General features: G+C 70.8%; 48 protein-coding genes, 2 tRNA genes and 1 riboswitch. Of the genes, 19 read left to right on the top strand and 31 right to left on the bottom strand.

Translation table 11 applies throughout. The annotated features are described in order from the left end of the window. Positions 1–80: 80 nt before the first annotated feature. The 3 genes from E1182_RS05965 to E1182_RS05955 all read right to left on the bottom strand — a co-directional run bounded on the left by E1182_RS05965 (position 81) and on the right by E1182_RS05955 (position 3,947). Positions 81–1,937, bottom strand: coding sequence for an acyl-CoA dehydrogenase (locus E1182_RS05965; protein ID WP_132261719.1), 1,857 nt, complete (start codon positions 1,935–1,937; stop codon positions 81–83). 155 nt (positions 1,938–2,092) lie between these two features. After that, on the bottom strand, positions 2,093–3,220 hold the full coding sequence (locus E1182_RS05960) for a PP2C family protein-serine/threonine phosphatase (RefSeq protein ID WP_132261717.1): 1,128 nt from the start codon (positions 3,218–3,220) through the stop codon (positions 2,093–2,095). 88 nt (positions 3,221–3,308) lie between these two features. Then, positions 3,309–3,947: a septal ring lytic transglycosylase RlpA family protein gene (locus tag E1182_RS05955; RefSeq protein WP_132261714.1), complete on the bottom strand. Its 639-nt coding sequence runs from the start codon at positions 3,945–3,947 to the stop codon at positions 3,309–3,311. A gap of 156 nt (positions 3,948–4,103) precedes the next feature. Here E1182_RS05955 and E1182_RS05950 point away from each other — a divergent pair, with 156 nt between their 5' ends. Further along, complete coding sequence (locus tag E1182_RS05950) at positions 4,104–4,679, top strand: phosphoribosyltransferase (RefSeq protein ID WP_132261712.1); 576 nt, start codon at positions 4,104–4,106, stop codon at positions 4,677–4,679. A 67-nt stretch (positions 4,680–4,746) separates the two neighbouring features. On the opposite strand, the gene E1182_RS05945 is transcribed toward E1182_RS05950, so the two are convergent. The 4 genes from E1182_RS05945 to E1182_RS05935 all read right to left on the bottom strand — a co-directional run bounded on the left by E1182_RS05945 (position 4,747) and on the right by E1182_RS05935 (position 7,030). After that, positions 4,747–5,628, bottom strand: coding sequence for an LLM class flavin-dependent oxidoreductase (locus E1182_RS05945; RefSeq protein WP_132261710.1), 882 nt, complete (start codon positions 5,626–5,628; stop codon positions 4,747–4,749). An 88-nt stretch (positions 5,629–5,716) separates the two neighbouring features. Beyond that, the gene (locus tag E1182_RS32685; protein WP_256370814.1) at positions 5,717–5,851 is read right to left on the bottom strand and encodes a hypothetical protein; all 135 of its coding nucleotides are present in this window, start codon (positions 5,849–5,851) and stop codon (positions 5,717–5,719) included. Between the two features lie 123 nt (positions 5,852–5,974). Then, positions 5,975–6,403, bottom strand: coding sequence for a GNAT family N-acetyltransferase (locus tag E1182_RS05940; RefSeq protein WP_132261708.1), 429 nt, complete (start codon positions 6,401–6,403; stop codon positions 5,975–5,977). A 168-nt stretch (positions 6,404–6,571) separates the two neighbouring features. Next, entirely contained in the window at positions 6,572–7,030 is a 459-nt protein-coding gene (locus tag E1182_RS05935) for an ArsI/CadI family heavy metal resistance metalloenzyme (RefSeq protein WP_132261706.1), read from the bottom strand. Between the two features lie 154 nt (positions 7,031–7,184). Here E1182_RS05935 and E1182_RS05930 point away from each other — a divergent pair, with 154 nt between their 5' ends. Next, positions 7,185–7,547: a helix-turn-helix transcriptional regulator gene (locus E1182_RS05930; protein ID WP_132261704.1), complete on the top strand. Its 363-nt coding sequence runs from the start codon at positions 7,185–7,187 to the stop codon at positions 7,545–7,547. A gap of 121 nt (positions 7,548–7,668) precedes the next feature. Here E1182_RS05930 and E1182_RS05925 read toward each other — a convergent pair whose 3' ends face one another. Together E1182_RS05925 and E1182_RS05920 are read right to left on the bottom strand one after the other, a co-directional pair. After that, on the bottom strand, positions 7,669–8,337 hold the full coding sequence (locus E1182_RS05925) for a response regulator transcription factor (RefSeq protein WP_132261702.1): 669 nt from the start codon (positions 8,335–8,337) through the stop codon (positions 7,669–7,671). Continuing rightward, complete coding sequence (locus E1182_RS05920; RefSeq protein ID WP_132261700.1) at positions 8,334–9,569, bottom strand: sensor histidine kinase; 1,236 nt, start codon at positions 9,567–9,569, stop codon at positions 8,334–8,336. The genes E1182_RS05925 and E1182_RS05920 overlap by 4 nt, the downstream gene beginning before the upstream one ends. Positions 9,570–9,755: 186 nt before the next feature. Between E1182_RS05920 and E1182_RS05915 the strand changes: the two genes are divergently transcribed. The 3 genes from E1182_RS05915 to E1182_RS05905 are packed head-to-tail and all read left to right on the top strand — an operon-like array spanning position 9,756 to position 12,423. Next, entirely contained in the window at positions 9,756–10,523 is a 768-nt protein-coding gene (locus E1182_RS05915) for an ABC transporter ATP-binding protein (protein WP_132261698.1), read from the top strand. Continuing rightward, complete coding sequence (locus E1182_RS05910; RefSeq protein WP_132261696.1) at positions 10,520–11,857, top strand: hypothetical protein; 1,338 nt, start codon at positions 10,520–10,522, stop codon at positions 11,855–11,857. Before E1182_RS05915 ends, E1182_RS05910 begins: the two co-directional genes overlap by 4 nt. Next, a complete protein-coding gene (locus E1182_RS05905) occupies positions 11,854–12,423 on the top strand; it encodes a hypothetical protein (protein ID WP_132261694.1) in 570 nt (189 codons plus the stop codon). The genes E1182_RS05910 and E1182_RS05905 overlap by 4 nt, the downstream gene beginning before the upstream one ends. Positions 12,424–12,507: 84 nt before the next feature. Here E1182_RS05905 and E1182_RS05900 read toward each other — a convergent pair whose 3' ends face one another. Continuing rightward, the gene (locus E1182_RS05900; protein ID WP_132261692.1) at positions 12,508–15,225 is read right to left on the bottom strand and encodes an RICIN domain-containing protein; all 2,718 of its coding nucleotides are present in this window, start codon (positions 15,223–15,225) and stop codon (positions 12,508–12,510) included. Between the two features lie 1,887 nt (positions 15,226–17,112). Here E1182_RS05900 and E1182_RS05895 point away from each other — a divergent pair. After that, positions 17,113–17,679 carry an HD domain-containing protein gene (locus E1182_RS05895; protein ID WP_132261690.1) on the top strand — a complete coding sequence of 189 codons (567 nt, stop codon included), beginning with the start codon at positions 17,113–17,115 and terminating at the stop codon, positions 17,677–17,679. On the opposite strand, the gene E1182_RS05890 is transcribed toward E1182_RS05895, so the two are convergent. Beyond that, positions 17,667–18,137, bottom strand: coding sequence for an NUDIX domain-containing protein (locus E1182_RS05890; protein WP_132261688.1), 471 nt, complete (start codon positions 18,135–18,137; stop codon positions 17,667–17,669). The two genes, E1182_RS05895 and E1182_RS05890, sit on opposite strands and share 13 nt — an antisense overlap. A gap of 4 nt (positions 18,138–18,141) precedes the next feature. Beyond that, entirely contained in the window at positions 18,142–18,708 is a 567-nt protein-coding gene (locus E1182_RS05885; protein WP_243706054.1) for a hypothetical protein, read from the bottom strand. Here E1182_RS05885 and E1182_RS05880 point away from each other — a divergent pair. Further along, positions 18,683–19,204, top strand: coding sequence for a tyrosine-type recombinase/integrase (locus tag E1182_RS05880; protein WP_132261724.1), 522 nt, complete (start codon positions 18,683–18,685; stop codon positions 19,202–19,204). The two genes, E1182_RS05885 and E1182_RS05880, sit on opposite strands and share 26 nt — an antisense overlap. Before the next feature lie 125 nt (positions 19,205–19,329). Here E1182_RS05880 and E1182_RS05870 read toward each other — a convergent pair. Beyond that, positions 19,330–19,403, bottom strand: a tRNA-Gly gene (locus E1182_RS05870). 235 nt (positions 19,404–19,638) lie between these two features. On the opposite strand from E1182_RS05870, the gene E1182_RS05865 reads away from it, so the two are divergent. Continuing rightward, complete coding sequence (locus E1182_RS05865) at positions 19,639–20,640, top strand: zinc metalloprotease (RefSeq protein WP_132261685.1); 1,002 nt, start codon at positions 19,639–19,641, stop codon at positions 20,638–20,640. 61 nt (positions 20,641–20,701) lie between these two features. Here E1182_RS05865 and E1182_RS05860 read toward each other — a convergent pair whose 3' ends face one another. Then, entirely contained in the window at positions 20,702–21,268 is a 567-nt protein-coding gene (locus E1182_RS05860) for a pyridoxamine 5'-phosphate oxidase family protein (RefSeq protein WP_132261683.1), read from the bottom strand. 78 nt (positions 21,269–21,346) lie between these two features. On the opposite strand from E1182_RS05860, the gene dcd reads away from it, so the two are divergent. Beyond that, complete coding sequence (dcd, locus tag E1182_RS05855) at positions 21,347–21,925, top strand: dCTP deaminase (RefSeq protein WP_132261681.1); 579 nt, start codon at positions 21,347–21,349, stop codon at positions 21,923–21,925. Between the two features lie 69 nt (positions 21,926–21,994). Here dcd and E1182_RS05850 read toward each other — a convergent pair whose 3' ends face one another. The 4 genes from E1182_RS05850 to E1182_RS05835 form a co-directional block, all read right to left on the bottom strand. Beyond that, complete coding sequence (locus tag E1182_RS05850) at positions 21,995–23,035, bottom strand: NlpC/P60 family protein (protein WP_132261679.1); 1,041 nt, start codon at positions 23,033–23,035, stop codon at positions 21,995–21,997. A gap of 12 nt (positions 23,036–23,047) precedes the next feature. Beyond that, positions 23,048–23,182, bottom strand: a riboswitch (cyclic di-AMP (ydaO/yuaA leader). A gap of 159 nt (positions 23,183–23,341) precedes the next feature. Further along, on the bottom strand, positions 23,342–24,358 hold the full coding sequence (locus tag E1182_RS05845; RefSeq protein WP_371687518.1) for an NlpC/P60 family protein: 1,017 nt from the start codon (positions 24,356–24,358) through the stop codon (positions 23,342–23,344). Positions 24,359–24,711: 353 nt separating this feature from the next. After that, on the bottom strand, positions 24,712–26,964 hold the full coding sequence (locus E1182_RS05840; protein WP_132261676.1) for a (Fe-S)-binding protein: 2,253 nt from the start codon (positions 26,962–26,964) through the stop codon (positions 24,712–24,714). Positions 26,965–27,191: 227 nt separating this feature from the next. Beyond that, on the bottom strand, positions 27,192–27,455 hold the full coding sequence (locus E1182_RS05835; RefSeq protein WP_132261674.1) for a cell division protein CrgA: 264 nt from the start codon (positions 27,453–27,455) through the stop codon (positions 27,192–27,194). A 225-nt stretch (positions 27,456–27,680) separates the two neighbouring features. Here E1182_RS05835 and E1182_RS05830 point away from each other — a divergent pair, with 225 nt between their 5' ends. The 4 genes from E1182_RS05830 to E1182_RS05815 are packed head-to-tail and all read left to right on the top strand — an operon-like array spanning position 27,681 to position 30,752. Beyond that, positions 27,681–28,487 carry a DUF881 domain-containing protein gene (locus E1182_RS05830; RefSeq protein WP_132261672.1) on the top strand — a complete coding sequence of 269 codons (807 nt, stop codon included), beginning with the start codon at positions 27,681–27,683 and terminating at the stop codon, positions 28,485–28,487. Further along, on the top strand, positions 28,484–29,800 hold the full coding sequence (locus tag E1182_RS05825) for a class E sortase (protein WP_132261670.1): 1,317 nt from the start codon (positions 28,484–28,486) through the stop codon (positions 29,798–29,800). Before E1182_RS05830 ends, E1182_RS05825 begins: the two co-directional genes overlap by 4 nt. Before the next feature lie 5 nt (positions 29,801–29,805). Further along, entirely contained in the window at positions 29,806–30,096 is a 291-nt protein-coding gene (locus E1182_RS05820; RefSeq protein ID WP_132261667.1) for a hypothetical protein, read from the top strand. A gap of 5 nt (positions 30,097–30,101) precedes the next feature. Next, positions 30,102–30,752 carry an aminodeoxychorismate/anthranilate synthase component II gene (locus tag E1182_RS05815; RefSeq protein ID WP_132261665.1) on the top strand — a complete coding sequence of 217 codons (651 nt, stop codon included), beginning with the start codon at positions 30,102–30,104 and terminating at the stop codon, positions 30,750–30,752. Between the two features lie 192 nt (positions 30,753–30,944). On the opposite strand, the gene pknB is transcribed toward E1182_RS05815, so the two are convergent. The 7 genes from pknB to E1182_RS05780 are packed head-to-tail and all read right to left on the bottom strand — an operon-like array spanning position 30,945 to position 39,917. Then, on the bottom strand, positions 30,945–32,753 hold the full coding sequence (gene pknB, locus E1182_RS05810) for a Stk1 family PASTA domain-containing Ser/Thr kinase (protein ID WP_132261663.1): 1,809 nt from the start codon (positions 32,751–32,753) through the stop codon (positions 30,945–30,947). Continuing rightward, the gene (locus tag E1182_RS05805) at positions 32,750–34,177 is read right to left on the bottom strand and encodes a serine/threonine-protein kinase (RefSeq protein ID WP_132261661.1); all 1,428 of its coding nucleotides are present in this window, start codon (positions 34,175–34,177) and stop codon (positions 32,750–32,752) included. Before E1182_RS05805 ends, pknB begins: the two co-directional genes overlap by 4 nt. Before the next feature lies 1 nt (position 34,178). Next, positions 34,179–35,684: a penicillin-binding protein 2 gene (locus E1182_RS05800; RefSeq protein ID WP_132261659.1), complete on the bottom strand. Its 1,506-nt coding sequence runs from the start codon at positions 35,682–35,684 to the stop codon at positions 34,179–34,181. Continuing rightward, positions 35,681–37,174 (bottom strand): FtsW/RodA/SpoVE family cell cycle protein, encoded by a 1,494-nt coding sequence (locus tag E1182_RS05795; RefSeq protein WP_132261657.1) that lies wholly within the window; start codon positions 37,172–37,174, stop codon positions 35,681–35,683. The genes E1182_RS05800 and E1182_RS05795 overlap by 4 nt, the downstream gene beginning before the upstream one ends. Before the next feature lie 29 nt (positions 37,175–37,203). Then, positions 37,204–38,637 carry a PP2C family serine/threonine-protein phosphatase gene (locus E1182_RS05790; protein WP_132261654.1) on the bottom strand — a complete coding sequence of 478 codons (1,434 nt, stop codon included), beginning with the start codon at positions 38,635–38,637 and terminating at the stop codon, positions 37,204–37,206. After that, positions 38,634–39,119, bottom strand: coding sequence for an FHA domain-containing protein (locus E1182_RS05785; RefSeq protein ID WP_132261651.1), 486 nt, complete (start codon positions 39,117–39,119; stop codon positions 38,634–38,636). Before E1182_RS05785 ends, E1182_RS05790 begins: the two co-directional genes overlap by 4 nt. A 6-nt stretch (positions 39,120–39,125) precedes the next feature. Continuing rightward, complete coding sequence (locus E1182_RS05780; RefSeq protein WP_132261649.1) at positions 39,126–39,917, bottom strand: DUF3662 and FHA domain-containing protein; 792 nt, start codon at positions 39,915–39,917, stop codon at positions 39,126–39,128. Positions 39,918–40,140: 223 nt separating this feature from the next. Here E1182_RS05780 and E1182_RS05775 point away from each other — a divergent pair. From E1182_RS05775 to E1182_RS05765, 3 genes are all read left to right on the top strand, one after another. After that, positions 40,141–40,226 (top strand) — tRNA-Leu (locus E1182_RS05775). Between the two features lie 126 nt (positions 40,227–40,352). Beyond that, on the top strand, positions 40,353–41,426 hold the full coding sequence (locus E1182_RS05770) for an NAD-dependent epimerase/dehydratase family protein (protein WP_132261647.1): 1,074 nt from the start codon (positions 40,353–40,355) through the stop codon (positions 41,424–41,426). Beyond that, positions 41,423–42,229, top strand: coding sequence for a WecB/TagA/CpsF family glycosyltransferase (locus tag E1182_RS05765; RefSeq protein ID WP_132261644.1), 807 nt, complete (start codon positions 41,423–41,425; stop codon positions 42,227–42,229). The genes E1182_RS05770 and E1182_RS05765 overlap by 4 nt, the downstream gene beginning before the upstream one ends. A gap of 63 nt (positions 42,230–42,292) precedes the next feature. Here E1182_RS05765 and E1182_RS05760 read toward each other — a convergent pair whose 3' ends face one another. Next, positions 42,293–44,164 carry a S8 family serine peptidase gene (locus tag E1182_RS05760; RefSeq protein WP_132261642.1) on the bottom strand — a complete coding sequence of 624 codons (1,872 nt, stop codon included), beginning with the start codon at positions 44,162–44,164 and terminating at the stop codon, positions 42,293–42,295. A gap of 217 nt (positions 44,165–44,381) precedes the next feature. Between E1182_RS05760 and E1182_RS05755 the strand changes: the two genes are divergently transcribed. After that, positions 44,382–44,999, top strand: a complete 618-nt coding sequence (locus E1182_RS05755; protein ID WP_132261639.1) for a hypothetical protein — start codon at positions 44,382–44,384, stop codon at positions 44,997–44,999. Here the strand turns inward: E1182_RS05755 and E1182_RS05750 are convergent. The 3 genes from E1182_RS05750 to E1182_RS05740 all read right to left on the bottom strand — a co-directional run bounded on the left by E1182_RS05750 (position 44,967) and on the right by E1182_RS05740 (position 46,586). Further along, the gene (locus E1182_RS05750; RefSeq protein ID WP_132261637.1) at positions 44,967–45,371 is read right to left on the bottom strand and encodes a hypothetical protein; all 405 of its coding nucleotides are present in this window, start codon (positions 45,369–45,371) and stop codon (positions 44,967–44,969) included. The two genes, E1182_RS05755 and E1182_RS05750, sit on opposite strands and share 33 nt — an antisense overlap. 142 nt (positions 45,372–45,513) lie before the next feature. Further along, positions 45,514–45,735 carry a DUF397 domain-containing protein gene (locus E1182_RS05745; RefSeq protein ID WP_132261635.1) on the bottom strand — a complete coding sequence of 74 codons (222 nt, stop codon included), beginning with the start codon at positions 45,733–45,735 and terminating at the stop codon, positions 45,514–45,516. Next, positions 45,705–46,586 carry a helix-turn-helix transcriptional regulator gene (locus tag E1182_RS05740; protein ID WP_132261632.1) on the bottom strand — a complete coding sequence of 294 codons (882 nt, stop codon included), beginning with the start codon at positions 46,584–46,586 and terminating at the stop codon, positions 45,705–45,707. The genes E1182_RS05745 and E1182_RS05740 overlap by 31 nt, the downstream gene beginning before the upstream one ends. 625 nt (positions 46,587–47,211) lie before the next feature. On the opposite strand from E1182_RS05740, the gene E1182_RS05735 reads away from it, so the two are divergent. Together E1182_RS05735 and E1182_RS05730 are read left to right on the top strand one after the other, a co-directional pair. Beyond that, positions 47,212–47,499, top strand: coding sequence for a hypothetical protein (locus tag E1182_RS05735; protein WP_132261630.1), 288 nt, complete (start codon positions 47,212–47,214; stop codon positions 47,497–47,499). Between the two features lie 102 nt (positions 47,500–47,601). Then, positions 47,602–48,123, top strand: a complete 522-nt coding sequence (locus tag E1182_RS05730; RefSeq protein WP_132261627.1) for a hypothetical protein — start codon at positions 47,602–47,604, stop codon at positions 48,121–48,123. 7 nt (positions 48,124–48,130) lie between these two features. Here the strand turns inward: E1182_RS05730 and E1182_RS05725 are convergent, their stop codons facing one another. Both E1182_RS05725 and E1182_RS05720 read right to left on the bottom strand, forming a co-directional pair. Then, positions 48,131–48,853 carry a PASTA domain-containing protein gene (locus E1182_RS05725; protein ID WP_132261624.1) on the bottom strand — a complete coding sequence of 241 codons (723 nt, stop codon included), beginning with the start codon at positions 48,851–48,853 and terminating at the stop codon, positions 48,131–48,133. Positions 48,854–48,992: 139 nt separating this feature from the next. Further along, the coding region (locus tag E1182_RS05720; protein WP_132261621.1) for a PASTA domain-containing protein at positions 48,993–49,398 on the bottom strand (406 nt) is incomplete at its 5' end.

Here is a 49,398-nt window from a genome sequence, read left to right as displayed (position 1 = left end):
GGGAACAACGGCGACCGGCGGGCAGTACGCTCGCCGGCCGCCGCTGTCAGGGTCGAACCAGACCGATCACCCGGAAGGGATCAGAACGCCTCCTCCGGGAGGTCCATGATGTCCAGGTCGGTGCCCTCGATGATCCGCCGGTCGGCGCCGATACGGGGCAGCACCTCCCGGGCGAAGAACCGGGCGGCGGCCACCTTGCCGGTGTAGAACGCCTTGTCGGCCGCGGAGACGTCGCCGGCCAGCGCCTTGAGTGCCACGTCGGCCTGCTTCTGCAGCAGCCAGCCGACGATCAGGTCGCCGACGGCGAGCAGGAAGCGACGGCTGCTCAGGCCCACCTTGTAGAGACTGCGGGCCTCGCCACCCTGGACCTCGCCCAGCCAGCCGGTCAGCACACCGAGGATGTTCTGGACTTCGGCGAGCGCCTTGCCCAGCGCCTGCCGCTCCTCCTTGAGCTGGCCGTTGCCGCCCTCGGTGGTGATGAACTCCTGGATCTCCCCGGCGACCGCCACCAGGGCCTTGCCGTTGTCCCGCACGATCTTGCGGAAGATCAGGTCGAGGCTCTGGATCGCCGTGGTGCCCTCGTACAAGGTGTCGATCTTGGCGTCCCGGACGTACTGCTCCAGCGGGTAGTCCTGCAGGAAGCCGGAACCGCCGAAGGTCTGCAGCGACTCATGACCCAGCAGCTCGTAGGCACGCTCCGAGCCGACGCCCTTGACCAGCGGCAGCAGGAAGTCGTTGACCCGCTTGGCCAGCTTGAGGGCCTTCTCGTCGCGGGCCGCCTCGGCGATGGCGACCTTGTCCTGCCAGGTGGCGGTGTAGCAGACCAACGCTCGCAGGCCCTCGGCGTACGACTTCTGCAGCATCAGCGACCGGCGTACGTCCGGGTGGTGGGTGATGGTGACCCGGGGGGCGGTCTTGTCGGCCTGCTGGATCAGGTCGGCGCCCTGCACCCGGTTCTTGGCGTACTCCAGGGCGTTCAGGTAGCCGGTGGAGAGGGTGGCGATCGCCTTGGTGCCGACCATCATCCGGGCGTACTCGATGATCATGAACATCTGCCGGATGCCGTCGTGCTTCTCACCCAGCAGCCAACCCTTGGCCGGCACGCCGTGCTCGCCGAAGGTCACCTCGCAGGTGTTGGAGACCTTCAGGCCCATCTTGTGCTCGACGTTGGTGGCGTAGACGCCGTTGCGCTCGCCCAACTCGCCGGTGTTCTCGTCGAAGTGGTACTTCGGCACCACGAAGAGCGACAGGCCCTTGGTGCCCGGGCCGCCGACGCCCTCGACACCGACCGGACGGGCCAGCACGTAGTGCACGATGTTCTCGCTCAGGTCGTGCTCACCGGAGGTGATGAAGCGCTTCACGCCCTCGATGTGCCAGGAGCCGTCCGGCTGCGGGACCGCGCGGGTACGACCGGCGCCCACGTCCGAGCCGGCGTCCGGCTCGGTGAGCACCATGGTGGAGCCCCACTGCTGGTCGATGAAGAGCCGGGCCCACTTCTTCTGCTGCTCGGTGCCCTCGACGTGCAGCACGTGCGCGAAGGACGGGCCGGAGGCGTACATCCAGATCGGGGCGTTGGCGCCGAGCACCATCTCGGCGAGAGACCACCACAGGGCGCGCGGCGCGTTGGTGCCGCCGAGGGCGTCGGGCAGGTCGAGCCGCCAGAACTCGGAGTCCATGAACGCCTGGTACGACTTCTTGAACGACTCGGGCAGCGGCGCGGTGTGCGTCGCGGGGTCGAACACCGGCGGGTTCCGGTCGCTGTCCGTGTAGCTGGCCGCGAGGTCCTCGCGGGCCAGGCGGTCGACCTCGGAGAGGAAGCTGCGGGCGGTGTCGACGTCCAGGTCCGTGTACGGCTCCTGACCGAACGTCCGGTCCGCCCCGAAGACCTCGAACAGGTTGAACTCGAGGTCCCGAAGGTTGCTCTTGTAGTGGGTCATGCTCGCTGGCCCCGCTTCCGGACAGGTAAGGTGTTACCGATCAGTAACCCCGACTGTATTACCAGCCGGTAGGCAACGACAAGCCCGCCCCCGGAAGTGACAGCTATCACACACGGCGTACGTCTGCCCCTGCCACGCGTCCCCCGACCATCGGGTCAGGCTTCGGTGGCACCCACTTCCCAACTCGGAACGGGGACGCTCGCGCCACTGCGCGGGCCGGTGTACTCCATCAGGACCAGGGCGATGTCGTCATCGAGCCGGTCCTGCACCCACTCCACCAGGGCGGTTTCCAACGAGGCCAACCCATCGCCGACCGTGCCGTGCCCGAGCAACCGCCAGGCCCGGTCCGCGGTCGGGAAGAACTCGCCGTCCCGGCGGGCCTCACCGAGCCCATCGGTGAACAGCAGCAGGCGGTCACCGGGTTCCAGTCGTTCCACCCGTGGCCGCACCATGGGCATGAAGCCGAGCGGCGGGGCGGGCGCGGGCGGCTCCAGCGGGATCACCGCACCACGACGCAGCAGCAGCGGCGCCGGGTGACCGCAGTTGACGATGGTCAACGTCCCACCGCGCTCCTCGACCAGCGCCGCGGTGACGAAGTCCTCGTCGCCGACGCTGCGGGCCACCGCCCGGTCCAGGTCGGACACCACCGCGCGAAGATCCGCCCGCTCGTACGCGACGTGCCGGTAGGAACCGAGCACGATGCTGGCCAACCGGACCGCGTCCAGCCCTTTGCCCCGGACGTCCCCGATGATCATCCGGACCCCGTACGGGGTGTCGATCGCCTCGTACAGGTCGCCGCCGATCTCCGCGGTGGCGGTCGAGGAGATGTAGCGCGCGGCCACCGCCAGGGTGCCCACCTGCGGGCCGAGGGGACGCAGTACGGCCTGCTGGGCCACCGCCGCGAGCCGGGACAGTTCGGCGATCTGCTCGGCCTGACGTTGGCGTACCGCCGCCACGCCGGCCGCGACCGCCCCGGACAACGCGATCCCACCGAGGCCGGCCCCGGTCACCATCGAGGCGCCCGGCTCCACCAGCGCGAAGCCCCCACCGAGCAGCAGCGCTACCAGCACCACCCCGAGCACCGCCCGCCAGGACGCGAACGCGGCGGCCAGCACGGGCGCGGCCACCATCAGCGGGAGACAGCGCACCTGCCGGCCGTCGGCGATCTCCATCGCGGCGACGATCGCGAGCAGGCCGAGGGCCGCGCCGACACCGGCGCGGGCCCCGGGACTCAGCGGGCCACGGCCCGACTGGAGAAGATGCGTGCGTACGACTGACAGCATGCCTGACAGACGGTGCCCGGTGAATGAACCTGGCCCCTTGTCCGATGGTTTTCCGCCTGTCCGGACGGCCATGGCGAGCCGACCGCCGTCAGCCGAGCACCTCGTACCGCACGGTCAGCGCGCCGACGTCGACCGAGGCGATCGCGGCGAACGCCGCCCGGGACAGGTCGAGGCAGCGGCCCTCGACGAACGGGCCACGGTCGTTGATCCGTACGGTCACCGATTTGCCGTTGGCGGGGTTGGTGACCCGGACCCTGGTGTCGAACGGCAGGGTCTTGTGCGCGGCGGTCATCGCGCTCGGGTCGAAGCTTTCGCCGTTGGCCGTCATCTGTCCCTCGTCGTAGAAGGACGCGCCGCAGGTGCCGGTGGAGACGACGGTGCTCGTCGGAGCCGCCTTCCTCGTCGTCGCGCTCGGCTTGGGCGCGGCGGTGCGGACCCTGCTCCGGGAGGCCGCCTGTGTCCGGGACGCCTCCGGACTGGCGGTCACCGTCGGCGAGGAGCTGGCGCTCGGGGTGACGCTCGGGCTCGGGCTCGGTGCGGTGGCGGTCGGGCTGGTCTGGACGACGCTCGGCGCCGGTTCGGCGACGGCGGGAGCCGGGGCCTCGGCGGAGGTCAGCTGGACGGCACCGACGGTGCCGCCGACGGCGAGCACGACGCCGACGGCCGCGGTGGCCGCGATGCCGGCCGGCGAGGAGAACGTTCGGGTACGGGAGTGCCTACCAGCCACCGGCCCGGTCCTTTCCTGAGCTAACAAACCGGTCGGACCGTAACGAGAGAAGCACTTCCGAAGTCAACGTGATCATGGTGGTATAAGGCGAATTACAATGATACGTGTAGCCGATCATCCGAGACACGCCCCGCCGGACGGGCCATAATGCCACCGATGGCATTTCCCGCCCCGGATGGGCCGCCCGCCCCTGACCTGCTCGGACGCCTCACCGACCAGTTCCGCTGGGTGGATCCGGGCCCCGGCAGCAGTCACCTGGTCAGTGACATCTCCCGTTGGTGGCGTGATCCGCAGGTGCTGGCGGCGCTCGGGCCGGCCCTGGTCGCACCGTTCCGGGACGCCCGGCCGACGGTCGTCGTCGCGCCGGCGGTCACCGGGCTGATGCTCGGCCCGCTCGCCGCCACCGCGCTCGGCGTCGGCTTCGTCCCGGTGCACAAGCCGGGTGACGGCCGGCTGCCGAGCGGGCCGCTGGTCTGGGCACAGAGCCCGCCGGACTTCCGGGGCCGCCGGGTCGACCTGGCGGTCCGGGAGCACCTGATCGGCCCGGACGACCGGGTGCTCATGGTGGACGACTGGGTCGCCACCGGCGCGCAGGCCTCCGCCGTACGGGAGATCTGCGCGACCCGGGGTGCCCACTGGCTCGGAGTCGCCGCGATCGTCGTGGACTGCCCGCCCGAGGTGGCCCACGAGCTGGGCGTGCGCGGGCTGCTCGACTCCGGCCGGCTGACCTGAGCGACGCCCGGCCGGCGGAACAGCCGGTGGGTGATCTCGCCAGGACGTGACGGCTGCTCCACCCCGCTCAGGCCGCCCGCAGCTGCGGCAGCAGCCGGGTCGCGACGTCGACCAGCACCGCCTCGTCGCCGGCGTACCAGCTACTGCCCCGGGGCCAGTGGGTGATCACGTCGGTGAAACCGAGGGCCGCCGCCCGGGCGACCTGATCGGCGAACAGGTCGGCACTGCTCAGCGAGAAGACCGGGGCCGAGTCCAGGGAGAGGTACCGGTCGAGGGTGGCCGGATCCCGACCGGCCACCGCCAGGGCACGGTCGAGGTGGGCGCAGAGTTCCGTGACCCCGTCCCACCAGCTCGTCAGGTCGTCCCCGCCGGTGCCGGTGGTGACCCAGCCCTGACCGAAGCGGGCGGCCAGCCGCATCGAGCGCGGCCCGTTCGCCGCGACCACGAAGGGCACCCGGGGCCGCTGCACGCAGCCGGGGTTGTTGCGGGCGTCGACCGCGCTGAACCAGTCGCCCCGCCAGGTGGTGCCGTCCTCGCGCAGGATCAGGTCGAGCAGTTCGGTGAACTCGCCGAAGCGGTCCACCCGCTGCCGGGGCGGCAGGGTCTCGCCGCCCAGCACGGTGGAGTCGAACCCGCTGCCGCCCGCGCCGAGCCCGAGCAGCATCCGGCCGGCGGAGATGTCGTCCAGGGCGGTGACCTGCCGGGCGAACGCGGCCGGATGCCGGAAGTTGGGCGAGGCGACCAGGGTGCCGAGCCGGATCCGTGCGGTCACCGTCGCGGCGGCGGTCAGCGTGGCCATGGAGTCGAACCAGGGGCCGTCGACCAGGTCGCGCCAGCCGAGGTGGTCGTACGTCCAGGCGTGGTCGAAGCCCCACCGCTCCGCCTGCCGCCACCGATGCTGCGTCTTCGACCAGCGCTGATCGGGCAGGATAACGACGCCAATCCGCATGATCGACAGGGTACGGCCCCGATCGGGACGAATCCGCGCCCACGCTCCGCGGAGACAGTGGACGGCCGACGCCGGCGCTACTACCGGCTCACCGTCGCGGGGCACGACGCGCTGACCGCCGAAGCCGCCCGGTGCGGTGGTCGACCAGCAGCACGCTGCCATCCTCCGCGTCCCGCATCAGGAAGTACGCGACCAGGTGCCGCGACGGGGTGCGTAGCTTCACCCGACGGAAGACGTCCTCGGTGCGCCCGAGCCAGTCGAGGCAGTCGCGCGATACTCGTCCGAAGGTGTGATCGACGCGATCAGCGCCCGGATCTCCGTCAGCACCGGAGCATCCGGTCAGGCCTCACCCGCCGAGCGGCTTGACCCAGCGCGACCACTCGGCCTGCCGCTCGTACCCGAAGGCCCACCAGGCGCGATGGGCCGGCTCGTTGTCGTCCAGCACCATCGCGTCGGCCCGGCCGCCGCCCAACCGCCGGAACCGTTCCTCGGCCGCGTCGACCAGCACCCGACTGATGCCCCGCCGTCGCTGCGACGGCGCGACGGCGAGCCGGTAGAGGTGGCAGCGCCACCCGTCCCACCCGGCGATCACGCTGCCGACCAGCACCGGCCCATCCTCGGCGAGGAGCAGGGCATCCGGGTCACGGTCGATCAGCGCCGCGACGGCCGACCGGTCGTCGGCCGGTCGCTGGGCGTTCTCGGCGGCGATCTGCCAGAAGGCGAGGACGGCGGGAATGTCAGCGAGGGTAGCCGGGCGCACGGTCAGGACGGACACGGTCAAAGGCTATCCGGGCGGGCGAGGAACCCGAATCGAACCTCCACAGCCGTCGACCCGTGGCCCGCTCGACGGTCCGGTAGGGGTGGCCCGATGGCGGGAAACCGAAGAGTGCCAGCAGCGGGTGGGTGCGCGCCGGCCAGCGAGAAAGGCCGGCGCGCACCTCGCTCAGCAGCAACTCGACGCGGCTCCGCTGGTGGCCGGTTCCCTGTCGGCGGCCGGGGTGCAGCAGGCGCTCTCGACCGCCTTCTCCAGCTGCGCGGAGTCGGCCTTGACGGTGTAGACCTCCCACGGCTCATTGCCGGGGCCGCGTACCCAGACCTTGTCCTGGAGGGCGTAGCAGCACTCGGTCTCCTTCTCCTCCATGGTGATCAGACCCGCGTCGGCGAGCCGCGTCGCGGCTGCGGTCACCTCGTCGGTGCTGAACACCTCGACGCCCAGGTGGTCCATGACGGTGGGCTGGTGGGGTTCGCCTTCGAGCAGGACGAGTTTCAGCGGCGGGTTCTCGATGGCGAAGTTGGCGTAGCCGGGACGGCGCTTGGCCGGTTCGACGCCGAACAGGCTGGTGTAGAAGGCCACGGAGGCTTCGAGGTCGGAGACGCGCAGGGCGAGTTGGACGCGGGACATGATCGTTCCTCCGGATTCGTTCGACGGCACATGCCGTCGAGCTGCGCGGCGGACGGTGACGCGGCAGCACGCCACGTCCACCACTGTCTAGATGGGTTTCGAAACAAGCCCTCCGTACGTTGCACCCTGTTTTGACATCTGTCAAGCTAGACGTATGTCGAATCAGTCGCTGCCGGTGATCGACCTCAACGCCGTGGCCTGCTGCTCCCCGCTCACGGTCCGCCCGATGGACCCGAACCAGGCGACAGCGGTGGCACCCATGTTCAAGGCACTCGGCGACCCCGTCCGGCTGCGACTGATGTCAATGATCGCGTCGGTGCCGGAGATGTGCGTCTGCGACCTGACCCCGGCGTTCGACCTGTCCGGGCCAACCATCTCCCACCACCTCAAGGTGCTGCGGGAAGCCGGCCTGGTCGACTCCGAGCGGCGCGGGACCTGGGTCTGGTACCGGGTGAAGCCGGAGGCGTTGCGGCAACTCGGCGCGCTGCTGGACATCCCCGCCAGCCGGTCCGGGTGAGCCCGGTCCGACGGTCCCGCCCGGGCCTTGTGAGAACTTCGCCGGTGGCCTGGCTGAACACCCACCCTCCGTCACCGCCGAGAGTGTGCTTGCGCGGTCCCTACGGATCAGAGCCCGTCGGTCATCTCGGGCCACAGACGCCGTTTCGCCACGCCCAGGCGGCGATCTCGACGCGGTTGCGGGCGGCGAGTTTGCGCTGCACGTTCGCCAGGTGTGTCTTGACCGTCGACAGGGTGACGTAGAGCTGCCTGGCGATCTCGTCGTTGGTGTGCCCGTGCGCCACCAACTGCACCACCGCGCGCTCCCGCTCGGTGAGGGGTTCCACGGGCGGTGCTTCGGGTTCGGCCGGCGTGGCGGCGCGGCGCGGCGCCAGGTGGGCCAGCAGCCGCACGGTCACGGCTGGCGAGATCAGCGTGGTGCCGGCGGCGGCCGCGCGTACCGCCTCCACCAGCAACGTGGGCGAGGTGTCCTTGAGCAGGAAGCCGCAGGCACCTTGGCGTAGCGCCCGGTACACATACTCGTCGAGGTCGAAGGTGGTGACGATGAGGACGTTGAGCGGGTTGCGTACCCCCGGCCCGGCCAGCAGCCGGGTCGCCTCGAGGCCGTCGAGTTTCGGCATCCGGACGTCCAGCAGGCACACGTCGGGGCGTAACCGGCGGGCCTGCTCCACGGCGTCCTCACCGTCCGCCGCCTCGGCCACCACCTCCATGTCCGGTTGCGTGCCGAGGATCATGCGGAAGGCCGTACGGATCATGTCCTGGTCGTCGGCCAGCAGAAGCCGGATGGTCATCGGAGTCCTTCGCCGCGAGTCCCGGCCCGGGGCCGGTGCCGGATGAGTGATCGCAGGCGACCGGCGCAGGCTCGTGCGGTGACCGGCAGGACGGCGGTGACCTGCCAGCCCGACGCGACCGGTCCGGCCGAGAGTTCGCCACCCGCAGCCTGTACGCGTTCGCTGAGCCCGGTCAGGCCAAAACCACCGGCCGGCAGGGGCGACGACACCGCCGGCCCGCTGTCGTTGCGGACCGACACCTCCGCGAGGTCGGAGGCATCCGGGACCATCCGGATCCGGATCTCTGTCCGGGTGGTCCCGGAGGTGTGGCGCAGGACGTTGGTCAGCGCTTCCAGCACAGTGTGATACGCCGCGTCGAGGCTCGCGGCGGGCAGCGGCCGGCCGGCCAGTGCGCCATCGACGGAAACCATCGGTGCTGGGCATCCGGACGGTAGGGCGGCGACGACGGCCGTGAGCATCTCGTCGAGGGTGCGGTGGACGGGCGCGGCCACCGGGAGGTCGTCACGCAGGACGCCGACGAGCGTACGCATCGACACGAGCGCCTGGGCGCCGGCGTCTTCGACACCCGCCAGCAGGGTGTCCAGGTCGCCGGGCGAGGGCGTGGCGCCGGAGCCGGTGACGAACCGGATTGCCCGGGTCTGGGCGACGATCGCGGCAACGTGATGGGCGACGTAGTCGTGCAGGTCGCGGGCGTAGTCCAGGCGTTCCGCCTGCCGAGTCAGCCGATCCCTGTCCGCCCTTCGGCGTTCCAGCAGGCGCAGATACAGTCCGAGCACTGCCAGGAACACCAGCCACCCGGTCAGCATGGTGACCATCAGGCCCGCGGCCCCACCGCCGTTCGGTGCTATCGCCCACGAGTTGGCCGGGTGCAGCAGCGCCCGAATCGGGAGCAGCCCGATCGCGAGGATCGTCAGGGCGGCGGGCACCGCCGCGCGCCGCAGCCGGTGCTGCATGACCAGCCGGAGCACCACGAACGACAGTGCGCCGAACTCCACGAGGCCGAAGGTGTGCTCCGGGCGCAGCGCCGGCACGAGACCGCAGGCGACGGAAACCGTGATCGACACGGTCGCGGCCACACCGACCCCGGCGGGGCGGGCCTCGACCAGCAACAGTACGGCGACGGCGAGGAGGCCGCTGACGATCATGCCGAGCCTGGCCGGCAGTACGGGGGCGTCCAACCCTTCGAAGACGACCAGGGCCATCGCCACAATGACGAACCCGCCATTGGTCACCCGCTGCGGCCACCGGAGACCCGCCAAGACGATCAACACAGAGGGCTTCGGTAGGACACTCGCACCCGGGCGGCCTCATTCTTTCGGCCGAGACGCCGCCGCGCCGCTCGGCGGCACGGCCGAGGCGCGTCTCGGTGCCGAGAACGCAGCATCAGATCCGCACCGAATCGATGAGCGGAGACGATCATGGCTACCAAAATACGGGCTCGTGGCCTGCGGGTCAGAGCGGGCCGCCAGATGGCGGTCGATGGCGTCGACCTGAGGCTCGGCGCAGGCGTGCACGGCCTGCTCGGCCCGAACGGTGCCGGCAAGACCACTCTGATCCGGGCTCTGGCCACCGTGCTGCGCCCGCACGAGGGCCAGCTTGAGTTACTCGGACAGCCGATGGACAGGCGGCCCGACCAGCGCGCGGTGCGACGAAACCTGGGCTACCTGCCGCAGGAGTTCGGCTACCACCCGCGATTCACGGTGACTGAGTTCGTCGAGTACATGGCGTGGCTCAAAGAGGTGCCCGGCACAGGGCGCCGGCGTGCCGTGCGGCGGGCGATCGAGCGGGTCGGGTTGGCCGACCGCGCCGGCTCACAGCTTCGCGTGCTCTCCGGTGGCATGCTGCGTCGCGCCGGCATCGCCCAAGCCATCGTCAACGACCCGGAGCTGCTGCTCCTCGACGAGCCCACCGTGGGACTCGATCCGCAGCAACGACTCGACTTCCGGGCGCTGCTGCGGGAGCTGGGGGAGCGGTCCTGCGTGCTCGTCTCGACACACCTCGTCGAGGACGTAGCCGCGGCGTGCACGAGCGTCGTGCTCATCAACGCCGGCAGGGTCGTGTTCCACGGCACGCCGGAGGAGGTCGCGGCCTCCGGCGATCACGACGACGCCGGTGACAGCCCCATCGAACGCGGCTACTCCGCGCTGCTCACCCGGCACCAGGCCGGATCGGCGGTGGCCCGATGAGCAGCGCCATCCGGATCGAACTGCGCCGCTCCACCGCGCCTCTGGCCGGTGCCGCGATCGCCGCACTCGGTGTGGCGGGCCTCTACGTCCTCGCGCTCACCGGGCAAACCGGCCTGTGGGACCAGCAGTGGAACCTGCTCGCCGTGTTCCAGCGGATCATGCTGGTGATCCTCTGGCCGCTGGCACTGGCTGCCGGCGCCTGGCAGGCCGGCCGGGACCGGCGCGACCGGATGGAGGAACTGCTCGGCACGACACCGGTGTCCCCGTCGCGGCGGATGCCGCCGTCCGCCATGGCGCTGGCCCTCTGCCTCAGCGGTGGCTACCTGGTCGTGCTGGGCGCCGGGGCACCGATGGTCGCTGCTGCCACCGACCACCTCGGCGGCGGATGGCCGGCCGTGACCGCCGTCGGCGTGCTGGCCCTGGTCGCTGCGGGTTGGCTCGGCCTCGGCCTCGGCCGGCTCCTGCCGTACGCGTACACCCCAGCCGTGCTCGGCGTCGGCGGCCTCGGGGCGTTGCTCGCCGTGATCGAGGCGACCAAATACACCGACGCCACCCGGCCCGATCCGGCCCTGTTCGCGCCCAACCTCGTCACCACGATCTCCGATTTCCAGACGGTCGCCGGTTCGGTCAGCGCGGGTCAGGCGCTGTGGCTCGGCGGGCTGGCCGGAGGGGGACTGATGCTCTACCTCGCGACGAGTCGGCTCGCCCGGCTGCTTGCCGTCGTCCCGCCCGCGCTCGGCCTGGCGTTGGCCGCACCGATGCTGACCGTCGGCCCCGGCACAGCCTTCCCGGTCGACCCGGCAGCGGTCGTCGAGGTCTGCACCCGCGACACTGGTCCACGGGTCTGCGTCACCGCGGCACACAGCAAAAGACTGCCCGGTTTCGTCGCCCCTGCCCGGGAAGCCCTGCGCCTGCTCGGGAAACTGCCGAACCCGCCCACCTCGGTCCACGAGGCGGCTGCGGACCGCGGTTACCCGCAACCGTCTGCCGAGGCCTGGCTGGACAGCGACAACCTCGTACAGACCCGCGATCCGGAGGAGCTCACTGCCCGGATCCTGGCCGGTGCCGGCACGCGGATCTGCCACCGAACAGCCCCGGATGGCACGTACCCCAACGTCTGGCACGTCCGCGCCGTGGCGGCGGCCTGGCTGTACGGCAGCTACCCGCCACCCGGCCAGGGCTTCGTCGGATCCGATGAGGTCCGCGACGAGATGTGGAAGGCGTTCACCGCGTTGCCCGCCGACGAGCGGGCACGCCGGATCACCGCGGTTCGCGCCGCCGGCCTGACCTGCGGCGATGTTGCCGCGGCCCTGGGAGTAGGAGCAGGCCGGTGACGACGCTTCTGCTGTACCTGCGCTCCCGGCAGGTGCCGGGCGGGGTGCTGTGCGGGGTGACGGCCATGGCCGCCGTCGCGTGGCTCGGCACCGGGCACGCCGACCCACAGCGGGCCGTGGTGGCCGCCGCTCTGGCCCTGGCGCTGGGCATCGCCATCCTTGGTCACGGCCTAGCGGGGGCGGACAGCACCCTGGACGCGACCGCGGCGCTGCGTTGGGCACCCCGCCGCGCGGTGCACCTGACGGCGATCACCGTGCTCGCGGCCGTCGTGGTGACGGCCGTGACGACCGCGCCGGCCGGGGTCGTGCTGCGCGGCGCGGCAGGCTTCACCGGCGTCGCCGCTCTGGCGGCGGCGCTGTTCGGCCGGAAACTGGCCTGGACTCTGCCGGTCGTGACAGGTTGTCTGTCCGCCGGCATCCCAGCGACGCCAGAGCCGTTCGCTCTGCACCTGCTCACCTGGGCCGGGCAACCGCCGGACAGCCCGGCGGCTGCCACGGCGGCGGTAGTCCTCGCGGTGACCGGCGCGGCCGGATACGTGATCCGCGGCCCCCGCCGGATCAGCTGACCAGCGGCGGCTCACCGGCAGAAGGCGGTCAGCCATGGCGGGGCCGCAGACCGTCGTGTCTGCGGCCCCGCTCGGGCATGGGGGTCAGGACGGGTCGCCGTACTGGAGGCCGCGTCCGTTCGTGCCGACATAGACCCGGCCGTAGGTGTCGGGGTCGCCGGTGATGACGCCGACGCCGCCGATGCTGCCCCACTGGTGGGCGTCGTCGTTGACGCGGAGCCAGGTGGCGCCCTTGTCGGTGGAGCGGAAGACCCCGGTGACGTCTGTGACGGTACCGATCAGGTACAGGGCCTGGTAGGCGGCGCGAGGCGCGGCCTTGCCGAAGCCGAGGGCGGAGGCGGACTGCACCGTCTTGAGCGTGGTGAAGGTGCGGCCGCCGTCGGTGGAGTGCAGCAGCCCCTTGCTCCCGCCGGCGATCCACAGGTCCCCGGCGATGCCGGGGACGGCCGTGAGCCGGCCGGCGGGCAGGTTGGTGGCGCGGGCGGTGAAGGTCGCGCCACCGTCGGTGCTGGCGTAGAGCGTGCCGCCGGTCAGCGAGTAGAAGGTTTTGGCCGAGGAGCGGTCGGCGACGACCACTGCTCCGGCACCGAGACCCTTGACCTTCGACCAGTTCGCCCCCTTGTTGGTCGACCGGTACGGGACCTGACCGTCCTGGGTCCAGACGATGGCGGAGCCGTCCGCCGCGAGCGCGACATGGCCGCTGTCGGCGCCAGCCACCGGCTCCGCCTTGAAGCCCTTCCAGCTGCGGCCACCGTCGGTGGAATAGGCGCCGTCCTGCTTGCCGCCACGGCCGACGCGGACCATCACCGTGGGGTTGGACTGGGCGAAATCGATGTCGGTGCTGTTGCCCATCACCGGGTTCTGCAGCCGCCCGGCGGGCACCTTGATCAGGGAGTCGTGGCGGAAACCGCCTTGGTCGCCCATGGCGGTGACGACGGTGGCGCCGCCGGGTGGGGCGATCGCGTCCAGCAGCGCGGTCTCCTCCAGCCCTCGCGCTCCCACGGTCCAGTGGCTGGTGCCGCCGCTGTCGGTGGCGGTGGCGTCCGTGCTGCGCCAGATGCCGTTGCCGGTGCCGTACAGCACGTGCCCGGAGTCAAAGGGATCGATGGCCAGGGCGGTCATCCAGTGCCCGGTGCCGGTGCCGACGTAAGGAGCGGCGGAGGCGTCCCGCACCGACTTGTCGGCCAGTGCTTTCCAGGTGGTGCCGCCGTCGGTGGTCCGGTAAATCTCGTCCTCGGGCCACCAGCGGTCGAGGGTGGTGACCATCACCGTGGACGGCTTCTGCGGGTCGACGGCCAGACCGGAGAACCCGTAGCTGCCCTTGGACGGGGAGACGTTCTTCCACCTTCCGTCGGCCGGCGTGTGCTTCCACACCGAACCCGCCGTCACGCCGTTGGGTCCGAGGGCGTTGGTGTACGTCAGGTACAGCGAGCCGTCACCGGAGAGCACGCCGCGCTGCGGCAGCTGTCCAGTGGGCTGCCCAGGGACCGCCTCCCAGGTGCTGCCGCCGTCGGTGGAGCGGTACAGAGAGGTGGACCTGTCGGCGACGCCGACGTAGATCGTCTTGCTTCCGGCCGGGCCGTACGTGACGAAGGAGATACCCGCGCCGCTGCTCGCCCCGTCCTTGACCGGGAACGAGGAGACCTGCCTCCATGTCACGCCGTGGTCCGTGCTGCGCCACAGGCCGTTCTTGCGGGTGCCCAGCAGCAGGGTGCCGTTGTCCGCGGGGTCGACCACCAGCCGCTCGCCCGCCCCGCGGCCGTCCTCGTTGGCACCCAGCTTGAAGGGCAGATCGGTGCGCTGGAAGGTGCGGCCCCGGTCGGTGGAGCGCAGGATCGCGCCGTTGCCCGCCCACTCGTTGGTGTAGGTGCCTGCCCCGAGGTAGAGCCGCTTGGGGTCGACGGGGTCGGTGGCCAGCGAATCGATGCCCAGCAGGTTCCAATCCTTCTCGCCGACCCAGTCGGTCAGCGGAATCCACTGCTCGGCCCCGGTGTCCCAGCGGTAGGCGCCGCCCATGTCGGTGCGCGCGTACAGCAGGCCCTTCTCCCGTGGGTTGAACACCAGCCCGGTGACGTAACCGCCGCCCACCGCCTGGGCGTTCTTCCACACATACGGACCGGCCGCGGCCGTGGTCTGTACCCCGCCGGTTTCTGCCGCGGCCCTGGTTTTCGCCCCGCCGGGTCCCGCCGTGGCCCTGGTTTTCGCTCCGCCGGTTTCCGCCGCCTGGGTCTCGGCTGTTTTCACCAGCTTCCACTGCTGGTTGGTGCTGCCCCTGCCGGGATACTGGATGACCGCCGCGCCGTCGGCCGTGGAATTTCCGGAGACGTCCAGGACGTGGCCGCTCCTGCGGGATGTGAAGGTGACGGCGTCGGAACCGCTGACATCGTCGATCCGCCACTCCTGAGAGGTGGAGGAGCTGTCGGTCTGCTGCTCGGCGGCGGCTGCCTGGGCGGTCGAATTGCCCACTATGCCCAGAACTTTGCCGCTGTTGCGGTTCACCAGCTCGTAGTAGCCGTTCCCGGTGGATCTCAGCTTCCACTGCTGGTTGGCGGTGTTCTGGTCGGTCCACTGCTGAATGCGGGTGCCGTCTGCGGTGGAGAAGGCGTTGACGTCCATCGCCTTGCCGCTACGCACGGAGATCAGCCTGTAGTAGGCATCGTCGTCGACCGTCGCGGCCCGTGAGTCCTCGTTGACGAACAGCAGGTACGGCACAAGAACGGCGGGTAGGCCGAGCAGCAGGCCGGCGGTGGTCCAGCGACGGCGGTGACGCCGGTGACGCCCGCCGTTCGTGGGGTTCTTCATTGCGAGGTGTTCTCCTTGCATGCCGTGCACAGAGGAAGGTGGATCCAGCACCGGAGTAGCCGGTCCTACTCCTTCGTGGTCACCAGCCCCGCAAAGGTTGCCTTGAGCCAGAAACTTTTTTCGGGCCACCTCGTGGCGCGGTAAGCGTTGATCGACGCGGGTACTGGCCCGTCGCATGATCACGGACGGCGGAACATCGAAGGCCCTGGCTGGGACTGTCGCCCTGGCCAGGGCCTCGATCGTGGAGCGGGTGACGGGAATCGAACCCGCACTGCCAGCTTGGGAATCGGGTTGAGTTGCGGCCCCCGGTCCTGGTGCCCGCTGGCCGGGGAAGCATTGGCGACCCGGCCCAGCGCTGCGGCGGGACCTCCACTGGCCGATGTTGACCGCTGCATCGGGCACGGATCGGGCACGGACCCAACTGAAGGATGAGGCTTGAGCCTCTGATCCCTCCGGCGGTCGGTGGATCACCCCAGAACGGTCGGATCGGCCTCCTTACCTGGGCGAGGCCTCTCGTTGCCTTACCAGCCCGGTTGCAGCCCTTGTCGGCGTCAGTTGTGCCCGGCTTGTGCCCGACGATCTTGCTGACCGATCGATTGCCGCTCATGTTCCCGCATCAGCCGCGACCCCCGCCGGGGGGAGGTTCGATCTTGGCCGTCTGCTGTCCACAAGCAGCCCCATCCGATGTCGACACCCCGGGGCTGCCATGCCGTCTGTGACCAGCGCAGTCAACGATCAAATCGGCTCGATGGCTTACGTTCACCTATGGCATCCCTTCGTGTCATCCCGCAAGTAGTGGGGCTGGCCGAGTTCGCAAACCAGTGGGGGACAACTGGGACGTAACCGTTTACTGGACGAGCGCGCGGGGCAGCGGCGGCTGCGTGGGGCTGATAGCTTACGACGAGCATTGAGACGCATCAGTCAGGAAGAGGAGTCACAGTGAAAAAGATTGCCCTCGCGCTCTTCGGGGCTACGATGTTCATCGCGGCACCTGTGGCGGCACCCTCGGCGGCTTCGGCAGATCCAGGCGGAGGAGAGATCTGGAAGTGCTGGTATACGCGGTCGAACACCGAGGTGATTCCCCGGGAAAAGTATTATACCTGTGTTGGGGGAGTGGTCCAGCGAGTCAGCACTTATGACGGGCGTCTTCTAGCGAAGTACGACGGCGATTGCGCAAACGGGGTATGGGTACGCAGCGGGAAAACGGCGACATGGGTTGACATGATTAGCTATTGCCCCCCGGATGGAAAACCCCGCCCCTGACCAATCCATCTTCACCAATGTGGCCATCCCGTCTGCCGCCGACCCGCCCGTCTGGGGAGCGGGCTACCGCCCGGTCCGCCACATCAAGCGAACCTTGACGCACGTACGGACGCTGGCGGGCCGGGCGGTGGTCTGCTCGGCTTGCCCGGGTCGGCGGCAGGCGGGATGGCCCTACGCAACCACCCACGGACCGCGACTCGCCGACGGACTCCCGGCCATCTCGGAGTCGTTGCGCCCCCGCCGGAGGCGCAGTAGCCGCGACCCCGCGACCGACACCGGCTCGCCGACGCGGCTGGCGTGCCCTGCCCTGCGCCGCGCGGGCTCGTGTCCGTGCGGCCCGGCTGGCTGCCGGCCCACCACCCACCACTCGACGGCCTGTCGTTCTGCGGCGGCCCTCCGGGGTTCCGCTGTCCGCGCCAGCCGCCGGGCGTTAGGCGTGACGGCCGCAGAGCGACAGCGGCAGCGGCCGGCGCGCGCCCAGGCGGCGGCGCGTGCGGCCCGTTCAGGGCCGCCTTGAAGACGTACAGAAACTTTGAACCACATTGCCGGCAGCCGGCCGGCCTCGGGTCGTCGGCCAGCGGACACGGGATGGTGTGGGCTGGGTGCGCTCCGTACCCTGGCGGCATGGCTGCTCTCGTCGATACCGCTCAGGACATCGCGCGACAGTTGTTGGAGACGGCGTTGCCCCGTCGGTGGAGTCACGTCCAGGCGGTCGCCGCGAAGGCGGATCGGATCAGTGCGGCGGTGCCGGTCGAGGATCGTGCGGTGCTCGTGGCGGCGGCGTGGCTGCATGACGTGGGCTACAGCCCGGACCTGGTCGATACCGGCTTTCACTCCCTCGATTGGGGCCGGTGGCTGCGCCGTGAGCGGTTCGACGAGCGGATCGCCGCGCTGGTGGCGCACCACTCGTGCGCGTGGCTGGAAGCGGAGGAACGCGGGCTCGGTGAGGTCCTGGTCGCTGAGTTCCCCCGGGAGGAAACCGCGGTGACCGACGCGCTCTGCTTCTCGGACATGACTACTGGGCCGGACGGGCAGGACTTCGAGGTCCTGGAACGGCTGGCCGAGATCCGATCGCGGTACGGGCCGGAGCACCTGGTGACCCGGTTCATCCGCCGGGCGGAACCGGAGATGGTCGCCGCCGTGCAGCGGACCCAACGCCGGCTGGCCGGCAGCGTGGCTCAGCCGATGTAGGGCTGCTCGCGGTCCTCGTAGCCGTGGGTGATGCGCAGCAGGGTCGACGGGTGGATGTCGAGCGCCTCCAGCTCGTCGCGGGCCACCCATCGCACCTCGCGTGACTCGTCGCTCGGGGTCAGCTCACCGCCGGCCGGTACGGCGCGGAAGCAGAGCGAGAACTGCTGCCGTACCTCGCCGTCCGAGTACGCGACGACATGGTCGGGGTCGGAGTAGACCCCGACCATCCCGGTGACCTCGATCCTGATCCCGGTCTCCTCCTGGGTCTCCCGGACCGCCGTCTCTGCCACCGACTCGCCGATCTCCTGCCCACCGCCGGGCAGGGACCACAGGCCGTTGTCGCTGCGCTGGATGAGCAACACCCGGCCCTGCTCGTCACGGACGAAGACGGAGACAGCCACGACGATGCTGTTGGCCTTCGGCGCGTTCGGGTCGTGGTAGTGCTCGGTTCTCGCCATGCTTCTAGGCTGCCACCCCACTGCCGGGCAGCGGATAGGAGGCGGACAGGACCCGGTCGAAGCTATCGGCGTAGGTGCCGAAGAGGTCCCCGCCGTTGAGCCGGCGTAGGTGCATCACGGGCGCGTGCGGCGCCGGGAACCCGTAGACGTGCATATTGACCAACATCTCATCATCGAACCGGTAGATCGAGTTGTAAAGCGTCGTCTCGTGGTAGAGCACCGTCACGCCCGGCGCACCGTCAATCCGGTTGTAGTACTGCTGGACTTGCCGAATCTTCGCGGCCATGACGCCGGTCGCACCCTCCTCGACGCTCTTTCGCTCGATCGCAGGGCTGCTCGGATCACCGAGCAGGATCTTTACCTTGGCACCACCAGCGGCTTTCTGCCGCAAGGTGTCGATGAGCCTCGGGTCCTGTTCGACAAGGAAGAGGCCGGCGTAGGCCAGGATGTCGATCTGCTTCTCGGCCCGTTCGATCAGTCGACCCCACAGCTCGTACGGAACCGAGGAGCGCCGGGAGTAGAGCTGGACCATCTCACTCTGACCGATCTTCGACGCCTTCTCCGGGGTCACCGCCCTCGCCGCGTTCACGAGCCTCCGCTACGGAGAGCTGGCTGCCCTACGCCGACGCGACGTCGACCCGCGCTGTCGGACCCTGACGGTCCGCGCGACACTGGTCGAGCGCTCAGACGGAAGCCTCACCTTCGGGCCGCCCAAGACCGACGCCGGCATCCGGACCGTCACCATTCCCGACGCGATCCGCCGCGACATCCGCGCACACCTGGACGACTTCGTCGACGAGGACCAGGACGCGCTCGTCTTCACCGGCGCGAAGGGCGGCGTACTGCGCCGCTCCAACTTCCAGACCGCCTCCAAGTGGCGCGACTCGGTGGCGGCGGCCGGCCTGCCCGGCTTCCACTTCCACGACCTGCGGCACACCGGGCAACACCCTGGCCTCACGGACCGGGGCCAGCCTCGCCGATCTGATGGCCCGGATGGGCCACGCCTCGACCCAGGCCGCGCTGATCTACCAGCACACTGCCAAGGAGCGCGACAAGCACATCGCTGACGGCCTCAGCGAGCAGATCAAGAAGGGCCGTGATCGGGCACGTAGCGGGCACGGCCAGCGCAAGAAGCGGTAACAACGATCAAGGCCCCAGCCAGGAAACCTGTCCTGAGCTGGGGCCTTCGCGTTGGAGCGGGTGACGGGAATCGAACCCGCACTGTCAGCTTGGGAAGCTGATGTTCTGCCATTGAACTACACCCGCAGGCGGCACCACTGTACCTGAGGTCGCGGGCATCATGCATCCAGGTGTCTCCGGCGCGCTCATCCCGCCCCCATGGGTGATCATGCGAATACCCAACGTATGCGCATACGTAGAAGTTTCGCAGCAGTAACATTCGGGTCGTTCTCAAACCTTTCAATCGGTTGTAACGTCCCCCTCACGTTTCAACCACGACGTGACACACCCCCCTGTCACGTCGCGAGAAAGAGGTGGGCCCATGGGACTCCGTCCCGCCCTGCTGACCCGGCGTACCACCGGTGTCGCATCGACGACCTTCGCGCTGCTGCTGACTGCCGCAACCGTGGGCGTCGTCCCCGCTGCTTCGGCCTTCTCAGCCGCCCCCGCCGCCGACGTCGTCTGCGAGGAACCGGCCGACACCCACTCCGACGCGCGGCTCAAGCCCGGCGGCGTCGCGAAGCACGAGCCCAACGAACTGAACGCCGTCCAGGTGCGTGAGCGCGAAGCCGACCTCGCCGCCGCGCTGCGCGAGCGGGCGCGGTTCCGGGTCGGCCCGCAGTCCGCCCGCAAGGCAGCCGAGGCGGCCGCCGTGAACATCCCCGTTGTCGTGCACGTCATCCAGCGGGACAGCACCCGGGCCGGTGGCAACATCCCGGACTCGATGATCAACTCTCAGATCAGGGTGCTCAACGAGAGCTTCAGCGGCACCACCGGCGGTGCGGCCACCCCCTTCAGCTTCACCCTGCAGAAGATCAACCGGGTGACCCGGCCGGCCTGGTACCCGATCGTCCAGGGTTCCTCCGCGGAGCGGCAGATGAAGAACCAGCTGCGCACCGGCGGCAAGAACACCCTCAACATGTACCTGGGTGAGCTGAGCAACGACCTGCTCGGTTGGGCCACCTTCCCGAAGCGCAGCCTCGATCCGATGGACGGCGTCGTGGTGCTGAGCGAGTCGCTGCCGGGTGGTTCGGCTACCAACTACAACCTGGGCGACACCGGCACCCACGAGGTGGGCCACTGGATGAACCTCTACCACACCTTCCAGGGTGGTTGCTCCACCACTAACGACGGCGTTTCCGACACCCCGGCGGAGCGCGACCCGGCGCAGGGCTGCCCGGAAGGCCAGGACACCTGCCCGGCCGCAGGCATGGACCCGATCACCAACTTCATGGACTACAGCTACGACTCGTGCATGTACCAGTTCACCCCTGGGCAGGCGAGCCGCATGCTGACCGCGTGGAACGCGTACCGCGCGGCCTGAGTCCAGCAGTGCCCGGTGCCGGCTCCGTCTCGCGACGGGGCCGGCACCGGCGTTTGGCTGGTCAGGCCGCGGTGCGCCGGGTGTCGAAGCCGTGTCGGCCGCCGCGCCGTGTCGGCTGCTGACCGGGTACACCCGTAGCGCCGTTGCGGTGCGCCGCCCCGGGGTCGAGCCAGACCTGTACGGCCGGCCGCCCCGGGCCTTCGCCGGGCTGGACGTGCCCGCCCTGACCGCGACGGGTCAGCATGGCCACGTCGACGTCGAACTCGAAGAGTCGCCAGTCCACCTGGGAAGCGGCCCGGCCGGCGCGGGCAATCCGGGCCACCTGGCCCGGGTCGGTGACCGGATGCGCCCGGCCGGCGAGGTACGCCTCGTCGTCGCTCTCCTCCGGCGGAAACGAGTGCAGCGCGTAACGGCCATCGCGTTCGAGATCGCGGCGCTTGGGCGAGGCCACCACGAAACAGAACAGCCCTTCGTCGGTGATCACCGGGCAGACCGGGTGCACCCGGGGACCGCCGTCGGGGCGGACGGTGGCCAGGTAGCCGAAGCCTGGCCCGTACTGCTGCAGGAGAAGGCGGATCCCGTCGGCAAGTCGGGGCTCGTCGGCGGCGAAGTCGGACCAGGAAGCCATGCCGACATCTTATCGAACAGGTGTACGAACACGTAGTCCGACACGCAGGTCGCCCGATCCGCTCGATATGGTGTGCCGATGCTGCTCTCCGACCGCGACCTGGTCTCCGAGATCAAGGCGGGCGCGCTCGCGCTGGACCCGTTCGAGCCCACGCTGGTGCAGCCGTCGAGCATCGACGTCCGGCTGGACAAGCTGTTCCGGGTCTTCAACAACCACCTCTACACCCACATCGACCCGGCGGAGCAGCAGGACGAGCTGACCTCGATGGTCGAGGTGCCGGAGGGTGAGCCGTTCGTGCTGCACCCCGGTGAGTTCGTGCTCGCCTCCACGCTGGAGGTGATCTCGCTGGGCGACCAACTCGCGGGACGGTTGGAGGGCAAGTCGAGCCTGGGCCGGCTCGGGCTGCTCACCCACTCGACCGCCGGCTTCATCGACCCGGGCTTCTCGGGGCACGTGACGCTGGAGCTGTCCAACGTGGCGAACCTGCCGATCACCCTCTGGCCGGGCATGAAGATCGGCCAGCTCTGCATCTTCCGCCTGTCGTCGCCCGCCGAGCACCCGTACGGGTCGGAGGTCTACGGCTCGCGGTACCAGGGGCAGCGGGGGCCGACCCCGAGCCGGTCCTGGCAGAACTGGCGCACCTGGCCGACCCGCTGACGCTCGGCCCCGCCGGCCACAGACCCGGCGCCAGCACCGACCTTGCCGGCCGCAGGCCCGGTAGCGGCGTCAGCCCGGACGGCCGTAGCTGTGGACCGGCCCGTCGTCGACCCGCTTCATCCGCACCGGCATCCCGGCCCGGGAGGCGTGCACCACCCAGCCGGCACCGACGTACATCCCGACGTGGTGCAGGTCGGTGTAGTAGAAGACCAGGTCACCGGGGCGCAGGTCGGTGCGGCTGACGCTGGCGGTGACCCGGCGCTGCTGCCGCGCGTTGTGCGGCAGCCGGACCCCCGCCTTCGCCCAGGCCGCGAGCGTCAGCCCCGAGCAGTCGTACCCGTTCGGGCCCTCGGCGCCCCAGCGGTACGGCTTGCCGATCTGGTCGCAGGCGAACCGCACCGCCACCCCGGCGGGACCGCCCGGGTAGGCGGCCGGGCAGGGTGCGGGACGCAGCGGACCGCCGGCACCGGCGCCGTAGGCCCGCAACCGCAGCCGCTGGAGCCGCTCGATGCCGGCGTCGATCTGCTTGCGCCGGACGGCGAGCCGGGCCTCGGTCCGGCCCAGTTGGGCCACCGTCGTGTCCAGCGCCGCCTTCTTGGCGGCGAGTTCGTCGCGCAGGTCCTGTACGGCGCGCACCTCGCGCTGCCGCCGCTGGGCCAGACGGTCGAGCAGTTCGAGTTGGTTCACCAGTTCGCCGGGGGACGCGCTGCCGAGCAGGGCGTTGACGACGGCGAAGCTCTCTCCCTTGTACGCCTGGGCGGCGAGCCCGGAGATCTGGTCCATCGCCCGGTCGACCTGGGCTTGCAGCGGGACGATCCGCCGGGCCAGCGCGTCGGCCTGCCGGCGTCTGGCGGCCAACTCCTGCCGGGTCGCGTTGTGCTGCTCAATGAGCGGCTCCAGGGTGTTCCAGTCCCGGTCGATCTGCCGTTCGAGGTCGGCGACCGTGGGATCGGCGTGGGCCGCCGTGGAGCCACCGGCCAGGACGACGGCGGCGCCGGCAAGGGCGGCGAGGACGGTGGTGCAGCGGGACCAGCGTGAGCGCGGCACGACCGTACGCCGGGCGACCGGGGCCGACCGGGGCGACGGCGGCCGCGGGGCATGGTGTGCCACCGGGCTCCGTACTCCTTCTTCCGCGACCGCCTACCGGGTTGGCTGACGGGTTCGGGCGGGAAGGGAGCGCACCACCGCAGTGGCTGCGGATTCACCCCGACCACCTGGCCCCCGGCTCGCCCGTGGGCGATTCGGCGGTGCCGGCCGTCGCCGCCCGGGTGGACGGAGCTTCCGGCGACCGACGGTTCATCAGAGTAGATGCCCGTAACCAGATAGCAACCATCCGTGATCGGACACGCCGGAGCCCGGACACGGCGAACCCCCGGCCGGAGTCGACCGGGGGTTCGCGACGGTGCGGAGAACGGGTCAGCCGGGTCTGCGGAATCCGGCTACCGGCATGTTGTTGATGTTGGCCACCTGGACCGGCTTGCCGGCCCGTGGCGCGTGCACCATCAGGTCGCCGCCCAGGTAGAGGCCGACGTGGTGCAGGTCGCTGAAGAAGAAGACCAGGTCACCGGGGCGGGCCTCGGAGCGCGGGATCGCCTTGCCCTCGTTCCACTGGGCACCGGTGAAGTGGGTCAGGGAGATACCGGCGGCCTTGTAGGCGAACTGGGTGAGGCCGGAGCAGTCGAACGCGTTCGGGCCGGTGGCGCCCCAGACGTACGGGTCACCCACCTGCTGGCAGGCCACCTGGATCGCGGTCCGCGCGGCACTGCTCACCACCCCGTTGATGGTCGGGCAGCCGGAGACCTTCACGGTGGTCTTCGGCATCGACGCCTGCAGCCGCTTGATCTCCGCGTTGATCTGGTTCTTCTTGGCGGCCAGCTCCCGTTCCTGCTCGACCTCCTGGGCGATCAGCGCGTCGAGCTTCTGCTTCTCGGCGTCGAACTTCGCCCGCGCGTCGATGACGACCTGGAGTTCCTTGCGCTCCTGCGCGGCGAGCCGGTCCAGATAGGTGAGCTGCTCGGTGAGGGTGCCCGGCTTCACGTTGACCAGCAGGGCGCCGATCTCCTGCGAGGGACCGGTCATGTAGTAGCGGGAGGCCATGTCGCCGACCCGGTTGAGAGCCAACTCCGTCTGCAGGGCGAGCGGCTCGATCTTCTTCTGGAGTTCCTCCGCCTTCTTGCGGTCCTTCTTGAGCTGCGCCCGGACCTTGTTGTACTGCTCGATGGTCGGTTCGAGCTGCTCCCACTGCTTGTCGATCGCCGCCTCGATCTCCTCGGGTGTGGGCGCAGCGTGCGCCGGCGCGACCAGCATCCCCGCGCCGACGACCACGGCGGCGACCACGGTGATCAGGCGGCGGGCAGCGCGGCGCAGACCGGCCCGACGAGGGGGCGGCTGACCCTGGGCGGCACGATGGAGGGGCATGGTTGCCACCGGCACAGACTCCTTTGCAACCGACCGCCGGGCGCCTCACGGAGGGGAAGACGGAGGCAGACGACCCACAGCGGCCGGTGCAACATTAGGGAAAACGCGCAGCGGAATCAAGGCGGCTTCGACTATTTCACGGCTAAGCAATCATCCGCACACAATCGGTAGTTCGACCATTTTTCAACTACGCCTGTCAATACATTGGTGCTGTTGCCACGTCAGGGGTCGGTAAACCGCCGCTCACCAGGGGTCGCCGCGCCCCGCCGCAGCGCGGCAGCAGGCCGCGAACCGGCCGACACGAGCGCGGCGTCGGCATCCCCCCGGGTGCCGACGCCGCGGTGGTCACGGTGCCTTGCGGTACGACCTCAGCCCGCGACCGGCTCGGCCTGCTGGCCCGCCGTGGTGTCGGGCTTGACCGAGCGCAGCAGCACGCTGGCCACGTCGACGACCTCCACCTGCTCACCGGCGCCCTTGCCGTTGACCCCGTCGTTGAGCATGGTCGAGCAGAACGGGCAGCCGACGGCAACCGTCTTCGCGCCGGTGGACATGGCCTCCTCGACCCGGTCCACGTTGATCCGCTTGCCGATCCGCTCCTCCATCCACATCCGGGCGCCGCCGGCGCCGCAGCAGAAGGAGCGCTCGCTGTTACGCGGCATCTCGACCAGGCCACTGTCGCGACCTGCACCGGAATCGACGGCTGCGCCGCCCCGACCGTCTCCGGATCCGCCGCCGATGGCACTGCCGAGCACCTCGCGCGGCGGCGCGAAGACCCGGTTGTGCCGGCCCAGGTAGCAGGGGTCGTGGTAGGTGACTCCGCCGTCGACCGGCTGGACCGGGGTGAGCTTGCCGGTGGCGACCAGGTGGGCCAGGAGCTGGGTGTGGTGTACCACCTCGAACTCGCCGCCGAGCTGCCCGTACTCGTTGCCGAGGGTGTTGAAGCAGTGCGGGCAGGTGGCCACGATCTTGCGCTTGGCCTTCTCCCGGCCCTCGAACGCCTCGTTCAGGGTCTCGACGTTCTGCTGGGCGAGCATCTGGAAGACGAACTCGTTGCCGATCCGGCGGGCCGGGTCACCCGAGCAGGTCTCGCCCTCGCCGAGGATGGCGAAGGAGACGCCGGCCTCGTTGAGCAGCGTGGCGACCGCCCGGGTGGTCTTCTTGGCCCGGTCCTCGAACGCGCCGGCGCAGCCGACCCAGAAGAGGTACTCGAAGTCGTCGACCTCGCCGACCCGCGGCACCTCGAAGTCGAGGCCCTTGGTCCAGTCCTCGCGGGTGTTCTGCGGGGCACCCCACGGGTTGCCCTTGTTCTCCAGGTTGCGCAGCATGACGCCGGCCTCGGACGGGAAGCTCGACTCGATCAGCACCTGGTATCGGCGCATGTCGACGATGTGGTCGACGTGCTCGATGTCGACCGGGCACTGCTCGACGCAGGCACCGCAGGTGGTGCACGACCACAGCACGTCCGGGTCGATGACGCCGCCCTCCTCGGCGGTGCCGATGAGCGGCTTGTCGGCCTCGGCGAGGGCCAGCACGTCCACGTGGGCGAGCTGGGCGGCGGTGGCCTTCTCCTCGCCGGTGAGGTCCTTGCCGCCGCCGGCCAGCAGGTACGGCGCCTTGGCGTACGCGTGGTCGCGGAGGCTGAGCACGAGCAGCTTCGGCGACAACGGCTTACCGGTGTTCCAGGCCGGGCACTGCGACTGGCAGCGACCGCACTCGGTGCAGGTGCTGAAGTCGAGCAGCCCCTTCCAGGTGAACTGCTCGACCTGGGCGACACCGAACTGGTCGGACTCCGGGTCGGCCTCCTCGAAGTCCAGTGGCTTGCCCTGGCTCGTCATCGGCCGCAGCGCGCCGAGACCGGAGCCGGCCCGCTTCCGCGGGTCACGCTTGAAGAAGATGTTGGGGAAGGCCAGGAAGCGGTGCCAGGCGACACCCATGGTGACGTTCAACGCGATCACGATGAGCCAGGTCATCGAGATGGCGATCTTGACGAGGGCGGCGATGCTCACGCCGGCCGGCGAGGCCGGCAGCAGCGCGCCGACCGCGTGGCTGACCGGGGTGGCCCAGACCGGGTACTCGAAGTGGTCGGTGGCGACCTTGAAGCCCCGGATCACGAAGCCCATGATCAGCACCGAGAGCACGACACCCTCGACGAAGTAGCCCTGCCACATGGTCGAGCCGGTGAACCGGGAGCGCCCGCCCGGCCGGGTGGGCCGGTTGCGGACCCGGATCGCGATCAGCACCAGGATGCCGACCGTGCCGAGGATCGCGATCAGTTCGGTGGCCAGGCCGTAGATCGTCAGGCCACCGATCAGCGGCAGGCCGCCGGTCGGCGAGACGACCTCGAAGTACGCCTCCAGCACCAGCAGCGACAGCACGATGAAGCCGACCATCACGAACCAGTGCGCGGCGCCCACCACACTCCACTTGAGCATGCGGGTGTGACCGACGGTCTCGACCAGCATGGCTTTGGTACGGGCGCCCCTGTCGGTGAACCGCTCCGGCGCGGGCTGCCCCTGCCGGATGACTGCCAGCATCTTCATGACCGCGCGCACCGCAAGCCACACCGCCACGGCGGTGATGGCGGCCGCGAGGATCGTGGTGACGATCTGGACGCTGCCCATCGAGTTGGCCTCCCGGTCTGCTGCCTGTCGAGCGGCTACGGCAACCGGGGCCGCTCGGTCATGCAGTGCAGCCTACGCGCAAGGTTACCCGGCAGTAACGTGAGACTTCTCGCACCTGGCCACGCCGCCCTGCGCACACCCTAGGGTGCTCGGCGCGCCGGCGCAGGACGGGGTCGGACGAGGGGAGCCTCGGTCGTGCCGGGCGGCGATCAGCGCGCCGCCGAAAGTCAGCGCCAGCGGGAGAGCAGGATCAGCGAGGCGACCATCCCGCCGAAGCCGACCGCCAGGTTCCAGTACCCCCAGGAGGCGACCGGGTACGCCTGCTCGGAAAGGTAGTAGACCACCAGCCACGCGATGCCAGCCGCGATCAACGCGACCGCCGTGACCGGCAGCCACACCGGGCTGGGCTTGCGCGTCGCCGCCGTCGCCGTCGGACGCACGTCCGTCGGCGGGGTGTACACCTTCTTCTTGCGGACCTGAGACTTGGGCACGACGCTCTCCAGAGGGGTGACGACCTCGTCCGGCCTGACAACCGGGCGCGGGGGCGACGGTCCATGGCCAATAATGTTCGACAGCTAGCGTAGTCCGGACCGGCCGTCCGATCCACGAATGGGGCCGGACCAGTGCGCGGAGTGACCGAAAAGAACAGGATTGCTCCGGCGAACACGCCGATCCGCGCCGTGGCGGGCACGAACCAGACTCGGAGGGAACGCTCGGTGGAGTACACATCTGGCGCGGCGTCCTGGCAGAAGGCCATGCGGCGGGCCGCCGCCGTGTTCCTGCCACGGCGCCCGCGTCAGCGGCGACCCGGCTGGTCGATCGGGGTGCCGTTGATCGCCGCCGCGGCCGGGCTGCTCTTCACCACCAGCGCCACCACCGCCGACGGCACCACCCTGCGGGAGGACCGGCGCCCACAGCTCACCCAGCTCATCGAGGACCGCCGCGAACGGGTCGATTCCAGCGAGCTGCGCGCCGCCCGACTCCGCGCCGAGGTGGAGGAGCAGACCGCCGCCCTGGGCGACACCGACGGCCCGATCTCCGCCGAACGGGCCCGGGCTCGGGCCTCCGAGCAGGCCGCCGGTTTCACCGCCCTCACCGGCCCCGGCGTGACCGTCGAACTCAACGACGCGCCGGGCCGCCCCGACGGCAGTCTGCCCAAAGGTGCCACCAACGACGACCTGGTCGTCCACCAGGGCGACGTCCAGGCGGTCGTCAACGCGCTGTGGGCCGGCGGTGCGGAGGCGATGTCAATCATGAACGTCCGCGTGCTCTCCACCAGCGCGGTACGCTGCGTAGGTAACACCCTGCTGCTGCACGGCCGGGTGTACTCCCCACCATTCAAGATCGTAGCAATCGGTGATCCCGCCGCCCTCCAACGGGCTCTCGCCGACTCGCAGGGGGTCCAGGTGTTCAAGCAGGAGGCCGACCACTGGCAGCTCGGTTACACCGAGAAGGTCTCCACGGTCACCGTACCCGCATTCGAGGACTCGACCGCTCTGCGGTCCGCGACGGTGCCCCGATGACCTCCGACGGGCGGGACGCGCGTCACCGCGACCAAAGCGACGACGCGACGGCGTTCATCCCGACGGTCGACACCTCACAGTCCTCGGCTCCGACCCGTCCCGGCTCCGCCGGCCCGTGGCCCGACCCGGCGCTGCCGACCTGCTCCCCGGCCTCCACCGACGCGCCGACCCACCCGGGCCTCGCGCCGACCCAGCCGGGCCTCGCTGCGGCCCGTCCGGCGCCGCCAGCCTGGCCGGGGGTGCGACCAGCCGCCGCACCGCAACCGTCACCCGAGGTACGCCCGCGGTCCGGCACGGACGCGCCGACCGCGTTCCTTCCCCGACTCGGCGACCGTACGCCCCAGCGGCCCACCGCCGGCCCCGGCGACCGACGTCCGGGCCTGCCGCTCCCGGCCGACGACCGTCCCGATCCGGCGGCCACCACCGTCCTGCCGGCGGTGACCGGCCGCCCACCGCTGGATTCGACGGCACTGATGGGCGCGGTGCCCCCGGTCCCTCCGCGCGACGGCACCACCCCTGGCGACACCGCCACCGAGCCGGTCCAGCCGCGTCGGGGCGAGCGGGTGGTGCAGCTCCGCCCCGAGCAGACCGGCGAGGGCTACCGCAGCGTCTACTCGGAGCTGACCCGCCCCACCTTCGCCTCCCGCCTGCGCACCGGGGTCAGGATCAGCGGCGAGCTGCTGATCACGTTCGGCCTGGTCGTACTCCTCTTCGCCGGGTACGAGATCTGGGGGAAGTCGGCCATCGTCGACGCTCACCAGGGTGACCTGAGCAGCCAACTCGCCGAGGCGTGGGGGCCGAGCGGGGATCCGACGGTGGCCCCGACCGGCGGGCCGACGCCCAAGCCGAAGCCGCCGGTCGACGGCAAACCGCTGGCCGGGCTCTACATCCCGAAGCTGGACAAGAACTGGGTGGTGGTGGAGGGGGTCAGCCAGAAGGACATCCGGTTCGCCCCCGGCCACTACCCGAAAAGCGCCATGCCGGGTGAGGTGGGCAACTTCTCGGTCGCCGGGCACCGCAACCGCGCCACCTTCTGGCGGCTGGACGAGCTGGTCGACGGCGACGACATCGTGGTCGAGACCAAGAACAGCTGGTACGTCTACAAGGTGGTCAAGAGCCGCATCGTCCGGCCGGACCAGGTCGAGGTGGTGTCCGCGCAGCCGTTGCCGCTCAACGGGGGGAAACCGAAGCGGCTGCTCACCCTGACCACCTGCAACCCGAAGTTCGACAACTACCAGCGGCTGATCGTGCACGCCGAGCTGGCGGAGACCTTGGCCAAGTCCGAGGGCCGGCCGAAGACGCTGGGGGGCTGACGGCCATGTACGCCTGGATCTGGCGCAAGCTGCCCTTCGGTCTGGCCGGCAAGCTCACCGGCTCGCTGCTGATCGCCGCCGCTGCGGTCGCCCTGCTCTGGTACGTGGTGTTCCCCTGGGCGGAGCCGCTGGTCACGCCCTTCGACGACGTCCAGGTGACCCAGAACGACCAGGGCGTGCCCGGCGGTGACGGCGACGGTTCCGGGCCGGCCGGGGTGGAGAACCCCGGCGACGGGCACGACCTGCCGTACGACACGGAACGGAACAACACCCCACCCCCCTCTCCGAACGAGTGAGCCCCATGCGTGTCCTGGTCATCGACAACTACGACTCGTTCGTGTTCAACCTGGTGCAGTACCTCGGTCAGCTCGGGGTCGACTGCGAGGTCCGGCGCAACGACGAGATCGACGTGGCCGACGTCGGCCGCCTCGACGCGGCCGGCATCCTGCTCTCCCCCGGCCCGGGCAGTCCGGACCGGGCCGGCATCTGCCTGGACGTGATCCGGCGGTACGCCGGTGAGCTGCCGATCTTCGGTGTCTGCCTGGGCCACCAGGCGATCGGGGAGGCGTTCGGGGCGACCGTGGCGCGCGCCCCCGAGCTGCTGCACGGCAAGACCTCGGAGGTCCGCCACCACGACGTCGGGGTGCTTGCCGGCCTGCCCGACCCGTTCACCGCGACCCGCTACCACTCGCTCGCCGTGCTTCCCGAGACGCTTCCCGACGAGCTGGAGGTCACCGGCTGGACGGGTTCCGGCGTGGTGATGGCGATGCGGCACCGGACGCTGCCGATCGAGGGTGTGCAGTTCCACCCGGAGTCGGTGCTCACCGAGGGCGGCCACCTGATGCTGGCGAACTGGCTGGCCGCGTGCGGTCACCGCGAGGCGCTGGAACGCGCCCCGGAACTCGCCGCCGAGGTGGACGCCCGCCGGCTGGCCGCGTTCGCCGTCAGCTGACGCCAGCCGCCCCGTCCCGCACCGGTCGGTCCGTCACACCCGGCGAACGTGGTGATCGACTTTGGTTGCGGCATGTGGGACATCCAGCCGTTCGGATACCCCGACATGCCGCAAATCGCCGACGCCAACCATCCGCTCACGCCGCAGAGCCCGGTCCGTTCGGACCGGGCTCTGCGGCGTGACCACGAGCGGTCAGTCGTCGGAGCGGCGGCCCGCGGGGTCGGTCGGGAAGATCAGGCCCCCGCCACCGCCGTCGCCCGGACTCGGGGTCGACGCGCTCGGCGTCGGGCTCGGCGACTGCGTGGGATCCGAGGCCTCAGGAACGCTGACCTCGATCGTGATCGTGCTGTTCCGGGTCTTTTTACTGCCACCCTTCGGATCCTGGCTGAGCACCTTCCCGGCCTCGGCCGCCGGCACCTCTTCACCGAGGTCGACGCGCACCTTAAAGCCGGCGTTCTGCAACGTTCGGGTCGCCTCCTCCTGGCTGAGGCCGACGACGTTCGGCACCTCGCGCACGTTGCCCCTGGAGACCGTCAGGGTGACCGTGGTGCCCTCCTGCACCTGCTGCCCCTCCTTGGGGGAGACCTTGAGGACGATGCCCTCGGGTTCAGGGCTGTCCACTTCGTCGACCTTGACGGGCAACTTCAATCCCTCAAGCCGGGACTGGGCGCTGTCCAGCTTGCTGCCCTCCAACCCGTCGGGAATGGTCACCTCGGGTTTGCCGCCACAGATGTTGACCGTCACCTGGCTGTTCGGCTCGACCGCGCCGCCCGGCTTCGGGTTCTGGTCGGCGACGGTGCCCTTCTTGCAGGTGGAGTTGAAGACCTGCTCGCCGGCCACCGGCACCAGGCCGGCGCTCTGGATCTGCGCGAAGGCAGCCGCCCGGTCCTGGCCGGCGAGGTCCGGCACCTGCACCGGCTCCGGATCGCGGTCCTGCATCAGCAGGGCCGCCACCAGCGCGATCACCGCCAGCACACCGAGCGCGGCGAACGCCGCGATCGCCCACGAGGACCGGCGGCGGCGCTGCGGGTCGCCGACCCGGGCCGGCACCTGCCGGGTGGGTGGGGCACCGACCACCTGGGTCGGGTACCCGGAGCCGGAGGGCGCCATCTGCGCCGTCTCGTCCTGCGGCATGACCGGGGTGGCCAGCACCGGGCGGCCGGCGGCAGCCCGGAGCAGGTCGGCGCGCATCTCACCGGCGCTCTGGTAGCGGTTCAGCGGGTTCTTCGACAGCGCCTTCAGCACGATCGCGTCGACCGCCGGGTTGACGTCCGGGTTGATGTCGCTCGGCGTCGGCGGGGCCTCCCGCACGTGCTGGTACGCGACGCTGACCGGGCTGTCGCCGACGAACGGCGGATGCCCGCAGACCAGCTCGAAGAGCACACAACCGGCGGCGTACACGTCGGAGCGGGCGTCGACGGCCTCACCGCGCGCCTGCTCCGGGGAGAGGTACTGGGCGGTGCCGATGACCGCGCTGGTCTGGGTCATCGTGGTGGCGCCGCTGGCCAACGCCCGGGCGATGCCGAAGTCCATCACCTTGACCTGGCCGGTCTGGGTGAGCATCACGTTGCCCGGCTTGATGTCCCGGTGGATGATGCCGTGCCGGTGGCTGAACTCCAGCGCCGCGCACATGTCGGCGCAGATCTCCAGCGCCCGGCGCGGCTGGAGCCGCCCCTCGACGCCGAGGACCTCCTTCAGCGTCCGGCCGTTGACGAACTCCATGACGATGAACGGCAGGGTCTCGCCGGTCGGCGCGGTCTCCTCGCCGGTGTCGTAGACGGCGACGATCGCCGGGTGGTTCAGCGAGGCGGCGTTCTGCGCCTCCCGCCGGAAGCGCATCTGGAAGGTGGCGTCCCGCGCCAGGTCGGCGCGGAGCATCTTGATCGCGACGTCCCGGCCCAGCCGGAGGTCCCGTCCGCGATGCACCTCCGCCATGCCGCCGTAGCCGAGCAGCTCGCCGACCTGGTACCTGCCACCGAGCAGGCGGGCCTGGGCTGTCATCGCGTTCGTCGTCCTTCGCTCGTCGTCGTCTCGCCGCCACCCGGTCGGAGCCACACCATTCGACGGTACGACGTCCGGGCCGGATCGTCGCGTCCGCCGGCGCTCAGCGCGCCGGCCGTCACGCTGGGCGGGACGGGCGCACTGAAGCCGCTCACCCGCGCCCTGTAGGTAATCACGCCTGAGCAGACCAGAACCAGTACGGCCAGCAGGATGGCGATGGTCACCGCGCCCGACCTGGAACGACGCACCGGTACGGAGGTCCGGACCGGCTGCCGGGCGTACCCGACGGGACGGTCGGGCCGGGTGGCAGCCGGCGGCACCGCCGCGGCGCCACGCGGAGTCGTCCGCGGCGCGGCCGGGCTCGGCGGACGCTGCGCCACCGCGGGCGACTGCGGCTGCCGTGCGGTGGCCATCGGGCGGGCCTGTCCGGCCGCCGCCGGGCGGGGCTGCTGATGCTGGCGGGAGGCGGTCGGAACCTGGGCCCGGGCCACCGGGGCGGCCGGCGAGGCCGGCACGGCGGAGACCTGTGCCCGCGCGGCCGGGCCGGCGGGCGAGGACGGCGCGGCCGAGATCGGGCGGACGGCCCCGCCGTTGCGGGCCTGCTGGGAGAGGGCGGCCTTCGCCTGCCGGGCCACCGAGGCCAGCGCGGCGGCGCTCGGCCAGCGGTGCGCCGGGTCCTTGGCCATCGCCCGCTCGACGATCGCCTTCACCTGGGGTGGAATGTCGCCGGGCAGCGGCCGGGGAGCGTCCCGGACGTGCTGCATGGCGATCTCCAGGGGGTTGTCCCCCTCGAAGGGACGGCGGCCGGCCAGACACTGGTACGCGACGACGCCGAGGGCGTACACGTCGGAGGCGGGAGTGGCCACCGCGCCGGTGGCCTGCTCCGGCGAGATGTACGACGCGGTGCCGAGCACCGAGCCGGCGGCGGTGAGCTGGCCGACGAGGTCGGAGCGGGCGATGCCGAAGTCGGTCAGCACCAGCGTCCCGTTCGGCCGGACGAGCAGGTTGCCCGGCTTCACGTCACGGTGCACGATGCCCTTCTCGTGGGCCGCGTGCAGAGCTTCGGCGGCCTGGGCCACCAGGGCCATGGTCCGTGCCGGGGTGAGCCGACCGTGCCGGCTCAGCGTCGCCGAGAGGGGGTCGCCCTCGACGTACTCCATCACCAGGAAGGCGATCTGCTGGTCGTTGCCGAAGTCGTAGACGTCGACCACGCCGGGGTGGTTGATGGTGGCCATGGTCCGCGCCTCGCCACGGAACCGCTCGGCGAAGCCCGGCTCGTCCAGCAACGCCGGGAGCAGGCTCTTCACCGCCACCGTGCGGCCGAGCACCTGGTCGGTGCCGCGCCAGACGTCACCCATGCCACCGCTGGCGATCCGCTCGTCGAGACGGTATCGGTTGCCGAGCTGCACACCGGGAGAGAGCATGTCAGCGGCCCCCGGAGTCGGCGACGGCCGCCTGCATGATCCGGCCGCCGATCCGGGCGGCCTCGCGGCTGCCGCCGCTGCCCGCCTCCTCCAGCAGCACACAGACCGCGGAGACCGGAGTGCCGTTGCGGTCGAGGGCGAACCCGATGAACCAGCCGTGGTCGGGGGTGTCCGGGCCCGACTGGGCGGTGCCGGTCTTGCCGCCGACGGTGTAGCCGTCGAAGTTCGCACTCTCGCCGGTGCCGTTCTCCACCACGGAGACCATCATGTCCCGCAGGTCCGACGCGACCTGGCTGCTGACCGGCCGGCGCAGCTCGCGGGGGTCGGCGTTGTAGTAGTTGCTGGTGCGGTCCGGGCCGAGGAGCTGCTTGACCAGATACGGCCGCATCTGCTTGCCGTCGTTGGCGACCGCCGCGGCGATCAGCGCGCCCTGCAACGGGGTCATCTTGACGTCCCGCTGCCCGATCGAGGACTGCGCCAGCGCCGCCGGGTCGGTCTCCCCGCCCGGCGCCTGCATGGCACCCGTCCGGCTGGGCGCCACGGACGATCCGTCAGCGTTGAGTTGGCCGACGGTCAGATCGTCCTGCTCGAAGCCGAACTGGCGGGCCTTCTCCTTGAGCTTGTCGGCGCCGAGCCGAACGCCGAGCTGCGCGAACCCGGTGTTGCACGACTCGGTGACCGCATCCATCAGGGTGACCTGGGATTCGGGGCAGATCGACGCGGCGGCGTTGCGGATCGGCGTGCCGGAGGTCGGTGGCGTCCAGCTCGCGCCGGCCGGGATCTGGGTCTCCTTGGTGACCCCGTTCTCCAGGGCCGCCGCCGCCACCACGATCTTGAAGGTGGAGCCGGGCGGCAGGGTCTCCGCCAGCGCCCGGTTCGTCAGCGGCCGATCCGGGTCGGCCTCCAGCTTGTTGTACGCGGCACTGGCCGCCCCGGTGTCGTGGCTCGCCAGCGGGTTCGGGTCGAAGCTGGGCATCGAGACCAGCGCCTGCACCGCGCCGGTCCGCGGGTCGATGGCGATCGCCGCGCCCTTCTTCACCCCGTTGCGGTTGTTGCGCAGCTGGTCGTACGCGGTGTCCTGGGCGCGCTTGGAGAGGGTCAGCAACACATTGCCGCCACCGGTCTCGTCCCCGGTGAGCATGTCCTTGATCCGGCTGGCGATCAGCGCGTCGCTGGTGCCGGCGAGGAAGTCGTTCTCCGTCCGCTCGATGCCGGTGTCGGCGAGGTTGACCGGCTTGTAGCCGAGCACGTGCGCGTACTTCGCCCCGCCGGGGTAGGTGCGCTGGTAGCGCAGCTTGCCGTCGGTCTCCTTGCTGGTGGCGAAGGCGGTGCCGCCGGCCTCGATGTTGCCGCGTCGGCGCTCGTACTCGGCCACCTGGACCCGACCGTTGTAGTCGCTGTTGCGGTACTCGTCGGCCTTGTAGGCCTGGATCCAGTTGAGGTTCGCGAAGAGCAGGCCGAACAGGACCATGACGACGACGCCGACGCGGCGCAGGGGCGCGTTCACGGGCGGATCACCTCCGTGGGGGCGCCATGCAGCTGCTCCGGCGGGCCGCCGCCGGGGCGGGCCGCGGGGCCTCGGGCCTGCGTCACCGGGCGGCGCGCGGCGTCGGAGACCCGGAGCAGCACGGCGATGAGCAGCCAGTTCGCCATCAGCGACGAGCCACCGGCGGAGAGGAACGGCGTGGTCTGCCCGGTCAGCGGGATGAGCTTGCTGATCCCGCCGACGATCACGAAGACCTGGAGCCCGAGGGTGAACGCCAGGCCACCGGCCAGCAGCTTGCCGAACGAGTCCCGGACCGCCAGGGCCGCCCGCAGCCCCCGCTCGACGATCAGCAGGTAGATCACCAGTAGCGCGGAGAGGCCGAAGAGCCCGATCTCCTCGCCGATGCCCGCGAAGATGAAGTCGTTCGACACCTCGGGCAGCAGGCCGGGCTGGCCGTCGCCCGGCCCGGCACCGAACAGGCCCCCGGTACCGAGCGCGAGCAGCCCCTGCACGAGCTGGTAGCCCCGGTCGTGCGGCTCGGCGAACGGGTCCAGCCAGATCTCGGCCCGGTCGTAGAAGTTCGCGAACGGTCCACCGATCGTGCTGCCGAGCACGTAGGCGAGGTAGGCCCCGCCGAAGAAGAGGACCAGACCGATCAGCAACCAACTGACCCGTTCGGTGGCGATGTACAGGGTCACCACGAACATGCCGAAGTACAGCAGCGAGGTGCCCAGGTCCTTCTCGAAGACCAGCACCAGGAGGCTGATCAGCCAGACCACCACCACGGGGCCGAGGTCGCGGCCGCGGGGGAAGTCGATGCCGAGGAACCGGCGGCTGGCCAGCGACAGCACCTCGCGCTTGCGGACCAGGTAGTAGGCGAAGAAGACCAGCAGCGCCAGCTTCGCGAACTCACCGGGCTGGATCGAGAAACTGTCGCCGAACTTGATCCACAGCTTGGCACCGTTCTGTTCGGAGAACCGGCCGGGCAGCACCGCCGGGATCATCACCAGCACGATGCCGGCCAGGCCCAGGGTGTACGCGTACCGGGAGACCGCGCGGTGGTCGCGGATCAGGGCGAGCAGCCCGGCGGCCAGCACCACCGAGGCGAGCGTCCAGGCGAGCTGGCGACCGCCGGTGCCGGCGAAGATGGCCAGGGTCTCCCGTTCGGCCGGGGCCGCCTTGGCCAGGTCGAGCCGGCGCAGGAAGCCCACACCGAGACCGTTGAGCAGCGCCACCGCCGGCAGCAGCACCGGGTCGGCGAACGGCGCGAGGAAGCGGACCGCCAGGTGCAGGCCGAGAAAGAGCACGGTCAGCACCGCGGCCGGCATCCAGAAGTCGGGGGTGACCGTGTCGAGCATGTTCGCCTCGACGATCGCCCCGTACGCCGCCACCAGCACCATCGCCAGCAGCAGCAGGGACAGCTCCGAGTTGCGCCGGGACCGGGCCAGGCGTACGCCGGGCTGCTCGCCCGTCGTGGCGGGCGAGGCTGCCGGTACGGCCGCTGCGGTCACGGATCGGTCCTCGGGCTCTCAGCCGACGTTCACTCAGGCGACCGGCAGCCGGCCGGGTCCGCGGCAGGCGGGGCGGCGTCGGAGGCCGAGACGTCGGGAGTGGTGGTCGGGGTGACGGTGGCCAGGGGCGTGGGGCTGCCGGCCGGTCTGGGGCTCGCCGTCGCTCCCGGGGTCGGTGTGTTGCTGGGCTGGGCGACAGGGGAGGCGGTGACCAACATGCCCGGGCTCGGCGGGCAGATCGGCTTGAGGTTGGGATTGGTCGGGTCGTCGTTGGTCAACTCGGCCAGCTGGCGCTGCGCGTCCGGTTCGTTCTTGGCCTGGATACCCTGCTTGACCTGCTCCTGGGCGGCGAGGGTCAGGTCGTCCAGCCGGGCCTGGCTCTTCGAGTGCACCTCGGAGAGGTCGAGGCCGGCGACCTGGCCGGGCACCCCGCGGAAGACCGCCAACTGCCCCTCCTCGGTCGCCCCGACGTAGTACTGCCGTTGGGTGTAGCTCCAGCCGGCGAAGACGCCACCGCCGAGGATGACCAGCAGCGCCAGCAGCATCGCCAGGGTGCGCAACGGCCGGCGACGCGGTCGGTCCGGCTCGTCGTCCTTGGCCGCCGGGTCGTCGTCCTCGGGCACGGGCGGGCGCGGGGCGGAGAGCGCGGAGGCGCGGGCTGCCGGAGTGGACCCGTCGGCGGAGGTGGCCATGCCGCGGTCCCGCGAGGCGGCACCGCCCACGATCGGAGCGGCTTCGACGATGTCCTGGTCGGTGGCGTCCGCGATGATCACCGTGATGTTGTCCGGTCCACCGCCACGCAGCGCGAGCTGCACCAGGCGCTCGACGCACTGCTGCGGGTCGGCGTACTCCCGCATCGTGTCGGCGATGGTGTCCGCGCTGACCACACCGGAGAGGCCGTCGCTGCAGATCAGGTACCGGTCGCCGGGCAGCACCTGGCGGACGCTGTACTCCGGGTCGATGTCCCGGCCGTCGAGGGCGCGGGTGAGCAGCGAACGCTGGGGATGGCTGCTCGCCTCCTCGGCGCTGATCCGCCCCTCGTCCACGAGCATCTGGACGTAGGTGTCGTCCTTGGTGATCTGCGCGAACTCGCCGTTGCGCAGCAGGTAGGCCCGGGAATCACCGATGTGGACCATACCGAGCTTGCTGCCGGAGAAGAGGGTGGCAGTGAGCGTGGTGCCCATCCCCTCCAGCTGCGGGTTGGCGTCCACGGTGTCGCGGAGCTGCTGATTGGCGGTGCCGACGGCCTGGCGCAGCGCGTCGACGAGAGCGTCCCCGGGGACGTCCTCGTCGAGCGGTGCCATGGCGCCGATGACGATGTTGCTGGCGACGTCACCGGCGGCCATGCCGCCCATGCCGTCGGCGACGGCGAGAAGCCGCGGCCCGGCGTAGACGGAGTCCTGGTTTCCGTCACGGATCAGACCGCGGTCGCTGTGGGCCGCGTAGCGCAGGGTCAGAGTCATGGCCGTAATTCGAGGGAAGTGCGGCCGATACGGATCGGCACGCCGAGGGGGACGGGGGTCGGTCCGGTGACCTTAGCGCGATCCAGGTACGTGCCGTTAGTCGATCCGAGGTCCTCGACGAACCACTGGCCGTCGCGGGGCACCAACCGAGCATGCCGGGCTGAGGCGTAGTCGTCCGTGATCACGAGGGTGGAGTCCTCGGCCCGACCGATGGTGATCTGCGCCTCACCCAGGGTGATCCGGGTGCCGGCGAGCTGCCCGGCGGTGACGACCAACTGGTGCGCGGCCCTGCCCCGCTTCGCCTTCGCCGGCTTCCCCGCCTGCTGCGTCGTGGCGCCGACCCCCCGTGGCGCAGCCACCAGCCGGCCCGACCGAGCTCCTGCGAAGAGGTCACGGCGGATCACGCCGACCACCGTGAACACGAAGACCCACAGCAGGATGAGAAACCCGAACCGGGCGACGGTGATCACGAGTTCCGGCAAGGCGGGTCAGCCGTCCACGCGGAAGGTCAGGGTGGTGGTGCCGAGCTGGATCATGTCGCCGGGGTTGAGGGCGACCGCGGAGACCCGCTGACCGTTGACCATGGTGCCGTTGGTCGACCCGAGGTCGGTCAGCACGACCTGCCCGCCGTCGAAGTCCAGCCGGGCGTGTCGCCGGGAGATTCCGACGTCGGGCAGGCGCAGGTTCGCCTGGTCGCCACGACCGATCACCGTCGAGCCCATCTGCAGCGGGTAGGTGCGGCCGTCGCCGGAGACCAGGCGGATGTTTCGGCCGGCGCCGTGCCCGGGGGGCGGGCCGTAGCCGCCGCCCTGGTCGTACGACGGGTACGCCGGCGGGCCGGCGTCGTAGCCGCCGGGCGCGGAGACCGGTGCCACCTCGCCACCGGTGTAGACCTCGGCGGTGACCCGGAACATGCCGGTGTCCAGCCCCTCGCCGCGCTCGATCTCGACGATCACGTCGCCGTAGACCGTCCAGGCCTGCTCGCCGATGAACTCCGCCTGGGACTGGGCCAACTCCTGGGCCAGCGCGGCGGCGTACGGCGCGAGACGGCTGTGGTCGTAGGGCGAGAGATCGATCACGTAGCGGTTCGGCACCAACGTGCGCCCACCAGCCAGGATGGCCTTGTGCGCCTCGGCCTCCCGCTGCATGGCGTTGAGGATCTCCACGGGGTGGACCACCCCTTTGAAGACCTTGGCGAAGGCCCCTTCCACCAGGCCTTCCAATCGCTTCTCGAAGCGTTGCAGCACGCTCACCGGCTCCTCCTCGGGTCCCGAGGACATGATGGTATCCGTCCGGCGCGCATGCAGCTCGCGCGCCGCTCGGCGGCCTCGTGGCGGCCCGTTCTCCGGTAGTGCCTCGGACGTGCTACTGTTTCGTCCGCCGCGAACGGTGACCGCTCCACGGAGCGTAGCCGATCGGGGCACGACGGAGGGCACGCCGATCTCCGGCCCCGCTCACGACAGCGGGCTCGGCACCGGCTACAGTGTTCGAGGTCAAAGCCACGGGGAAGTGGCGGAATGGCAGACGCGCACGGTTCAGGTCCGTGTGCCCGAAAGGGCGTGGGGGTTCAACTCCCCCCTTCCCCACCAGATCGATAAGGGCTCCGCGAGTGCGGGGCCCTTGTTGTGTGTCGGGAGCCGAGCGGACGTATCGGGGCGTGCCGGACGTCACGCTATGCTCCGGTGGTTTCCCAGCCTCCTACTGAGGAGTGGCGTGTGAGTGTCGCGTTGGTGACCGGGTCGGGCGGTCTGATCGGTTCCGAGGCGGTCCGGCACTTCGCCGGTCTCGGCCTGGACGTGGTCGGCATCGACAACGACATGCGGCAGGAGTTCTTCGGCGCCGAGGCGTCGACCGCGTGGAACGTCCGGCGACTGACCGACGAGCTGGGGTCGGCGTACGCGCACCACAGCATCGACATCCGCGACCGGGACGCGCTGGCGACGCTCTTCGCCCGGTACGGCCAGGACATCGCCGTGGTGATCCACACCGCCGCGCAGCCGTCGCACGACTGGGCGGTCCGCGATCCGTTCACCGACTTCGACGTCAACGCCGGCGGCACCCTCAACATCCTGCAGAACGTGCGGGAACACTGCGTCGAGGCGCCGGTGATTCACTGCTCGACGAACAAGGTCTACGGCGACCGGCCGAACAGCCTGCCCTTCGTGGAGTTGGAGACCCGCTGGGAGATCGAACCGGGGCACCCGTACGAGCAGGGCATCCGGGAGGACATGTCCATCGACTCCTGCCTGCACTCGATCTTCGGCGCCTCGAAGGTCGCCGCGGACGTCATGGTGCAGGAGTACGGCCGCTACTTCGACATGCGCACCGCCTGCTTCCGGGGCGGCACGCTGACCGGCCCGGCGCACTCCGCCACCGAACTGCACGGCTTCCTCGGGTACGTCGTGCGGGCCAACATGGAACGTCGCACGTACAAGATCTACGGCTGGCAGGGCAAGCAGGTCCGGGACGCCATCCACAGCTCGGACGTGGTCTCGGCCTTCGAGGCGTTCTTCCGTGCCCCCCGCTCGGCAGCGGTCTACAACCTCGGCGGCGGCCGGCACTCCAACACCTCCATGCGGGAGGCCATCATCCTGGCCGAGCAGATCACCGGCCACGAGATGATCACCGAGTACGTCGAGGCGAACCGGGTCGGCGACCACAAGTGGTGGATCGGCTCGAACGAGGCGTTCCAGGCCGACTACCCGGACTGGAAGCAGGTCTACGACGTACCGATGATCATGCGGGAGATCTACGAGGCCAACGTCGACAAGTGGGTGCCACAGGCATGAGCGGACAGGGCAAGCGCAACGTCCTCGGCGTCCTGGTCGACGCCACCGACTACGCCTCGGCGACCGAGCAGGTGGTCGCGGCGGCCCGGGAACGCCGGCCGCTGGCGCTGACCGCGCTGGCTGTGCACGGGGTGATGACCGGGGTGCTCGACCCGGCGCACAACGCCCGGCTGAACTCCTTCGACGTGGTCACCCCGGACGGGCAGCCGGTGCGCTGGGCGCTCAACCTGCTGCACCACGCCGGGCTCACCGACCGGGTCTACGGCCCGCTGCTCACCCTGCACGTCCTCAACCGCTTCGCCGAGGAGGGCCTGCCGGTCTACCTCTACGGCTCCACCGAGGAGACGCTGGCCCGGCTCATCCCGGCGCTGGAGCGGAAGTTCCCCGGCCTCAAGATCGCCGGAGTGGAGCCGTCGAAGTTCCGCGCGGTCCGCCCCGGGGAGGACGTCGAGATCGCCGACCGGATCAGGGCCAGCGGCGCCCGGCTCGTTCTGGTCGGGCTCGGCTGCCCGCGCCAGGAGGTCTTCACGTACGCCATGCGACCGCTGCTCGACATGCCGCTGATGGCGGTCGGCGCGGCCTTCGACTACCACGCCGGCCTGCTGAAGCAGCCGCCGCCGTGGATGCAGCGGGCCGGGTTGGAGTGGTTCTGGCGGCTGGGTCTGGAGCCGAAGCGGCTCTGGCGCCGGTACGTCATCCTCAACCCCGCCTACCTGGCCCGGCTCGCCGCGCAGAAGACCGGCGTGTGGAAGGCCCGGCCGCCGGCCCCGGCCACCGAGCGCCCGTCGACCTTCGCGGTCTGATCCGGTACCCACACCGAGGCCCCCTCCGCCCGACGGCGGAAGGGGCCTCGTCGTACCCGGGTGTCAGAGCGTCAGCGTCCAGGTGTTGATGTGGCCGGTGTCGCCGGAGTAGACGTCACGCACCTGGAGGCGCCAGGTGCCGTCCGCCGCCTCACCGGACAGGTTCACGCTGTACGTGGTGTTGATGTTGTCGGCGCCGTCGAAGATGCTGCTGTTCTTCAGCCGGTACGCCGAGCCGTCCGGGGCGATCAGGTCGATAACCAGGTCACCGCGGTAGGTGTGGACGATGTCCACCGCGACCGCGGAGGTCGCCGACGCGTTGCGGGCGCACCCGGCGATCACGATCGCGCTGGAGACCGCCGAGCCGCCGTCCGGGATCGCCACGTCCGTGCCGTTGCTGCCCGTGCAGCCGGTGCTGGTGCCGGTGACGGTCAACGAGTACGTCGCGGTCCGGGTGCCGGAGGTGGCGGTGCCGGTCACGGTCACCGGGTACGTGCCGGCCGGCGTGCTCGCCGAGGTGGAGATGGTGAGCGTCGACGACCCGCCGGAGGTGACCGTGGCCGGGCTGAACGAGGCGGTCGCACCGGCGGGCAGCCCGCTGGCCGACAGGCTCACCGACTGGGCGGCGCCGTTGGTGGTGGCGGTCGCCACGGTGGCGGTGACCGAACCGCCCGGCGCGGTCGAGCCGGAGGTCGGCGACACCGAGACCGAGAAGTCGTTGGTCGGCGGCGGGGTGTCGCCGTTCACCACGTAGAGCAGCCGGTTCGGGGTACCGGTGCCCACGTTCGTGACCACGTCCGGGGTGGCGTTGTTGACCAGGTAGTCCCGGATCTGTTGCGGGGTCCACGACGGGTTGGCCGAGAGCACCAGGGCCGCGACCCCGGCGACGTGCGGTGACGCCATCGAGGTGCCGCTGATCGTGTTGGTCGCGGTGTCGTTGGTGTGCCAGGCGGACGTGATGTTCACGCCCGGCGCCAGGATGTCCACGCAGGTGCCGAAGTTGGAGAAGCTCCCGGCGGCGTCGTTGTTCTGGGTGGCGCCGACGGTGATGGCCGGCGCGGCCCGGGCCGGGGAGTAGTTGCAGGCGTTCTGCCGGACGCCCACGGAGTTGCCGTTGCCGGCGGCGACGGCGTAGGTGATGCCGGAATTGATCGAGTTGATCACCGCGTTGTCGGTGGCCGTGCTCGCCCCGCCGCCCAGGCTCATGTTGGCGACGGCGGGCTTGACCGCGTTCGCGGTGACCCAGTCGATGCCGGCGATGACCCCGGCGTTGGTGCCGCTGCCCTGGCAGTTGAGCACCTTGACGGCCACCAGCCGGGTCGCCTTGGCGACGCCGTACGCCGCGCCGCCGACGGTGCCGGCAACGTGCGTGCCGTGACCGTTGCAGTCGGTGTTGTTGCTGTCGGCGGTGTTGGTGCCCCAGGTCGCCCGGCTGCCGAAGTCCGAGTGCGTCGTCCGGATGCCGGTGTCGATGATGTACGACGTCACGTTGCTCGCCGTGTTCGGGTACGTGTACGAGCTGTTCAGCGGCAGGTTCCGCTGGTCGATCCGGTCCAGGCCCCAGGACGGCGGGTTGGTCTGCGTACCAGCGATCGAGACGGTGTGGTTCTGCTCGACGTACGCCACGCTGGGGTCGGCGGCGAGGCGGGCGGCGGCCCGCGCGTCCATCCGTACCTCGAAGCCGCGCAGCGCCGCGGCGTAGGTGCGGGCGACGCTGCCGCCATGCCGACCGGCCAGTTTCCGCGCGGTGTCGCCGACCCGGCTGCGGGCGACGGCGCTGTCCTTCAGGACGACGATGTAGCTGTCCACCACGGCGGTGGGGCCACCCGCGGCGCGGATCGCCCCGACCGGCTCGGCCGCCGCCGCCGGTGCGGCGGCCGCGGCCATCGCCAGAGCGGCCACCCCGACGAGCACGGATCTGTGTACGAGAGACATCCTCTACCTCCTTCGACCGGTCACCCACGGTCGCCCGCCACGGTCGGGCGGATCAATGAATGCCGATGCCTAGAGGGTGGCGGCTGGAAGGGCATCCGCCCAGATGCCGGTTGGTCCATAACACCGACGGGATGGATCCCCTACGGGACGCCGGTCCGGGTCCGACCGGGGGCCTCCCCGGATTCGCCGACGTCGAAGAAGGGAAAAGCTGTCCGGTATGGAGAGTCAGCTCGTCGTCCTGGCCCCGATCGCCGTGGTGTGGCTGGCCGCCGGAATAGTGGCGGACGGACTGCCCCGGTTGGATCGCGCGCGGGCGCTGCGTCGGCGTACCGGATGGCTGCTCGCCCTGACCCTGACCGGCCTCGGCGCGACCGCGGCGGTGCTCCTGACCGACCTGGCGAGCACCGGCGACACCCTCGCCGACCGGGCCGCGGCGGGCGTGACGGTGGCGGCCGTACCCGGGATCGTGGTCGCGGTCTGCGCGGTACGCCGCGCCCGTCGGCTGCGCCGCGGCGCGCAGGCCCTGGCAACCGCCCCCGACACCCCCGCGCCGTACGGCCTGCGGGCGACCGCGGCGCACCCGCTGATCGTCCTGCCGGTGCAGGTGACGGCCCTGGCCACGGTGCCGCCGCTGCTGGCGACCGTCGGGGTCGATCTCACCGCCGGCCCGGGCAGGACCGGCCCGGCCATCACGGTCGGCGCGCTGGTGGTCATCGCGATCGGGGTACGCCACGCGCTCCGGCACAACCGCCTCGCCGAGCGGGCATTGCCGCCGGCCCTGACGCTGGCGACGGCGCCGGGGTCAGCGCGACCGGCTGGAGCCCTGCACGTATAGCAGTTCGAGGATCGCCCGGGTCGCCTCGAACCAGCGGTCCAGCCAGCCCGGCGGTGGGACGCTGCCCCTGGGCGGCAACTCCAACAGCAGGCCGCGCAGCAGCGGGTGGTCGACCAGCGAGTCGCTGGTGCCGATCGGCCAGCCGGTCGGCGGGAACGACGGCTCGGTGAGCGGGTTCGGGTCGAGCGAGGGCAACGACAGCGGCCCGACCGGTTCGGACGCGGCGGGGCCGGAATCCCGTCCGCCGATCTCGGGGTCGGAGGACACGACCTCCGTCAGCACGGTGTCCCGGCGCGCGCCGCGGTACTTGCCGCCGAACCGCTCGGTCTTCCCGGGGCCGTTGGTGAGGTTGTCTGAACCGATCGTCGTCATCCGTCTCGCCTGCCTCGCTCGGTTGCCGATCCCTGGTGCGGTCGACCAGCGCCGTACGAGGGGTTCAACGAGACGGGACGGATGTGGCGACGGGCCGGCCGGGAGATCCCGGCCGGCCCGTCTCAACGCCACGCTGCGTTGGTCAGTGTGTGATGAACGCGCCGCTCCGCGCGCCGGCGACGAAGGCGTGCCAGTCGCCCGAAGCGAAGACCAGGGCCGGGCCCGTCTTGTCCTTCGAGTCCCGAACCCCGACCGCCCCCGTCACGTACGCCACCTCGACGCAGTTGTCGCAGTTCGGCCCGCTCTTCGAGCTCTTGAACCACGTCGCCTGCGTCAGGTCCACGGGGTACTCCTTGGTCGCCATTTCCACAGCGGCTCCTCTGCCAGTTTTGCGATGTGAGCTATGGATTCCTCCGGGCGAATGGCCGCTGCCCGAATGTGATCGAAGATGAAACTGTACTTCTGAAGTTCGTCGCTCTTCTCCAGGAAGAGCCCACCCGTGGCGTTCTCCGCGTACACGACATCGGGATCACCGGATTCTGGGAAGCTGAGAATGGTGAACGTGCCGTCCATGCCGGCATGCGCACCCACCTCGAAGGGCAGGACCTGCATCGTCACGTTCGGCAGTTCGGCCACCTCCACCAGCCGTCTGAGTTGACCACGCATGACCTCGTCGCCACCCACCGGCCGACTCAGCACCGCCTCGTCGAGCACCACCCACAGATCGACCGGATCGTCCTGGGTCAACAACGACTGACGCCCCAGACGGACACGCACCCGTTGTTGCACCTGGTCGGCGGTGAAGTCCGGGCGGGCCGCCCGGATCATCGCGCTGGCGTACTCCTCGGTCTCCAGCAGGCCCGGCACCACCTGTTGCTCGTACGCCCTGATCGAGCTGGCTGCCGCCTCCAGCCCGACGTACGCCCCGACCAGCACCGTGCTGTACGGGTGCCACCACCCCTTCTGGCGGGCCTCCCGGGCGATCTGTACAAGTTCGTCGCTCTCCGCGCCGACCACGCCGTAGATCCGCAGCATGTCCCGCACGTCGCGGGGCGTGGCGGAGGTGTGACCGGTCTCGATCCGGGAGATCTTCGAGGCGGAGCATTCGAGCTGCTCGGCGACGGCCTCGATGGTGATCCCGGCGCTCTCGCGCTGCCGGCGCAGTTCCGCGCCCAGCCGCCGTCGCCGGATCGTGGGGCTGCGCCGCTCGCTCACCGCGCAGCTCCGCGGGTCGCGGGACGGGAACCCTGCTTCCTCGCGCTCACCCGGTTACCTCCGGTCGCTCGCGCCTGCGTCGACACCCGCCGAGGGCGCGACCGGATGGCGGGCGATCGTTCGCGGCAGGGGGTGGTGCCGGTCGTCGACCGGCCGCGTCGGGCGAAACCGGCGTCCAGTCTGCCGCTCCGGGGTCGACGTCTTCAAGCGCCTTGTTCACGTGTCACGCTCACCTATCGGCAAAAGTCGACGTGCAACTTGCATGTCGCACGACCCTGATGCACTCTGTCCGTATGGCTCGGGTCACTCACCGTCTCCGGACGATCTCCCGCCGTGGCGAACCCACCGGCGGCGAGCCGGTCGGGCGGCCCACGCCGATCGCCACGGAACCTGCCCCGGGGTAGGCATCCGCCGCCGTACGCCTTCGTGGGCTGCGGCGACGGGCACGACGCCCGGGAGCAACCGGGTGCTGGTCGGGTGGCGATCCGCCACCAGCAGAGCACGGCCCGACCAGCACCAGCTTCCACCGGCCCACCGGGCACCACCCGGTCATGGGCCCGCACCAACCCTCCCTCTGATCGATTCGGTCGGCGCCGACGCCGGCCATTCCTCCCCAGGAGCCCATGTGCTTCCCCGCTCCGGTGACGTACTGCACGTGACTCGCGCGGCGAGTGTCCAGTTCATCCGGCCCATCAGGTTCCGGGTCATCCGGGTACTCGACTGGCCGACCTACGACGGTTGGCTCTGGCTCGACGGCTACGAGTTGAACGCGGCGGGGGACGCGGTCAGCCGGCGGTCGATCTTCGTCCAGCAGGCCGGCCTGCGGACCCTCCAGGCGGCGCCCGCGCCGCGACCGGCACCCACCGTACGGCCCCGGCGGCCGCTCAACCGTGCGCCGGTCGCGGTGGGCTGAGCTCCGCCGTTATCCCGCCGGGAGGCGTGCCGTCGCCATAGACTCGGTACGCCCACCCCGGCGAGAGTCACCACCCCGCGCGTCCCGGACCCTGAACCTGGGATGGCCATGCTCGAGATGCCCGCCGCGCGGCGGAACCACAGATCCCGTACCGGTTACACCTTCGCTCTGTTGGCGCTGGCCGGTGCCGCCCTCACGCTCGTCGTGCTGGTGCGGTACCCGGCCGAGTCGGCGACCCGGCTGACCGAACCGGTCCCGGCGCCCGAGATCACCGTCGTCGAGGACCCGCCCGACAGCGAGCGCCTCGGCATCGCGGACGACCCGGTCGCCTCCGACAACGGTCACCACGACGTCCCGGCCCACGTCCCACCCGATGGCATCCGGCCCGGAGCCGACACCGGACCGGGTGTCGTCGGTGGTCCGGTCGCCGGCGCATCCCGAACCAGCGGCATCGAGCCGGGCGCCGGCGGGGGCGAGGAGGCCGTCGCCGGGGCACCGGCACGACGATCCGCGATCGACCAGCGGCAGGCACTCAGCCGGTCACTGTTCTGGGCCGGATCGCTCGGGTTGATCGCCTCGCTGGTCGGGTTGGCCGTGGTGGGCAGCAGACGCCGGCGATGGTGAACGGCGGTCAGGGCGTCGCGGTCGTCGCCCCGGTGGTCGGCTCCGGCGGCGCACCGGTGGACGGGGACGGGGGTGGGGACGGCGCTCCGGCGACCACCAGGGTCACCTCCTCGCCGGGTTGTACCGGCGCGCCGGCCTCCGGGTCGGTCTCGACCACCGTGCCCGGCACCTGCCCGGACGACTCCCGGGTCTCGACCCGGTACGACAGGTCGAGCCGCTGCAGGATCCGCTCGGCCGTCGCCCTGGGCAGCCCGACCAGGGGCGGCATCGGCACCTGGACGGCCTCGGTGGTCGATGCGGTGCTGGCCGGTGCGCTGCTCGGCGCGACGCTGGTCGGCGCGGCCGTGGTCACCGGCGCGCTGGTCGGCGCGGGGGGCGGGGTCGGAACCTCGTTCCGCTCGTCGGTGGCGCGCAGCGCCAGCCAGACACCGGCTGCCAGGGCGGCGAAGAGAAGCAGGGCCAGGATCCCGAGCAGGATCGGGGTCCACCAGCGGCGTCCGGGCTGCTCCTCGCCGTACCAGACCGGTTCGACATGATCGGGCGGTCGCGGCGTCGGCACACCGGCCCGGCCCGACCAGACGGCCGGGGTCGTCGGCTCGGACGGGGTGGCGTCGGCCGGCGGAAGCGGCCGCGTCGCGTCCACCGGTTCCTGCCGGGCGGTGGCGTCGCCCGGCCGCGGCAGCCGCCGCGTCGCGTCGTCGGGGAGTGGCTCCTGGCGGTCGTCGCTCATCGCGCGTCCCCTCCCGACGGGCAGGCGTCGTGGCCTCGCCCGTTCACGGTAACGGGCCAGGTCACCATCCGCCGGGATCAGCGCGCCGTGCCGCCCGGCTGGTGGCGGCCGCCACGTCGCAATCGGTTGGGCAGCGCGGTCAGTCCTGCTCCGGCGTGCAGGTGACGGAGACCTGGTCGTTCCAGCGCGCGGTGGCGCCGGCCAGCGGATCCTGGGCGCTGACCGTGCCGGCACGCCCGCTCGGATAGCGGGGGTAGAGGCCCAGCTCACCCAGTTCCCTGGCGACGTCGGCGCAGTCCTCGTCGTCGAGGTCCGGCACCTCGACCTGCGGCGCCGGACCCGCCACGTACACCTGGACGGTGGTTCCCCGGGTCACCGGCGCGTCCGCCGCCGGCACGGTCCGCACCACCTCGCGTCCGTTTCCGGTACCGAAGATGAACCGCCAGCCCAGTTTCCGGTCGCGCAGTTCGTCGCGGGCCTTCTCGAAGTCGGCACCAACGACGTCCGGCACGGTGGGACCACCGGTGGGACCGGCGGAGGGGCGG

The organism is Micromonospora sp. KC721 (assembly GCF_004348355.1).
Classification (GTDB): Bacteria; Actinomycetota; Actinomycetes; order Mycobacteriales; family Micromonosporaceae; genus Micromonospora.
The sequence above is the reverse complement of the archived record's forward strand: the minus strand, read 5'-3'. Positions and strand labels throughout refer to the sequence as shown.

Coding starts and splice junctions, on each gene's coding strand:
- E1182_RS05825 (WP_132261670.1), top strand. CDS start 28,484: ATGACCTCCGACGGGCGGGACGCGCGTCACCGCGACCAAAGCGACGAC.
- E1182_RS05760 (WP_132261642.1), bottom strand. CDS start 44,164: ATGTCTCTCGTACACAGATCCGTGCTCGTCGGGGTGGCCGCTCTGGCG.
- E1182_RS05780 (WP_132261649.1), bottom strand. CDS start 39,917: ATGTCCTCGGGACCCGAGGAGGAGCCGGTGAGCGTGCTGCAACGCTTC.
- E1182_RS05840 (WP_132261676.1), bottom strand. CDS start 26,964: ATGGGCAGCGTCCAGATCGTCACCACGATCCTCGCGGCCGCCATCACC.
- E1182_RS05960 (WP_132261717.1), bottom strand. CDS start 3,220: ATGCTGTCAGTCGTACGCACGCATCTTCTCCAGTCGGGCCGTGGCCCG.
- E1182_RS05900 (WP_132261692.1), bottom strand. CDS start 15,225: ATGAAGAACCCCACGAACGGCGGGCGTCACCGGCGTCACCGCCGTCGC.
- E1182_RS05765 (WP_132261644.1), top strand. CDS start 41,423: ATGAGCGGACAGGGCAAGCGCAACGTCCTCGGCGTCCTGGTCGACGCC.
- E1182_RS05895 (WP_132261690.1), top strand. CDS start 17,113: ATGGCTGCTCTCGTCGATACCGCTCAGGACATCGCGCGACAGTTGTTG.
- E1182_RS05935 (WP_132261706.1), bottom strand. CDS start 7,030: ATGTCCCGCGTCCAACTCGCCCTGCGCGTCTCCGACCTCGAAGCCTCC.
- E1182_RS05930 (WP_132261704.1), top strand. CDS start 7,185: ATGTCGAATCAGTCGCTGCCGGTGATCGACCTCAACGCCGTGGCCTGC.
- E1182_RS05815 (WP_132261665.1), top strand. CDS start 30,102: ATGCGTGTCCTGGTCATCGACAACTACGACTCGTTCGTGTTCAACCTG.
- E1182_RS05950 (WP_132261712.1), top strand. CDS start 4,104: ATGGCATTTCCCGCCCCGGATGGGCCGCCCGCCCCTGACCTGCTCGGA.
- E1182_RS05865 (WP_132261685.1), top strand. CDS start 19,639: ATGGGACTCCGTCCCGCCCTGCTGACCCGGCGTACCACCGGTGTCGCA.
- E1182_RS05925 (WP_132261702.1), bottom strand. CDS start 8,337: ATGACCATCCGGCTTCTGCTGGCCGACGACCAGGACATGATCCGTACG.
- pknB (WP_132261663.1), bottom strand. CDS start 32,753: ATGACAGCCCAGGCCCGCCTGCTCGGTGGCAGGTACCAGGTCGGCGAG.
- E1182_RS05730 (WP_132261627.1), top strand. CDS start 47,602: ATGGCCATGCTCGAGATGCCCGCCGCGCGGCGGAACCACAGATCCCGT.
- E1182_RS05790 (WP_132261654.1), bottom strand. CDS start 38,637: ATGACTCTGACCCTGCGCTACGCGGCCCACAGCGACCGCGGTCTGATC.
- dcd (WP_132261681.1), top strand. CDS start 21,347: ATGCTGCTCTCCGACCGCGACCTGGTCTCCGAGATCAAGGCGGGCGCG.
- E1182_RS05910 (WP_132261696.1), top strand. CDS start 10,520: ATGAGCAGCGCCATCCGGATCGAACTGCGCCGCTCCACCGCGCCTCTG.
- E1182_RS05750 (WP_132261637.1), bottom strand. CDS start 45,371: ATGACGACGATCGGTTCAGACAACCTCACCAACGGCCCCGGGAAGACC.
- E1182_RS05805 (WP_132261661.1), bottom strand. CDS start 34,177: ATGCTCTCTCCCGGTGTGCAGCTCGGCAACCGATACCGTCTCGACGAG.
- E1182_RS05965 (WP_132261719.1), bottom strand. CDS start 1,937: ATGACCCACTACAAGAGCAACCTTCGGGACCTCGAGTTCAACCTGTTC.
- E1182_RS05755 (WP_132261639.1), top strand. CDS start 44,382: ATGGAGAGTCAGCTCGTCGTCCTGGCCCCGATCGCCGTGGTGTGGCTG.
- E1182_RS05745 (WP_132261635.1), bottom strand. CDS start 45,735: ATGGCGACCAAGGAGTACCCCGTGGACCTGACGCAGGCGACGTGGTTC.
- E1182_RS05820 (WP_132261667.1), top strand. CDS start 29,806: ATGTACGCCTGGATCTGGCGCAAGCTGCCCTTCGGTCTGGCCGGCAAG.
- E1182_RS05915 (WP_132261698.1), top strand. CDS start 9,756: ATGGCTACCAAAATACGGGCTCGTGGCCTGCGGGTCAGAGCGGGCCGC.
- E1182_RS05860 (WP_132261683.1), bottom strand. CDS start 21,268: ATGGCTTCCTGGTCCGACTTCGCCGCCGACGAGCCCCGACTTGCCGAC.
- E1182_RS05890 (WP_132261688.1), bottom strand. CDS start 18,137: ATGGCGAGAACCGAGCACTACCACGACCCGAACGCGCCGAAGGCCAAC.
- E1182_RS05725 (WP_132261624.1), bottom strand. CDS start 48,853: ATGAGCGACGACCGCCAGGAGCCACTCCCCGACGACGCGACGCGGCGG.
- E1182_RS05945 (WP_132261710.1), bottom strand. CDS start 5,628: ATGCGGATTGGCGTCGTTATCCTGCCCGATCAGCGCTGGTCGAAGACG.